This is a genomic window from Clostridium sp. CAG:265 (assembly GCF_000436575.1).
GTDB classification, from domain to species: domain Bacteria; phylum Bacillota; class Clostridia; order Clostridiales; family Clostridiaceae; genus Clostridium; species Clostridium lentum.
The window spans coordinates 1-57671 of the sequence record NZ_FR886626.1 but is presented as its reverse complement, the minus strand read 5'-3'; the positions used below and the strand labels follow the sequence as shown (position 1 = coordinate 57671).

The 57671-nt window shown below is 27.6% G+C and carries 53 protein-coding genes (1 of these 53 running past the window's edge); 25 read left to right on the top strand and 28 right to left on the bottom strand.

The window, feature by feature from the left end; translation table 11 throughout:
- A protein-coding gene (locus tag Q5O29_RS08370) for a helix-turn-helix domain-containing protein (protein ID WP_022212508.1) crosses the window boundary here: on the bottom strand, nt 1–116 show its 5' portion. The gene continues 97 nt to the left of window position 1, outside the view; the window shows 116 of its 213 coding nt (coding positions 1–116); the start codon lies at nt 114–116; its stop codon lies beyond the left edge, outside the window.
- A gap of 135 nt (nt 117–251) precedes the next feature.
- Here Q5O29_RS08370 and Q5O29_RS08365 point away from each other — a divergent pair, with 135 nt between their 5' ends.
- On the top strand, nt 252–1007 hold the full coding sequence (locus Q5O29_RS08365) for a DNA adenine methylase (RefSeq protein ID WP_022212507.1): 756 nt from the start codon (nt 252–254) through the stop codon (nt 1005–1007).
- A 22-nt stretch (nt 1008–1029) separates the two neighbouring features.
- Entirely contained in the window at nt 1030–1173 is a 144-nt protein-coding gene (locus Q5O29_RS08360) for a hypothetical protein (protein WP_302631958.1), read from the top strand.
- Nucleotides 1174–1280: 107 nt separating this feature from the next.
- Here Q5O29_RS08360 and Q5O29_RS08355 read toward each other — a convergent pair whose 3' ends face one another.
- On the bottom strand, nt 1281–2795 hold the full coding sequence (locus Q5O29_RS08355; protein WP_022212506.1) for a recombinase family protein: 1515 nt from the start codon (nt 2793–2795) through the stop codon (nt 1281–1283).
- Here Q5O29_RS08355 and Q5O29_RS08350 point away from each other — a divergent pair.
- A complete protein-coding gene (locus tag Q5O29_RS08350; protein ID WP_302631962.1) occupies nt 2794–4065 on the top strand; it encodes an FAD-dependent oxidoreductase in 1272 nt (423 codons plus the stop codon). The two genes, Q5O29_RS08355 and Q5O29_RS08350, sit on opposite strands and share 2 nt — an antisense overlap.
- 311 nt (nt 4066–4376) lie before the next feature.
- Here Q5O29_RS08350 and Q5O29_RS08345 read toward each other — a convergent pair whose 3' ends face one another.
- Nucleotides 4377–6515: a GGDEF domain-containing protein gene (locus tag Q5O29_RS08345; RefSeq protein WP_022212504.1), complete on the bottom strand. Its 2139-nt coding sequence runs from the start codon at nt 6513–6515 to the stop codon at nt 4377–4379.
- A gap of 254 nt (nt 6516–6769) precedes the next feature.
- Here Q5O29_RS08345 and Q5O29_RS08340 point away from each other — a divergent pair, with 254 nt between their 5' ends.
- A complete protein-coding gene (locus Q5O29_RS08340; RefSeq protein ID WP_022212503.1) occupies nt 6770–8638 on the top strand; it encodes a glycosyltransferase in 1869 nt (622 codons plus the stop codon).
- A gap of 70 nt (nt 8639–8708) precedes the next feature.
- Here Q5O29_RS08340 and Q5O29_RS08335 read toward each other — a convergent pair whose 3' ends face one another.
- Both Q5O29_RS08335 and Q5O29_RS08330 read right to left on the bottom strand, forming a co-directional pair.
- Nucleotides 8709–9152, bottom strand: a complete 444-nt coding sequence (locus tag Q5O29_RS08335; protein WP_022212502.1) for a hypothetical protein — start codon at nt 9150–9152, stop codon at nt 8709–8711.
- Nucleotides 9153–9226: 74 nt separating this feature from the next.
- On the bottom strand, nt 9227–9616 hold the full coding sequence (locus tag Q5O29_RS08330) for a PadR family transcriptional regulator (RefSeq protein WP_022212501.1): 390 nt from the start codon (nt 9614–9616) through the stop codon (nt 9227–9229).
- Nucleotides 9617–9773: 157 nt separating this feature from the next.
- Between Q5O29_RS08330 and Q5O29_RS08325 the strand changes: the two genes are divergently transcribed.
- From Q5O29_RS08325 to Q5O29_RS08235, 19 genes are all read left to right on the top strand, one after another.
- On the top strand, nt 9774–10031 hold the full coding sequence (locus Q5O29_RS08325; protein ID WP_243166646.1) for a ground-like protein: 258 nt from the start codon (nt 9774–9776) through the stop codon (nt 10029–10031).
- A gap of 117 nt (nt 10032–10148) precedes the next feature.
- Nucleotides 10149–10814, top strand: coding sequence for a hypothetical protein (locus Q5O29_RS08320; RefSeq protein WP_022212500.1), 666 nt, complete (start codon nt 10149–10151; stop codon nt 10812–10814).
- A gap of 26 nt (nt 10815–10840) precedes the next feature.
- Nucleotides 10841–11593 carry a ClpP family protease gene (locus Q5O29_RS08315; protein ID WP_022212499.1) on the top strand — a complete coding sequence of 251 codons (753 nt, stop codon included), beginning with the start codon at nt 10841–10843 and terminating at the stop codon, nt 11591–11593.
- A gap of 125 nt (nt 11594–11718) precedes the next feature.
- Nucleotides 11719–14073 (top strand): DNA translocase FtsK, encoded by a 2355-nt coding sequence (locus Q5O29_RS08310; RefSeq protein WP_022212498.1) that lies wholly within the window; start codon nt 11719–11721, stop codon nt 14071–14073.
- A gap of 80 nt (nt 14074–14153) precedes the next feature.
- The gene (rimO, locus tag Q5O29_RS08305) at nt 14154–15491 is read left to right on the top strand and encodes a 30S ribosomal protein S12 methylthiotransferase RimO (RefSeq protein WP_022212497.1); all 1338 of its coding nucleotides are present in this window, start codon (nt 14154–14156) and stop codon (nt 15489–15491) included.
- Nucleotides 15475–16065: a CDP-diacylglycerol--glycerol-3-phosphate 3-phosphatidyltransferase gene (gene pgsA / locus Q5O29_RS08300; protein WP_022212496.1), complete on the top strand. Its 591-nt coding sequence runs from the start codon at nt 15475–15477 to the stop codon at nt 16063–16065. The genes rimO and pgsA overlap by 17 nt, the downstream gene beginning before the upstream one ends.
- A gap of 163 nt (nt 16066–16228) precedes the next feature.
- Nucleotides 16229–17272, top strand: a complete 1044-nt coding sequence (gene recA / locus Q5O29_RS08295) for a recombinase RecA (RefSeq protein ID WP_022212495.1) — start codon at nt 16229–16231, stop codon at nt 17270–17272.
- A 250-nt stretch (nt 17273–17522) separates the two neighbouring features.
- Nucleotides 17523–19064 carry a ribonuclease Y gene (gene rny, locus Q5O29_RS08290; protein ID WP_186835339.1) on the top strand — a complete coding sequence of 514 codons (1542 nt, stop codon included), beginning with the start codon at nt 17523–17525 and terminating at the stop codon, nt 19062–19064.
- Between the two features lie 142 nt (nt 19065–19206).
- Complete coding sequence (locus Q5O29_RS08285) at nt 19207–19467, top strand: stage V sporulation protein S (protein ID WP_022168832.1); 261 nt, start codon at nt 19207–19209, stop codon at nt 19465–19467.
- A gap of 263 nt (nt 19468–19730) precedes the next feature.
- Nucleotides 19731–19991, top strand: a complete 261-nt coding sequence (locus tag Q5O29_RS08280; RefSeq protein ID WP_022212493.1) for an HPr family phosphocarrier protein — start codon at nt 19731–19733, stop codon at nt 19989–19991.
- Nucleotides 19992–20113: 122 nt separating this feature from the next.
- Entirely contained in the window at nt 20114–21544 is a 1431-nt protein-coding gene (purB, locus tag Q5O29_RS08275; RefSeq protein WP_022212492.1) for an adenylosuccinate lyase, read from the top strand.
- Between the two features lie 163 nt (nt 21545–21707).
- Nucleotides 21708–23195 carry a hypothetical protein gene (locus Q5O29_RS08270; protein WP_022212491.1) on the top strand — a complete coding sequence of 496 codons (1488 nt, stop codon included), beginning with the start codon at nt 21708–21710 and terminating at the stop codon, nt 23193–23195.
- Nucleotides 23196–23388: 193 nt separating this feature from the next.
- Nucleotides 23389–23883: a QueT transporter family protein gene (locus Q5O29_RS08265; RefSeq protein ID WP_022212490.1), complete on the top strand. Its 495-nt coding sequence runs from the start codon at nt 23389–23391 to the stop codon at nt 23881–23883.
- Between the two features lie 106 nt (nt 23884–23989).
- Nucleotides 23990–25903 (top strand): ABC-F family ATP-binding cassette domain-containing protein, encoded by a 1914-nt coding sequence (locus tag Q5O29_RS08260; protein ID WP_022212489.1) that lies wholly within the window; start codon nt 23990–23992, stop codon nt 25901–25903.
- A gap of 56 nt (nt 25904–25959) precedes the next feature.
- Nucleotides 25960–27336, top strand: coding sequence for an MBOAT family protein (locus Q5O29_RS08255; protein ID WP_022212488.1), 1377 nt, complete (start codon nt 25960–25962; stop codon nt 27334–27336).
- Nucleotides 27337–27345: 9 nt separating this feature from the next.
- Nucleotides 27346–28485 carry a DHHW family protein gene (locus Q5O29_RS08250; RefSeq protein ID WP_022212487.1) on the top strand — a complete coding sequence of 380 codons (1140 nt, stop codon included), beginning with the start codon at nt 27346–27348 and terminating at the stop codon, nt 28483–28485.
- A gap of 77 nt (nt 28486–28562) precedes the next feature.
- Nucleotides 28563–29177, top strand: coding sequence for an acetate uptake transporter family protein (locus tag Q5O29_RS08245; protein ID WP_022212486.1), 615 nt, complete (start codon nt 28563–28565; stop codon nt 29175–29177).
- A gap of 94 nt (nt 29178–29271) precedes the next feature.
- Complete coding sequence (locus tag Q5O29_RS08240) at nt 29272–29454, top strand: hypothetical protein (RefSeq protein WP_022212485.1); 183 nt, start codon at nt 29272–29274, stop codon at nt 29452–29454.
- Between the two features lie 829 nt (nt 29455–30283).
- Nucleotides 30284–31231, top strand: coding sequence for a tyrosine recombinase XerC (locus Q5O29_RS08235; RefSeq protein WP_302631960.1), 948 nt, complete (start codon nt 30284–30286; stop codon nt 31229–31231).
- 50 nt (nt 31232–31281) lie between these two features.
- On the opposite strand, the gene Q5O29_RS08230 is transcribed toward Q5O29_RS08235, so the two are convergent.
- The gene (locus Q5O29_RS08230) at nt 31282–31671 is read right to left on the bottom strand and encodes a hypothetical protein (protein ID WP_022212483.1); all 390 of its coding nucleotides are present in this window, start codon (nt 31669–31671) and stop codon (nt 31282–31284) included.
- Nucleotides 31672–31808: 137 nt separating this feature from the next.
- Here Q5O29_RS08230 and lexA point away from each other — a divergent pair, with 137 nt between their 5' ends.
- Entirely contained in the window at nt 31809–32411 is a 603-nt protein-coding gene (gene lexA, locus Q5O29_RS08225) for a transcriptional repressor LexA (protein WP_022212482.1), read from the top strand.
- Nucleotides 32412–32453: 42 nt separating this feature from the next.
- Here lexA and Q5O29_RS08220 read toward each other — a convergent pair whose 3' ends face one another.
- The 14 genes from Q5O29_RS08220 to Q5O29_RS08155 all read right to left on the bottom strand — a co-directional run bounded on the left by Q5O29_RS08220 (nt 32454) and on the right by Q5O29_RS08155 (nt 49247).
- Complete coding sequence (locus Q5O29_RS08220) at nt 32454–33731, bottom strand: methionine gamma-lyase family protein (RefSeq protein ID WP_022212481.1); 1278 nt, start codon at nt 33729–33731, stop codon at nt 32454–32456.
- An 86-nt stretch (nt 33732–33817) separates the two neighbouring features.
- Nucleotides 33818–34072, bottom strand: coding sequence for an RNA chaperone Hfq (gene hfq, locus Q5O29_RS08215; RefSeq protein WP_302631131.1), 255 nt, complete (start codon nt 34070–34072; stop codon nt 33818–33820).
- Between the two features lie 50 nt (nt 34073–34122).
- Entirely contained in the window at nt 34123–35049 is a 927-nt protein-coding gene (miaA, locus tag Q5O29_RS08210) for a tRNA (adenosine(37)-N6)-dimethylallyltransferase MiaA (protein WP_022212479.1), read from the bottom strand.
- Between the two features lie 12 nt (nt 35050–35061).
- Nucleotides 35062–37008, bottom strand: coding sequence for a DNA mismatch repair endonuclease MutL (gene mutL / locus Q5O29_RS08205; protein WP_022212478.1), 1947 nt, complete (start codon nt 37006–37008; stop codon nt 35062–35064).
- A gap of 13 nt (nt 37009–37021) precedes the next feature.
- On the bottom strand, nt 37022–39739 hold the full coding sequence (mutS, locus tag Q5O29_RS08200; RefSeq protein ID WP_022212477.1) for a DNA mismatch repair protein MutS: 2718 nt from the start codon (nt 39737–39739) through the stop codon (nt 37022–37024).
- Between the two features lie 294 nt (nt 39740–40033).
- A complete protein-coding gene (locus Q5O29_RS08195) occupies nt 40034–40294 on the bottom strand; it encodes a phage holin (protein ID WP_022212476.1) in 261 nt (86 codons plus the stop codon).
- Between the two features lie 183 nt (nt 40295–40477).
- Nucleotides 40478–41854, bottom strand: a complete 1377-nt coding sequence (miaB, locus tag Q5O29_RS08190) for a tRNA (N6-isopentenyl adenosine(37)-C2)-methylthiotransferase MiaB (protein ID WP_022212475.1) — start codon at nt 41852–41854, stop codon at nt 40478–40480.
- 111 nt (nt 41855–41965) lie between these two features.
- Nucleotides 41966–42895 carry a GNAT family N-acetyltransferase gene (locus tag Q5O29_RS08185; protein ID WP_022212474.1) on the bottom strand — a complete coding sequence of 310 codons (930 nt, stop codon included), beginning with the start codon at nt 42893–42895 and terminating at the stop codon, nt 41966–41968.
- A gap of 105 nt (nt 42896–43000) precedes the next feature.
- Complete coding sequence (locus tag Q5O29_RS08180; protein ID WP_022212473.1) at nt 43001–44908, bottom strand: bifunctional 4-hydroxy-3-methylbut-2-enyl diphosphate reductase/30S ribosomal protein S1; 1908 nt, start codon at nt 44906–44908, stop codon at nt 43001–43003.
- Nucleotides 44909–44939: 31 nt separating this feature from the next.
- Nucleotides 44940–45596 carry a (d)CMP kinase gene (gene cmk, locus Q5O29_RS08175; RefSeq protein ID WP_022212472.1) on the bottom strand — a complete coding sequence of 219 codons (657 nt, stop codon included), beginning with the start codon at nt 45594–45596 and terminating at the stop codon, nt 44940–44942.
- 76 nt (nt 45597–45672) lie between these two features.
- Nucleotides 45673–46890, bottom strand: a complete 1218-nt coding sequence (locus Q5O29_RS08170) for an NAD(P)/FAD-dependent oxidoreductase (protein WP_022212471.1) — start codon at nt 46888–46890, stop codon at nt 45673–45675.
- Between the two features lie 78 nt (nt 46891–46968).
- Complete coding sequence (locus Q5O29_RS08165) at nt 46969–47865, bottom strand: MurR/RpiR family transcriptional regulator (RefSeq protein ID WP_022212470.1); 897 nt, start codon at nt 47863–47865, stop codon at nt 46969–46971.
- Nucleotides 47866–47978: 113 nt separating this feature from the next.
- Nucleotides 47979–48524 carry a class I SAM-dependent methyltransferase gene (locus Q5O29_RS08160; protein WP_022212469.1) on the bottom strand — a complete coding sequence of 182 codons (546 nt, stop codon included), beginning with the start codon at nt 48522–48524 and terminating at the stop codon, nt 47979–47981.
- 3 nt (nt 48525–48527) lie between these two features.
- Nucleotides 48528–49247, bottom strand: coding sequence for a pseudouridine synthase (locus tag Q5O29_RS08155; protein ID WP_022212468.1), 720 nt, complete (start codon nt 49245–49247; stop codon nt 48528–48530).
- Between the two features lie 188 nt (nt 49248–49435).
- Here Q5O29_RS08155 and ilvA point away from each other — a divergent pair, with 188 nt between their 5' ends.
- A complete protein-coding gene (gene ilvA, locus Q5O29_RS08150) occupies nt 49436–50641 on the top strand; it encodes a threonine ammonia-lyase (RefSeq protein WP_022212467.1) in 1206 nt (401 codons plus the stop codon).
- A gap of 48 nt (nt 50642–50689) precedes the next feature.
- On the opposite strand, the gene pyrE is transcribed toward ilvA, so the two are convergent.
- The 8 genes from pyrE to Q5O29_RS08110 all read right to left on the bottom strand — a co-directional run bounded on the left by pyrE (nt 50690) and on the right by Q5O29_RS08110 (nt 57508).
- The gene (pyrE, locus tag Q5O29_RS08145; protein ID WP_022212466.1) at nt 50690–51361 is read right to left on the bottom strand and encodes an orotate phosphoribosyltransferase; all 672 of its coding nucleotides are present in this window, start codon (nt 51359–51361) and stop codon (nt 50690–50692) included.
- Nucleotides 51362–51442: 81 nt separating this feature from the next.
- Nucleotides 51443–52447, bottom strand: a complete 1005-nt coding sequence (gene hypE, locus Q5O29_RS08140; protein WP_022212465.1) for a hydrogenase expression/formation protein HypE — start codon at nt 52445–52447, stop codon at nt 51443–51445.
- 2 nt (nt 52448–52449) lie between these two features.
- Nucleotides 52450–53529 carry a hydrogenase formation protein HypD gene (gene hypD / locus Q5O29_RS08135; protein ID WP_022212464.1) on the bottom strand — a complete coding sequence of 360 codons (1080 nt, stop codon included), beginning with the start codon at nt 53527–53529 and terminating at the stop codon, nt 52450–52452.
- A complete protein-coding gene (locus Q5O29_RS08130; RefSeq protein ID WP_022212463.1) occupies nt 53522–53761 on the bottom strand; it encodes a HypC/HybG/HupF family hydrogenase formation chaperone in 240 nt (79 codons plus the stop codon). The genes hypD and Q5O29_RS08130 overlap by 8 nt, the downstream gene beginning before the upstream one ends.
- Nucleotides 53762–53827: 66 nt before the next feature.
- Nucleotides 53828–54742 (bottom strand): LD-carboxypeptidase, encoded by a 915-nt coding sequence (locus tag Q5O29_RS08125; protein ID WP_022212462.1) that lies wholly within the window; start codon nt 54740–54742, stop codon nt 53828–53830.
- A 102-nt stretch (nt 54743–54844) separates the two neighbouring features.
- Complete coding sequence (locus Q5O29_RS08120) at nt 54845–55780, bottom strand: hypothetical protein (RefSeq protein WP_302631944.1); 936 nt, start codon at nt 55778–55780, stop codon at nt 54845–54847.
- 119 nt (nt 55781–55899) lie between these two features.
- The gene (locus Q5O29_RS08115; RefSeq protein ID WP_022212460.1) at nt 55900–56628 is read right to left on the bottom strand and encodes an HAD-IB family hydrolase; all 729 of its coding nucleotides are present in this window, start codon (nt 56626–56628) and stop codon (nt 55900–55902) included.
- Between the two features lie 67 nt (nt 56629–56695).
- The gene (locus Q5O29_RS08110; protein ID WP_302622950.1) at nt 56696–57508 is read right to left on the bottom strand and encodes a TerC/Alx family metal homeostasis membrane protein; all 813 of its coding nucleotides are present in this window, start codon (nt 57506–57508) and stop codon (nt 56696–56698) included.
- Nucleotides 57509–57671 lie beyond the last annotated feature (163 nt).

Genomic DNA, 57671 nt, shown 5'->3' with positions numbered 1-57671 from the left:
TTTTCATATTTACTTATAGTACTTCTACTAATATTCAATAATTTACCTAATTTATATTGGGTATAATTACATTCCTTTCTTAATTTGTAAAATCTTTCACTAAAAAAGTGATACATATTATTCCTCCTTTGTAATATAACGTCAAAATGTTCAAAACTAGAACATTTTTTTGCTAAAACTATATATTTTTAACAAAAAAATTATGCTAGAATAAACCTGCCAAAACAAATGAAAGGAGAAAATATAAAAATATGATAAAGCCACCGATTTCACGTATGGGAGGTAAAAGTAAATTAAGAAACAAAATAATTAATATGCTGCCAAGTCATACAACATATATAGAGCTATTCTTTGGAGCAGGATGGGTTTATTTTGGGAAAGATAAATCTAAAGTAGAAGTAATCAATGATATTGATAAAGAATTGATAAATCTATTTAAAATAATTAAATATCATACACCAGAAATTAAACGCTTACTAGGATATGAGTTTTCAGGAAGAGATATATTTGAAGAATATAAAAATAGTACATTGGAGCATTTAACTGATATACATAGAGCCATAAGATTTTTATACTTAATAAATAATAGTTTTGCAGGAAAAGGAAAGCATTTTGGTTATGGAACTACAAAAATTCCAAACCAAAAAATATTTTTAACAGAGCATTTAAATGAAATAAAGGAAAGGTTAAACAATACATATGTAGAGAATTTATACTTTGAAAAAATTATTGATAAATATGATAGAGAGGAAAGTTTATTTTTTTGTGATCCACCTTATTTTGAAACTGCTGGATATGATTATGAATTTACAGAAGATGATCATATATTATTAAGGGACAAGCTAAGCAATATAAAAGGAAAGTTTATATTGACAATAAATGATCATGAAAAAGTTAGGGAGTGGTATAAAGATTTTAATATAGAGGAAGTTGATGTTAACTATTCAATATCAAAAGAAAAAAGTGGAAGAGGAAAATATAAAGAGTTAATAATAACTAATTATTAAAGGGAGTATAAAGCACATAGTTATGAAAGAAGAAATTAGCACTAGTGACATATTGAAATTTGGAAATGTAAAAGTTATTATAGAGTATAAAGGTAAACAAGTATTAGTTGATGTACCTAAGGAGCTAAAATACTATATAATAGGATATATGGAAGCAAGAATATAAATTAAAGGGTTAGCTTAATGTTAACCCTTTTACTGTCTTTTTGACTGGATAAGTTGTGCAGTACATTTAAAAAAACATCAAAAAAACACGCAAAAAAGCGTGTTTTTTTATTTTAAATTTATATTTAACCCATCAGCTCCATCCCAAACTATACAATCTATAATTTTTTGCATATATATCTGTTTATCTGTTATATTTAACTTATCCCATTTGGATAATATAAAAATTATACTATCATAAATTGAATCAATATTAGAAGTGTTAAGTGAAAGTAATTTTTTTCTTTCTAAATCAAATAATTGTTTGTTTAAATCTTCATTTTCAAAATGTAATAAATTAATTTTCTCACTTATAATATTTATAGCAGCACCTTCTATAAGAATTAGTTTTTCTGTAAGAGAGTTAATTGATTTAGTATTATTTTCTATAGTTTTTTTTAATATATTTATTTCAGTATCATATTTAAATTGATCATTCACTTTTATATAATTATTTATTAAAGATTTATCTAAAGAAATATCATAAAAAGTATTTAGTAAAGATTCTTCAACATCTAATATCTTTAAAAAACCACTATTACAATTACCACCATTTTTTTTATTAGAGCACCTAAAATATAGAGTTCGTGTACCATCTTTTCTTCTACGACCTGGAGAAACAAACATACCACTACCACATGTACATTTAACTAAATGACTTAAAAAAGTTAATTGGCTAACACGTGGTTTAGCTTCTGTAAATCTTGAGTTAACTTTAATATATGCCTCAATCCATTCATTAGAAGTAACAATTCCTTTATGAAGAGAAACGCTAGCAATCATATTAGAAGATTTAGTAAGTTTTTTGCCATTTTTTCTAGGTCTTCTGTTATAAGCTAAATATCCATTACCATTTTCAATACCAAAAATATTATATCCAATAGATTTAAGAAAAAGAGAACCTTTTTCATCACTTATCATATAAGTTGGATTTTTTAATATATTATTTATTGTTTTAGAACTCATATTCATTTCATTAGCAATTTGATAGCTTGTATATCCTTTACCAGCCATATGAAAAATATTTTTTATAATTGGTATATATTCTTCTATAATTTCTAAATAAACTATAGATTTACCACCGTCAGTTATTTTTACACTTTTATAACCAGTAGGTGGAGTACCACCACTCCAACGACCTAATTTTGCTAACTCAAACATATTGTCTTTAACTCTTTGAGCAATATTAGCTCTTTCCATTTCAGCAATAGAAGAAATCATAGACATCATCATACGCCCTGCTGGAGTATTAGCATCAAATCCTTCTGTTACAGATATTAATTCAATATCATTTAATTTTAATTTTTCAAACATAGTCAAAAAATCTAATGTATTTCTACTTATTCTATCAATTTTGTAAGCAGCAATAATATCAAATTGTTTGTAATCTGCTAACTGCATCATTCTTTTAAAAGCAGGTCTATTAGTATTACCACCACTAAATCCTTCATCCTCAAAAATTTCAAAAGTACATTGATCATATTGCCTTAAAAAGTACTCTTTACAAATATTAATTTGATTTTTAATTGATTCACCTGTATCAGTTTCTTTAGATTTTCTTGAATAGATTGCAATTCTTTTCATATATCCTCCGTATTTAAAATGGTCTGGATGTGCTGCAGCAATTACTGCTAAAAAGGCTGGTGCTGAAGTTCATATATATGAAAAAACAGATTTGCTTTTAGGTCTTGGTAATGTTGGTGGGATAATGAGAAATAACGGTAGATATACAGCAGCTGAAGAACTTATTGCATTAGGAGGAGGAGACCTTATAAATCTTACTGATGTATACTGTACTCATAAAAATATAGATTTTCCGGGTCATAAGCATGCTACATTATATGATGTAAATATTATTGAAGGTAGAGTAAGAGAATATATACTTTCCTTAGACATAAACCTCCATCTAGAAAAGCGTGTTCGTGATGTTGAAATGGAAGATCATAAGATAAAAAGATTGCTATTAAGTGATGAAAGCTATGTTGATGGTGATGTTTTTATTGAAACAACAGGAACTACTGGACCAATGGGGAATTGTTTGCGTTATGGAAATGGATGTTCAATGTGTGTATTAAGGTGTCCATCTTTTGGTCCTAGAATAAGTATTAGTGAAAGATGTGGAGCCTTTGATATTCAAGGTGAGCGTAGTGGTGATGAATTAGGTGCAATGTCAGGATCATGTAAGCTTGCAAAAGAAAGTTTATCTGAAGATATTAGAAAAGAATTAAATGAAAAGGGAGTAGTGGTTCTTAAAATTCCAAAAGAGGATGTTAATTATAAAAAACTTGGTACAAAAGTATGCCAACAATATGCTTTAAAGGAGTTTGCTGAAAATATTGTGCTTTTAGACACAGGACATGCAAAGCTAATGACAACTTATTATCCACTAGAAAAGCTTAGAAAGATTATAGGATTAGAATATGCTAAATATATTGATCCTTACGCTGGAAGCAAAGGAAACTCCGTAAGATATCTATCTGTTGCTCCAAGGACTAATGATCTTAAAGTTGATGGAGTTGATAATCTATTTTGTGCAGGAGAAAAAAGTGGCTTATTTGTAGGTCATACTGAAGCCATATGCACTGGAAGCTTAGCAGGACATAATGCTGTAAGACTTGCTATAGGAGTACCTCTTCTTATATTACCTACTTCAATTGCCATTGGAGATATAATTTCATATGCTAATGAAAAGGCTAAAACAAGAGATGGAAGAAAGAATAGATATACTTTTGCTGGTGCAGAATATTTTAAGCATATGCAAGATATTGGATTATATACCCTTGATAAAGATGAAATTAATTTAAGAATTAAGAAGTTAAATCTTAATAATATATTCAATCTAAAACTAATATAAAAAGAGTCAATTTTTATTATACAACAAAGAGGACGGTAGATAGATTTGTGTAAAATACAAATCTGCCTACTGTCTTTTTATACGATTAGTTGGTAGTTTTGGAATAATATACTATATAAATTTTAAGAGGATTTTTTATGACAAGAAAAAATGACATCAACATTAGTATTTCTAGATAATAAAAAATATTACTGGAAATCAAAATTACCAGTAATATTTGATTTATAAGAAACTATATTCCACAAAATTATCTATAGTCTCGCAGATAGTTTTTATATTTTACAAAACTATCTGCTCTTATGTTTAAAAAATTAATTGTTTAGTATATTAGTTGAAAAGCCGTTTTTTCCATTTTCTTTTACAGTATATAAGATTTCATCTGCTTTTTGATATAGTTCAGTAAAATTTATATTATCTTTAGTAAATACAATTCCTATGCTCAATGATATATTTTGGCTAATATCATTATAAGTTACAGTCTTATTCATAGTATTACATAAGTTAGTTGCAATTTTAGATGCAACATGCAAATTACTAAAATCTAAATCCTTCATAAACACTATAAATTCATCACCACCCCAACGACCAACTATATCACTTTTTCTAAATAGACGTTTTAAATTGTCAGCTAAATCCTTTAGTACATCATCACCAATTTTATGACCTAAATTATCATTTACACCTTTAAAATTATCTATATCTATAATAAAAAATGCACCATATAAGTCATTAGATTTATTCTCAATATAATTACTTATTAGCTCTTTACATGCTCCACGATTAAATATTCCTGTTAATGAATCTGTTTCGCTTTTCTCTTTTAAAAGGCTATTTTGTTTATTTTTATTTTGTAATCTAATTTTCATAATTATATAGGTTGATAAAGATGTTATAACTAATATTGATATTATAAATATCATCACTTCAATATAATTTGAATATATAAATGATTGTAAGGTGATTTTGTTTTTAGTATATAATGTGTTTTTATAAACAATAGTATTTAACTCTTCAGCAGAAATACTATTTATAATTTTATTTATAATTCTTAAAAGTAGTACATCATTATTATTTGATAATCCAATACATAAATCATTATTTAATTTATTTTTATATATAACAGATATGTTTTTATAATATTTTTCTCTTGTATTAGATTCTATACTATATAAATCACCATAGGTATAATCAGCAGTTCCTTTGTTTACTGCATTTATACAATCTTCAATATTATCGTAGTAAATAATTTTGCTACTATCAATATTTTCTATAGATATATCTAAATCATATAAATACTTTTTAGGTAGTGCTAATATTTTATCAGATTCATCAGCATTTACAGTTAATTTATTTTCTATTTTAAAAATAGGGGATGAAATATATGATTTTGTCATATATAAGTTGTATTCATCCATAAAACTGTAATTATTAGGGATTCCAATCAAAATATCTGCTTTGTGTTCTTTAATAAAATTAAGTGCTTCTTCAAAGCTATCAACTACTTGAAGTTCTATATCTATATTTAACTTTTTAGAAATAATATTAGCTATATCGATAGAAATTCCTTCAGGTTTTTTATTTTTAGAATTCCAGTTTTGAAGAGGAGCAAAGTTATTAACATATACAGCTTTGATTTTTTTTATGTTTTTTAAGAATTCCATTTCATCATGAGTTAAACTTAAATGATAGTTATCCTCAACTTGAAAATATTTATTGTATAAAGATATACTGTAATTAGGACTTATTTGTCTTATTTGTGAAATTGAATAATTAAGCTCTTTTATTATTGCATCATTTCCTTTTGTAGTAGCAAGATAGTATGGTCTTGATGCAAATTTTGTTACAACTCTTTCATCTTTAGATAATAGTAAGTCCTTTGCTAAAATAGCATCAATTTCTTTATTTTTTAAAGCTGTATGTAATAAATTATCTGAATTTTTATCATATTCAATAATTTTTATATTTTTTATGTTGTTATTCTCACAAAATTTATAGAATTTATCTATAGCTGATGATCCTTCTACAACTCCAACAGTAATATTGTTTAAAGTTTTAAAGTCAGTTTCAACTATGGTGGTATTGTTTTTTAGTACAGAAATGGTATAATAAGATGCTCCTATATCATATTCAGGAAAATCGAATAGTGTTTCTGTAAAATCATTTTTTAACATTGCACCAGCAAGATCAATTTCTCCATTCATTAATTTAGTAGTTATTTCATCTGGTGTACATTCTATAAAATTATATTTCCATCCAGTAAATTTTGATATTTCCATCAAATATTCATATAAATATCCAGTATATTTACCATCTATAAATTTTGAAAATCCGTCCACTTCTGAAAATCCTACATTTATAGTATTATCTTTAGCATAAGCTATTTGTAAAGGATAAAAATTCATTATATACGTTAGTAATAAAAGTATAGTTGCAAAAATTATTTTTTTCATAGAATATTCTCTTTCTTATTTAAGATTATTGTTTTATATTATTCTTTATAATTAGTTTTTTCAAATCTTCATTATTATATTTTTTATTCATAAATATATAGCATAATTAAACTCTCCTTAATTCATTTGCACTCAAACATTGAAAAATGTCGATATATATAGTATATTATTTAAGTATAATGTATATTGTTTTGGTTATTTTGTAAAGTTTTTAAATAAAAATAAATATTTTTTAAATGTAGAAAAGGAGTAGTATGGAAAAGTATACAATTATAATGTGTTTTTTGTTAGTTATAAGTTATTTTATAGCTAAAATTAATTTAAGTTATAAAAAAGGTATAATATTGGTAAATACTGTTGTTTCAATAACTTATATAATCTGGAGAATAACAGTTATTCCAATTCATAGTGGTGTTTTTAGTTTTGTAATTGGTGTAATGCTTTATAGTGCTGAATTTTTAGGATTGATAGCATTTTTTAATTTTCAATATTTATTTTATAAAAAATATAAATTAGAAGTTAAGACATTGGATGTTTATAAAAATGAGGAAATTCCATTTGTAGATATTCTAATATGTACATATAACGAACCACTATATTTATTAGAAAAAACAATAGCAGCATGTATAAATTTGCATTATCCACAAAACAAATTTAAAATACACATATGTGATGATGGTATAAGACAAAAGTTAAAAGAATTATGTGATAAATATGATATAAACTATATTACAAGAAATGATAATGCTGGTGCAAAAGCTGGTAATATAAATAATGCACTTAAATTTATAAAAGGAGATTTATTTGTTGTATTAGATGCAGATATGATTCCTAAAAAATGTTTTTTATCTAAAACAGTTGGATATTTCTCCAATGAACATTTAGCATTTGTTCAAACTCCACAGGTTTATTATAATAAAGATATGTACCAATATAATTTATCTAAAAATATACCAAATGAGCAAGATTTTTTTATGAGAGATATTCAAGAAGCAAGAGCTGCTCATAATGCAGTCTTACATGTTGGTACAAATGCTGTATTTAGAAGAAAATATATAAATGAGATAGGTGGATATCCAACATATTCTATAACAGAAGATATGGCAGTTGGAATGATGTTGCAAGCTAAAGGATATGATTCTATTTTTGTAAATGAAGAATTAGTATTAGGTTTGAGTGCTGTTACTTTTGAAGAATTAGTTAAACAGAGGGACAGATGGTGTAGAGGGAATCTACAAGTTTTAAAGCATTTTAATCCTATATTTATGAAGGGATTAAGTTTTTCACAGAGAATAGCCTATTTTGATGGTGCTGTATATTGGTTTTCAAATTTACAAAAAATGATATATATGATATGTCCAATCATTTTTCTTATTACTGGAAGATTAATAATAGATTCATCCTTAATTAATCTATTAATGTTTTATATTCCTTTTATATTAGGAAATATATTAATTTTTGAAGTATTATCCCCTAAAACAAGAAGTGCAAAGTGGAGTCATTATTATGATATTGCTATGTCACCACATTTGAGTTTATCTATATTAAAAGAACTTATTGGATTAAAAATTAATTTTAATATTACATCAAAAGAAGTTATACAAAACAAGAGACATTTTCATTATAAGATAGTTATACCACATATATTAATTATAATTGTAACTATAATATCATGGATAATATCTACAAGGTCATATATATATAATAATATAAGCGTAGGAGCATATATACTAAATATGGCATGGAGTATATATAATTTCATAGGTATTGGAGTTTCTTTATATGTAGCATATCAAAAACCAATATTTAGAACCAGTGAAAGGATTATGATAACTGAAAATATTGTTGTAGAAATAAGTAATGATTATGGTTCAACACAAGGAAATCTAATTGATATATCTGAAATTGGAGTTGGAGTAAGATTACATAATATTAACGAAAATATTCTGAAAGTTAAAGATAATATTATGCTTGATTTAAATAAAACTAAATTTGAATGTGAAGTAATAAGAACTAGTAACGATTTTGTTGCATTAAAATTCAAAAAAATATGTCCAAGCCAAATGAAAATTATTATGAGTATTTTTACTGATAATATGAGTCCATATTATAAAATTAAATAGAAGATAAAATAATATTCTATAGTTAAAAACTAAAAGAGAATTCTAATGCGAATTCTCTTTTAGTTTTTAACTATGCTGTTATAAGTTTATAACATGATAAGCGCAATTCACCATTAGGCGAAGTTCGAATAAACCACTGATAATTGCTATTACTGTATGTTTGCTTTTTTATCTCCGAAAGTTCACAAGAGGTGACTACTGGAATATAGTAGTACAGAATCGTATCCTTTTGCAAAGTTATAAAAACTGTAGCTTCATAGTCAGTAAAATAATCTGTTAATGTATCAAGACAAATTTCAATATACTCATCAGTAACATCAAATTTACATTCATATTCTTGGCGAGTTTTAATATTTTGTAATATTACACTCATCTTAGAAAAATCTTTTAGTTCTAATTTAGAATAATATAAAAATATACTGTTTGAAATTTTAACAAATTTTTTTACTTTTAATCTTTTATTAGGAAAATAAATCAATGATTTGTGATTTTCTAGTTCATTAATTTCTATCATTTGGTGACTCCTTTCTATATATTATAAATATTTTAATGATATAATATATAGAAATATTTATAAAATGTTACTAATCATACAAGCATTTCTATCATTAAATCTAATGTGGATTTTGTCTTCTTTAAATTATCAACATAATCAGCTATATGATTTTTATAAAATTCTACGCCTTCATCTGTAATGGCATATACTTTTTTACTTCGTTTATTCATAGCTTCATCACCTATCCAATGGCTTGTTACATAGCCTTTAAGTTCTAAATCATATAATGTTTCATATATGGTACTTGATGAAACAGGAAAAGGTCTCTCAGCATTTTGAAATTTATTACGAAATACCTCTAATATTTTATTACCAAATATAGTTTCTCCTTTAGCTAATTCTTTTAGTATATAAAATGTATATAACATTTTTGTATTAACAACATTTCTTGGTGCAACAAGACGATTTCTATTATTGCTCATTTTTCGTTCATCCTTTCAAATATCTCTTGTATATATTAATAGTATCAAATATAGATATCAAAGTCTAATTATTCAATTTTTAATAAACATATTTTGAACCTAAATACTAAGTTAAGAATAGAATATATTATAGAACTAAAGATAGGAGATGATTAACTTGTCAAGTAGCAAAAAATCTTGTAAATGCTACGAGTGTTGTTGTAAACCTTGCAATACATGCTGTACTCCTTGTTGTAATCAATGTTATAATCCTTGCGGTTGTAATAATTACGGATGCGGATATGGCGGATACGGCGGAAACTGTGGTTGTGGAGGATTTGGCAACGGCTTTGGAGGTGGCTATGGCGGAGCTGGTGGTTGTGGCTGCTGGTGGTGGATAATTCTTATCTTCCTATTTGGTGGTTGCTGCTGGTAATAGTCATTAGAGTTGGAGTATTGAAATTTTTTTCAATACTTCTTTTTTAAAATTTAATAATTTTTTTTATGTAAAGGGGCAACATATTATTGTAATTAATTTGTTGGAGGGTTTTAGTTGAAAAAAATATTATTAATTATAATGATAGTAAGTTTACTAATTCCTTTTAAAATACCTATGGCATACAAAGAATTTGATTATTCTAGAACAAGTGAAAATGATGAAGATTTTCCTTATCCTAAATTAGATGATTTAATGAAAGAGTTAAAAGAGAAAAGGAAACAGATTGAACAGCAAAGATTAGAGGAAATTAAGGCAAAAAAAATTGAACAAGGTGAATTAATTGATGAGTCTGCTGAAGAAAATAATGATGATAAAAAAAATCATGAAAAAGTTGAAAAAAACAAAGAGCAGGAAGTAATTCCATCATTAATAGTTAGACTTAGAGGTAAGCATTCAGAAAAATATCTTTGCTCATATAGCTTTATAGAAGTTGAAAATAACTCTGAGAAAATAATAGCAAAAGATATTATCACTGATTATGAAAAACTCCTTAAAAAATCATCTTTAAAAGTCAGAGCTAATGAGAACATTAACTTTGAGTTTAGTACTGTACCTAAAAATGTCACAGTTTCAATATGGAATTTAGATAATAAAGCCTTAACTGTCAAAAGAGGCTGCATTAAAGTTCCAGATTTAGAGGGAAAATATGTGCTTATTGTTAAAGGAAATTATAAAAATGGCTTTGTTAAATATGCTGTAGTAGTAGATATAAGAAAATAAAATACTTGTTAGAAAGGACATTAACTATGAACGAAACTTTTGAGGAAAAGAAACATATAAGTGAATTAAATCCTGAAATTAGCGATGAAAATGACAAAAACGAAAAAAATACTCCTCCTATTACCAGTTGGAAACCTCAATCAGAAAGAATTGAAGAAATAAAAGAATTGGGTACTAATAATAAAAATCAAAGTGTGCAAGTACTACCTATAATTGGGCAAATTGAAGGGCATATGGTACTTCCACCACAAACAAAAACAACAAAATATGAACATATAGTACCACAATTAATATCCATACAGCAAAATGATGATGTAAAGGGTCTACTTATTGTATTAAATACTGTAGGAGGAGATGTTGAAGCAGGGCTTGCTATTGCAGAAATGATTAGGTCTATTGCAAAACCAACTGTTTCTATAGTAATTGGTGGAGGACATTCAATTGGAGTACCACTTGCAACTTCAGCAGATTATTCATTTATAACACCATCTGCTACAATGATAGTTCATCCTGTAAGAATGAATGGATTTGTTATTGGTGTAGCACAAACATTTAATTATTTTAAGAAAATGCAAGAACGTATAAATAACTTTATTGTACGTACTTCACATATTGATAAAGAAACTCTTGAACAAATGATGTTAAGATCTGATGAACTACTAAATGATGTAGGAACAATTCTAATTGGTAATCAAGCAGTAGAATGTGGTCTTATTGATGAAGTAGGAGGAATAACTCAAGCACTAAACAAACTTAATGAATTAATTGGAATTAAATAAAAAGATTAGTAAAAAAGAAATCCTTATTTATGGATTTCTTTTTTTAATAAATCTATTTTAATTAAATTTATACTATAATATAATTAATCTATTAAATTTATTTAACATTTACTAGGGGGGATAAAATGGCTAAAAATAAAAAAAAGCCAATGAATAAAAAAAATACTAATGAAAATTCCAATAATAAAACTGATATAAAAGGCATAATTTTAATTAGTCTAGGTTTAATATTAGCTCTGGCTATATATACAAATTTTGCTGGTGCTCTATCTATTTTTGCAAGGAAAATTATTTTTAATTTAATAGGTATATTGTCATTAGGACTTCCTATATATCTAATTTACTTTGGAATTAATCTTATAAAGTTTAAGAGCAATATCAAATATGCAAGAAAGATTATAGGTATAACAGTTATATATGTAATAATTGGGTTGTTCTTTGCTACTGTTAAAATTCAAACAGTTGATTCTATAGGATTCTCTAATACATTAAGAGATATTTTAAGTTATGATGGATTTAATATCCATGGAGGCCTTCTATGCCATATTATCGCATATCCTTTATCAATGCTAGTAGGATTTCTAGGTGCCTATATATTTTATATAACTTTTGCTATTATAAGTTCTGTGTTATTAATGGACATAACATTATATGAAGTATATACGGAGATTGTAAATAAATTTAAATCTAGAAAAAAAGCTATTAGAAAGTTTAAATCTTCAAATAAAAAAGCTTCTTCACCATCTATTGCAATTGATGATTCATCAGAAGATAAATTTATAAAAGATATCAATAATAAAATTAAGATATTAGACTTTATGAGAAATTCTGAAATTAAGGACAATGTTGATACATTACCTGAAATAAATATCCATATATCTGAAGAAGATAATACTCTTGATGAATATAATGTAGAGCTTTTTAATAATATAAAGCATTCTAGTACTAAACATAATAAAGGAATTACTGAATCTGAAAAAAATGTTGTAACTAAAGAAATTGATACAATGCTTAATACAAGTAAAGAAAATTCTATTAAAATTTATACTTACCCAAAACTGGACTTATTGAATAATAATGCTAAATCTAAAATGAAAAATGAAGACAAACAAGATCTTTTTGATAATGCTAATAAATTGGAAGATACCTTGATGAGTTTTGGTGTAGAAGCAAAAGTGTTACAGGTTACTAAAGGGCCATCGGTAACACGCTTTGAAATCCAGCCTAGCCCAGGCGTTAAAGTTTCGAAAATTGTAAATTTACAGGATGATATTGCTTTAGGACTTGCAGCTAGTGCCGTAAGAATGGAGGCACCTATTCCAGGTAAATCAGCTATAGGCATAGAAGTACCTAATAAAAAGCAAACTCCAGTATTCTTGAGAGAGGTACTTGATTCTAAGGAGTTCCAAGAAAGCACAAAGAAGATTTCTTTTGCTTTAGGTAAGGATATCACTGGTACATGTATCGTTGGTGATTTAAGTGAAATGCCTCATATGCTTATTGCAGGAGCTACAGGTTCTGGAAAGTCTGTATGCATCAATTCACTTATAGTGAGTCTTTTATATAAATATTCACCTGATGAAATAAAGCTATTGATGATTGACCCTAAGGTTGTTGAACTTAGTATTTATAATGGAATTCCTCACTTGCTAATTCCAGTAGTCACAGAACCTAAAAAAGCAGCAGGTGCCTTAAATTGGGCTGTAAATGAAATGGATAAAAGATATGAACTATTTACTAAATATAAAGTTAAAAACATAAAATCTTATAACCAGCAAGTTGATAAAGGTTTTATAAGCGAAAAGCTTCCTTATATAGTTCTAATTGTAGATGAGCTTGCTGACTTAATGATGACATGCCCTAATGATGTAGAAGACTACATATGTAGACTTGCACAAAAAGCTAGAGCAGCAGGTATACATCTTATTATAGCTACTCAAAGGCCTTCCGTAGATGTAATAACAGGTGTAATAAAAGCTAATATTCCATCAAGAATATCTTTTGCTGTTTCATCAGGTGTCGACTCTAGAACAATTCTTGATCAAACAGGTGCTGAGAAATTATTAGGAAGAGGTGATATGCTTTACTCTCCAATGGGTGCTAATAAACCACTTAGAATACAAGGGGCATTTATATCTGAAGAGGAAGTGGAAAATGTAGTAGACTTTATAAAAAGTAGTGAAGATGAAGTAAATTATAGAGAGGAAATCATTGAACATATTAATAATGAAAACTTATCCTCTAGCAGTCACAGTGGTGATAGCGAAGAAAATGATGAACTTTTAGATGAAGCAATTAAGCTTGTAGTTGAATACCAACAGGCATCTACGTCCTTTATACAAAGAAAGCTTAGAATTGGATTTAATAGAGCTTCAAGGATTATGGAAGAGCTTGAGGCTAAGGGTATAATTTCTGAAAGAGATGGTAGTAAGCCAAGACAAGTGCTTATAGCAAAAGATGAAATTTATAATGAACAGTAATACAAAATACTTGTAAATATATCTGTGTTCAATTAAAATAAGTTATGGTTAAATACAAAACACTTAGGAGGAAAAGAAGTTTGAGTAAGTTTAAAGTAGGAATGGTCAGCCTTGGCTGTGATAAAAATAGAGTTGATTCTGAATTAATATTAGGTTCAATCAATAAGTTTTATGAAATAACAAATAATCCTAAAGAAGCTGAAATAATAATAATTAATACTTGTGGATTTATTGAAAGTGCTAAACAGGAATCAATTGATACCATCTTAGAAATGGCAGAATACAAAAAAACACACAAATGCAAAATGATTATTGCAACAGGATGTTTAACTCAAAGATATGGTGATGAGCTTTTAGAATTAATTCCAGAAATTGATATATTAATGGGTGTTAATGACTACATGAAGCTACACAAGCTTATTGTTGATTTTATAAAGACAGAACAAAGAGTTTCATCAACTACTTATAAGGATGAAGGAGTAAATGAGGGAGAAAGAATATTAACTACAAATTCACACACTGCTTATCTTAGAATTGCTGAAGGATGCAATAATTTCTGCACTTACTGTATAATTCCTAAAATAAGAGGGAAATTTAGAAGTAGAAGCAAAGAATCCATATTAGCGGAGGCAACTTCATTAGTAAATCAAGGCGTTAAGGAAATAATATTAATTGCTCAAGATTTAACTAACTATGGTGAAGATTTATATGGGAAGAATGAGTTACATGTTTTAATAAATGAAATATCTAATATAAAAGGACTAGAATGGATAAGACTTCTTTATTGTTATCCTGAAGAAATAACTGATGAATTAATAGAAGTTATAGCTAATAATCCAAAAGTTATGAAATACCTAGATTTACCAATTCAACACATAAGCAATAATATCTTAAAAATGATGGCGAGAAAGACTAATAAAGAAACTATCATTGGCAAAATTAATTTATTACGTGAAAAAGTACCTGGTATAACTTTACGAACATCATTAATTGTTGGATTCCCTGGTGAAACTGAAGAAGATTTTAATGAGCTATGTAGATTCTTAAAGAATTACAAGCTTGATAACGTAGGCGTATTTACTTATTCACAAGAAGAAGGAACAGCTGCTGCTAAATTACCAAATCAAGTAGATGAAGATGTTAAAATCAAAAGAAAAGAAAAGCTTATGAATATTCAAAGAGGTATTGTTAAAGATTTAAATAAATTGAAAATTGGAAATATATATGATACTATTATAGATGGCAGTACTGGAGAATATTACATAGGAAGAAATTATGAAATGGCTCCAGAAATAGATGGCTTAATTTATATTACTAAGGGGAAAGTGCTTAAAAAAGGTGATATAATTAAAGTCAAGATAACAAATATTATGGAATATGATTTGGTGGGAGATGTTTGGAATGAATCTAGCAAATAAATTAACTTTGTTAAGAGTTATTTTAGTTCCTGTATTCTTAATTTTTTTAATTGGGAAAGGAATTCCTTATGGTTCAATAATAGCTACATTAATATTTATAATAGCTTCATTAACTGATCAGCTGGATGGATATATAGCAAGAAGTAGAAACCAAATAACTAACTTCGGTAAGTTTATGGATCCATTAGCTGATAAATTATTAGTTACAGCTGCATTAATTTCACTAGTTGAATTACATTTAATACCTAGCTGGGCTGCAGTAATAATAATTGCAAGAGAATTTGCTGTATCTGGACTTAGAACTGTCGCTGCTTCAGAAGGTATTGTAATAGCTGCCAGCTGGTGGGGAAAAATTAAGACAGTTACTCAAATAATAGCTATTTTACTATTATTGTTACAATTTAATATTGAATCAATACAATCATTAAATAGTTCATTTGAAGCAAGTGCATTTTTAAATAACTTCTTTGCATATGCTCCAAAAATAGCATTATTTATAGCAGTAGCTATGACTATAATTTCTGGAATTGACTACTTTATAAAAAATAAAGGTGCAATTTCAACAAATAAATAGTTTAAAATATTAAAAATAGGTTATACTTAAGAAAGTTCCTTCTATGTATTGTTTAGATGGAACTTTTAACGTATAGTAAAAACTATTATATTTTTATTGACTAACAGAACTATTTTGTTTATAATTTATTCATGGAACAAATGTTCGAGAAAGGGTGAAGTTAATGGCAAATATCGATATGGATAAAATGAAAGCTATCGAAAATGCAATGGGACAGATAGAAAAACAATTTGGTAAAGGTTCAATAATGAAATTAGGAGAACATAGCTCACTAAATGTTGATGCTATTTCTACTGGTTCTCTAGATTTAGATATAGCTTTAGGAATTGGCGGTGTACCTAGAGGAAGAATAATTGAGATATACGGACCAGAAAGTTCTGGTAAAACAACAGTAGCATTACATATTTCAGCTGAAGCTCAAAAAAGAGGAGGAGCAGTAGCGTTTATCGATGCTGAACATGCTTTGGATCCTAGTTATGCAAGAAATGTTGGAGTTGATACTGAAAATCTAATCGTTTCTCAACCAGATACTGGTGAGCAAGGATTAGAAATTACAGAAGCATTAGTTCGTTCAGGTGCTATTGATGTTGTAGTAGTTGACTCTGTTGCTGCTTTAGTGCCTAGAGCTGAAATTGAGGGAGAAATGGGTGATTCTCACGTTGGTCTTCAAGCAAGATTAATGTCTCAAGCTTTAAGAAAATTAACAGGTACAATTAATAAGTCAAACTGTATTGTAATATTCATTAATCAATTAAGAGAAAAAGTTGGAGTAATGTTTGGTAATCCAGAAACAACTACAGGTGGTAGAGCGCTTAAATTTTATTCTTCAATAAGAATGGATGTTAGAAGAATAGATTCTATCAAACAAGGTGATGAAATAATAGGTAATAGAACTAGAGTTAAAATAATGAAAAATAAGGTTGCCCCTCCATTTAAGGTAGCTGAATTTGATATTATGTACAACGAAGGTATTTCTAAAGTTGGAAATATTGTAGATGTAGGCGTTAAAGAAAGCATAGTTCAAAAGAGTGGAGCTTGGTTCTCTTATAATGATATCAGACTAGGTCAAGGTAGAGAAAATGCTAAGCAATACTTAAGAGAAAATCCTGAAATAGCTTTAGAAATTGAAAATCAAATCAGAAGCAAATATGATTTACCTATAAATCAAGATAACGTTAAGGTTGCATCAGAAAAGGCTGAAGAATAATTAATAAAAAAATCGCTCTACAGCGATTTTTTTTTGTTGTATAAACAAAATAAGATAGGATATAATAATAAGGTAATTGCTTATTAATAAAATATGATAAAATCAACTAAACTTGACATAATTTTATTTATAAGATAAAATAATAACAAATACTGGTTTATCATATTCAAGGTTCAGTGAGAATAATATGACACCTACTACGCTTTTATTTTTATATATACGTATAATTAATATGCTAGGAGGTGTTGGAATGAATATATTACTAATAATATTATGTAATATTATTGTGTTAGCAATTATAAGTTTCATAATTTATAAGCTGATACAAACAGCCACAAAAAAAAGAGTCAGTATTTTAGAGAATGAAGCAGAAGAGTTACTTAAAAAAGCGACACGAGAAGCGGAAGCTACTAAAAAAGAATCTATTTTAGAGGCAAAAGAAGAAGTTCACAGACTTAGAAGTGATTTTGATAAAGAATCTCGTGAGAGAAGAAATGAAGTTCAAAGACTTGAAAGAAGAGTTATTCAAAGAGAAGAAACTCTTGATAAAAAAAGTGACCTTTTGGAGAAAAAAGAGGAAACTATCAATAAAAGACTGCGTGAAATAGATGAAATGGATTTAAATGTGCAAGAATTGTGCAAAAAAAGAAGAGAAGAATTAGAAAAAGTAGCTAATCTATCTTCTGAAGAAGCTAGAGAAATATTATTAGCTGAAGTTAAAAGAGAAGTATCTCATGAAGCTGCACTAATGATAAAAGAAATTGAATCTAAAGCAAAAGACGAAGCTGATAAGAAAGCTAGAGAGATAATCACTACAGCTATTCAACGTTGTGCTGCAGATCATGTTTCAGAATCTACTGTACATGTTGTACCGTTACCAAATGATGAAATGAAGGGTAGAATTATTGGTAGAGAAGGGCGAAATATAAGAACAATAGAAACATTAACAGGGGTAGATTTAATTATTGATGATACTCCAGAAGCTGTTATATTATCAAGTTTTGATCCAATTAGAAGAGAGGTTGCTAGAATAGCACTGGAAAAATTAATAGTTGATGGCAGAATACATCCTGCTAGAATTGAAGAAATGGTTGAAAGAGCTCAAAAGGATGTTGAAAATGACATTAAAGAAGAAGGTGAACAAGCAACATTAGAGACTGGTGTACATGGTTTACACCCAGAAATAACTAAACTATTAGGTAGATTAAAGTATCGTACTAGTTACGGACAAAATGTTTTAAAACATTCTATCGAAGTTGCTTATTTAGCTGCATTAATGGCTTCAGAATTAGGGCTTGATGTTAATTTAGCAAAAAGAGCAGGTTTACTTCATGATATAGGTAAAGCTGTTGATCAAGAACAAGAAGGTCCTCATGCATTAATAGGAGGAGATTTAGCTAAGAAATATCATGAATCTCCATTAGTAGTTAATGCTATTGCAGCACATCATGGCGATGTGGAAATGCTTTCAATGGAAGCAATATTAGTTCAGGCTGCAGATGCAATATCGGCTGCAAGACCTGGTGCAAGAAGAGAAACTGTAGAAACTTATATTAAGCGTTTAGAAAAGTTAGAAGAAATCGCAAATTCTTATGAGGGTGTAGAAAAGTCATATGCTATTCAAGCTGGAAGAGAAATAAGAATTATGGTTAAACCGGAAGTATTAGATGATGCTAGTTCAATTGAGTTAGCACGTAATTTAGCTAAGAGTATTGAAGAACAATTAGAATATCCAGGGCAAATTAAAATTAACGTAATTAGAGAAACTAGAGCAGTTGATTTTGCTAAATAATAAATAAAAAAATACATTTTGTTTTAACAAAATGTATTTTTTTATAAAATAAAGAGGATATTATCACTTTTAATAGAATATATATAAGTGTAAGAAGTATTATAATATTAATATTTATGTAAACGATTTAGGAGGAATTTGAATGGAAGTATTAAAAGTATCAACAAAATCAAACCCAAATTCAGTTGCAGGTGCTTTAGCTGCAATAATCAAAGAAAAAAATATAGTTGAAATTCAAGCTGTAGGTGCTGGTGCAATTAATCAAGCTGTTAAAGCCATCGCAATTGCTAGGGGATTTGTAGCACCAAGCGGAAGAGATATAGTATGTGTTCCTGCTTTTACTGACATTGAAATAGACGGACAAGAAAGAACCGCTATAAAGTTAATAGTCCAGCCTAGATAACATATATTAAAAACTTAAAGGGGATGTGGCATTAAGAATAAATAATACAATATATTATGTTGATTTTTAATTATTAAAACAATATATTGTATATAAAATTTTTAGTGCGACATCCCCTTTTTTCATATTCCAAGAAATTCATAGTATAAATATAAAAAATAGTGCTTTTTTTCTAAAAGATATACATAATACTTGAAATTATTTTTTTCTCGTTATATAATGTAGTAGTTAGGTATATAAAATTAAGTAAAGAGGTGTGTTAGATGGTATCTAAAGAAGTAGTAGTTAACAATGGAACTGGTTTACACGCAAGACCAGCGACTTTATTAGTAAAGAAAGCTTCAGCTTTCAAATCAGATGTAAGTATTGAATTTAATGGAAAAAAAGCTAATGTTAAAAGCTTAATCGGAGTTTTATCTTTAGGAGTAACTAAAGGTGCAGCAATAACTGTAAGCGCTAATGGTGATGATGAAGCTTTAGCTTGCGAAGAAATTGCTAAATTAATCGAAAGCATTGAAGAATAATAAAAAAAAGTGCATTTGTGCACTTTTTTTATTTTTTGAAAAAAACATGTAAAATTTTAATAAAGTATGATATAATACGAATGAAAAAATAACTTAATTACTTTTTATTCGGAGGTATTAATATGAGAGATTTATACAGTACACCACTAAATTCAAGATATGCATCTAAAGAAATGAGTTACATATTCTCAGAAGATATGAAATTTTCTACTTGGAGAAAGCTATGGGTAGCATTAGCTGAAGCTGAAAAAGAATTAGGGTTAGATATAACTGATGAACAAATTAATGAATTAAAAGATAATATATATAATATTAATTATGATGATGCAATAAAAAAAGAAAAAGAAGTAAGACATGATGTAATGAGTCATGTATATGCATATGGATTACAATGTCCTAAAGCTAAGGGTATAATTCATCTAGGGGCTACAAGCTGTTATGTAGGTGATAATACAGATATTATACTAATGAAAGAGGCATTAGAAATAGTTAAAGAAAAAATAATAGCAGTTTTATCACACTTATCTAAATTTGCTTTAAAATATAAGGATATGCCTACTTTAGGATTTACTCATTTCCAACCTGCTCAATTAACTACAGTAGGTAAGAGAGCGACTTTATATATGCAAGATCTTGTGATGGATTTAGAAAATATAGAGTTCTTAATTTCAACTTTAAAACTAAGAGGGGTAAAAGGAACAACTGGAACACAAGCAAGCTTTATGGCATTATTTGACGGTGATGAAGAAAAAGTAAAAGAATTAGACAGACTAATTGCTAAAAAAATGGGCTTTAATAGAAGCTATGGAGTAACAGGTCAAACTTATCCTCGAAAATTAGACTCAATAGTTTTAAATACATTATCAGAAGTGGCTCAGAGCGCTTATAAATTTAGTAATGATTTAAGACTTCTTCAAAACTTAAAAGAAGTTGAAGAACCTTTTGAAAAAAATCAAATTGGATCTTCGGCTATGGCATATAAAAGAAATCCAATGAGAAGTGAAAGAATAAGTGCATTAGCAAGGTACGTAATAGTAAATTCATTAAATCCTGCAATAACGGCTGGAACACAATGGTTTGAAAGAACTTTAGATGATTCTGCTAATAAGAGACTTTCTGTTGCAGAAGGATTCTTAGCTTTAGATGGTGTTTTAAATTTATATATAAATATTGCTGAAAATATGGTAGTATATGATAAGGTAATAGCATCTCATGTAATGAATGAACTTCCATTTATGGCTACAGAAAATATTATGATGGCTTCTGTAAAAAAAGGTGGAGATAGACAAGAACTGCACGAAAGAGTTAGAATACATTCAATGGCTGCAGCTCAAAGAGTCAAAGGCGAAGGTTTAGAGAATGATTTAATTGAAAGAATTGTAAATGATTCAACATTCAATCTATCAAGAGAAGAAATAGAGGTAATAATAAATCCTACAGATTTTGTTGGAAGAGCATCAAGTCAAGTTGTGGAATTCATTAATGAATATATAAACCCATATCTTGAAAAATATAAAGAATATATTGATATAAAATCAGATATAAATGTTTAATAAAAATTAATAATACAATAAATTAGGATAGATTTTTTAATCTGTCCTAATTTATTTATATAAAAAAACTAAGCTAGCAAAAACTTTTCTACTATGTAATCTTATTTATATCCAAATCATAAAATATATGGAACCTATAATTAATAGAGAGGTCGAAATTTATATGATGAAGGACATAATTAATTTAGATGATAGCAATAAGAATTTGAATGTATCAAAGGAAAAAGTAGATATACTTATTAGAGAAATTAAAGCTAAAGGTAAAAAGATAATCAAAGTATATAATTCATTTTCACAAGTTGATCCATGTAGTTATTCATTAATACAATTATATAAATTAACAGAGCAAAATATAAACTATAAAGATAATGAATATAGATTTTTTACTACTATGAATAAAAGTTTGATATTTCAATGGAGTAATCATGAGAATATACTTAAGTTATCTCAATATATACTTAATGAAAACCTATTAACAATATATTTTAAGTATATGAAATTTAAAGATAATAAAATCTTCTCATCTTTAAGAAAGAATGTAAAAATAGAAGAGTTAAATATAGCTATTAATAAGTTAAGTGCACTATTAAATAATAGCTTTGCTTTATTACCACCTATATATAGCAATATCTATAGTGAAGATTTTATAAATTCTGATATTTATAATAAGTCATTATCAGAAGAAGAGTTAGAAAATGAAGTTAAACGTATTAATTTCAATCACAATGGACATTTGATAACAAAGTATACTAATAATAATATAAGTTATTGGATTAAAGGTCTTATTTATAGAGATAAGAAAAATGAAGCATTTAATAAATATTATGCTTATGAACGAGAAATATTTAAGCAGTTTAAAGAAAATATTGATTGCTTAAATATTTATATCAAATCATTTAAATTTTTAAAACCAGTGCTAATTGAAGAAGAATATAAGTCGCTATCAAAATATATATTGAACGAGGATGAATTTAGCCTATATTTAAAAAAAATATGTAATAAATTAATGAAGTATCGCAACTATATAAGTATTATAAATAGAGTTACATCTTTAGATGAAGAAGTATTACATCTTTTAGACTTTATTTATACAAATACTAAATCAATTAATGAAGGTGAACAACTATTAAGTTTTATTAATAAATATTACTATTATATGCTTATAAATAACATTGAGAAAAACAATCAGTATATTAGTGAATATTCATCGGTGGAAGATTATTTCAATATATTAATTAAAGCTGTTAAATTTACTAATAAAATTTTAAATAATAATTTGCCTTTGGAAAATTATTTAAATGAACTTTTTAATGAAGATGTAATGATTGAATTAAACAATACTATTACTACAGGAATTAATTATGAAAGTGAAATATTATCTTTATTAAAATCATGGGGATATAAAATAATGTGTAATTTCCATTACGACAATTATACATTAAGATATATAGTTTTCACCAAGGAAAATCCTAATAATTTTGTCCCTATATATTTTGATAGTATAAGCGAGTTTAATGAAAATAGCCTAAAAGAAATATTATGCCTTCTAGCTAATTCTAAGGATATTTTATTTATATGGAGTCGTGACTGGTGGTATAAGCGTAATAGTGAAACCATAAGGATACGATCTTTTCTCAATAGAATATTATAGATATTGATTTTTTTGATAATTTTATGTATAATAATTAACTGGACAGTTCGTGAACCTCCTGTCGTTAAATAAAACTAGGTGTTTATAATAGACTTATCAAGGTTATTATGGTACCTATATTTATATATAGGTACCTTTTTACTTGTCTATTTTCTTAGAAGGTTCTAATATTATTATTAGGAGAGACTTAAAAATGAATAAAACTAAAAGAATAGTAATAACAGCTGCTATAGCAGCACTTTATGCAGTTACTACACTAGTTATAGCACCATTATCTTTTGGAAGCTATCAATTTAGAATTTCAGAAGTATTAGTGCTACTTGCTTTATTTGATCCTCTTTATATTGGTGGATTGACCTTAGGATGCTTTATTGCAAATATGTTAGGCCCTAATGGAATGATGGATATAATCTTTGGAACTATTGCTACATTTATAAGCGTAGTTGCTGTTTATTACACACCAAAGATTATAAGAAATAGTAAGAGTGCTTTAATTATAGCATCTTTATGGCCAACTATAATAAATGGATTAATAGTAGGATGGATGTTAAGCTATCTTTACGCTTTACCATTAATACTTACTATTTTCCAAGTAGCACTAGGAGAGTTTGTAGTAGTAACTATCTTAGGAATTCCATTTGTAAAATTTATAAAACCATATATGAAAAAGATAATACCAAATGTGTAATAAATATACCCTTCATTAAATTTATTTTAATGAAGGGCTTTTTTGATTTTCATGAATGATTTATGTTAAAATAAGATGTTTAATAATATAAATAAAGGAGTTCATTATGAATTTAATTACATTAGATAAGATAAGTAAATCGTATAGTGAAAAAATACTATTGGATAATGTTACTTTAAATATAAATGAAGGCGATAAGATAGGCTTAATTGGTTTAAATGGAGCAGGGAAGTCTACGCTTTTAAAGATAGTGGCAGGAAAAGATGAATTCTTCAGTGGTGAAGTTACTAAAAGCAAAGATTTAAGAATAGAATATTTATCCCAAAATACAGAATATAAAGATGAAACTACAGTCCTTGAGCAAGTTTTCCATGGTGATAATATTGAAATGAAACTTTTAAAGGAATATGAGCTATTACTAGAAACTATTAATAACAGTGAGTTTTCTGAAGAGCTTAACAATAAACTAATAGCATTACAATCAAAGATAGATAATCTGAATTTATGGAATTTGGAAAGTGAAGCAAAAACAATCTTAACTAAGCTTGGAATAAATAACTACAATGTTAAAATGTCTACTTTATCTGGTGGACAGAAAAAAAGAGTGTTTCTAGCATCTGCTTTAATAAGTCCTTGTAATTTATTAATATTAGATGAACCTACTAATCATTTAGATTCTTCCTCTATAGAATGGTTAGAAGATTATTTAAATGCCAGAAAAGGCGCATTAATGATGATTACTCATGATAGATATTTCTTAGATAGAGTTGCAAATAGAACTATTGAACTAGATAGAGGAAAGTTATATTCATATGATGGAAACTATAGCTATTTCCTAGAAAAGAAAGCAGAAAGGCTTGAGCTTGAAGCAGCAATGGAGGAAAAGAGACAAAAACTTATCCTTAAAGAATTAAAATGGGTAAGAAGAGGGGCTAAAGCTAGAACAACTAAACAAAAAGCAAGACTTCAACGTTTTGATGAATTAGTAAATCAAGAATATATTGCTGCTCCGGAAAATATAGATATGCCTTTTGTAGGAAGAAGATTAGGAAAGAAAACAATAGAATTATATAATATATCAAAAAGATATAATGAAAAGGTATTATTAAAAGATTTTTCTTATATATTCTTAAAAAGCGATAGAATTGGTATTATTGGTGATAACGGTATGGGGAAAACAACTCTTACTAATTTAATTAATGATAGTGTAAAAGTAGATTCAGGAAGTATTGAAATTGGAGATACAGTGAAGATATGTACCTTTGCACAAGATGATTCTCATATGGATTTAAATATGAGGGCCATTGATTATATAAAAGAAGGTGGAGAAACAATTCCAACAGAAGATGGCACTGTAATAACAGCTTCACAATTGGCAGAAAGATTTTTATTTGATGGTATACTTCAATATACAACTATCAATAAACTTTCAGGTGGAGAAAGACGTAGACTTCACTTACTGAGAATACTAATGGAAGCACCAAATGTTTTAATTCTAGATGAGCCTACAAATGATTTAGATATTGAGACATTAAAGATATTAGAAGATTTTATTGATGAATTTATAGGAATAGTTGTAGTTGTATCCCATGATAGATACTTCCTTGATAGAACTTGTAATAAGATTTTCTCTTTTGAAGGTAAAGGTACTATAAAAATATACAATGGTAATTACAGTGATTATTTAATTCATAAAGAAATAGAGTTAGTAAATGAAAAAGATAATAACAATAAAAAAACAACAGTGAAAAAAGAATATGTAAAAACTAAGGAAGATAAGCCTAAATTTTCATTTAAAGAACAGAAGGAATTTGAAACTATCTATGGTGATATTGATAAATTAGAAGAGAAAATAGCCAATATAGATAAAGAAATGGAAGCAAACCCATCGAATTATGGTCTTTTAAATGAACTTACCAATGAAAAAGAAGCACTAGAAGAAGAACTTCTTTATAAATATGAAAGAGTAGAGTATTTAGAAGACTTATCTAAGAGAATTGAAGAGTATAAGAAAAAATAATTTATAAAAAGTTAGATTGCTATACTTGTAATTTAACTTTTATATAAGGAGAAAAAATGGTTTTTAGTAGTTTAATTTTTTTATTTAGATTTATGCCTATTTTCTTTCTTTTCTATTTTATACTTCCTATGAAATATAAGAACTTATGCTTATTGATTTTCAGTCTACTATTTTATTCATGGGGAGAACCAAAATACATCATATTAATGATTGCCTCAATTTTAGTAGACTATTGTATATCACAAAGAATATGGAAAGAAAAAGAGAATAAGAAAAAACAAAAAATTCTCTTAAGTACATCAATTATTTTTAATATAGGGATATTATTTGTATTTAAATACTATAATTTTATAGCAGATAATATAAATAATATTTTTAAAAGTAATATACCACTTAGTTCAATGACATTGCCCCTAGGAATAAGTTTCTATACATTTCAAACACTATCTTACACCATAGATGTTTATAGAGGTAGAATAAGACCTGAAAAGAATATTGTTAATTTTGCTACTTTTGTAACGATGTTTCCACAATTAATTGCAGGTCCTATAGTCAAATATACTGATATAAAAGAAAAGTTGGTTAATAGAAGAAATAATTGGTCATTAGTAGAAGAGGGTGTTGAAGATTTTATTGTAGGTTTAGGAAAAAAAGTATTACTAGCTAATAATTTGGGAATGCTTTGGGAAGAAGCACAAAGTATTGGTTTTGCAAATATATCTACCCCTATGGCTTGGCTTAGCTTATTGGCTTTTTCATTGCAAATTTACTATGATTTTAGTGGTTATTCCACAATGGCCATAGGACTTGGAAAAATGTTAGGATTTGTATTTCCTAAAAACTTTAATTATCCTTACATATCTAAAAGTATTTCTGAGTTTTGGAGAAGGTGGCATATAACTTTAGGATCTTGGCTTAAAGAATACATATATATACCTCTTGGAGGAAATAGAAAAGGGAAGAAACGTACATTCTTAAATTTACTGATAGTGTGGTTTTTAACTGGACTATGGCATGGTGCAGAATTTAACTTTATCTTATGGGGATTATACTTCTTTTTATTAATTTCCTTGGAGAAGTTAATTTTAGATAAATATCTTAATAACTATAAGCTTTTTGCACACTTTTATACAATATTTATGCTTTTAATGGGTTGGGCCATATTTGCTATAACAGACTTAAATTTATTAAACGTATTTTTAAAACAACTTTTTGCGTTCAAATATAATACAGAATGGATTTATTATCTACAAAATTATCTAATTATAATTGTCATTGGAGTAGTATGCAGTACACCGATGGTTACATCTATCTGGAATAGATTGAAAATAAATAAGTATGTCAGTACACTAATTTTAATATCAATATTTATTTTATCAGTGGCATATTTAGTAGATTCTAGTTATAATCCATTTTTATATTTTAGATTTTAGGTGATACATATGAAGAAAAATATTTTAAAAAAATACCCAACATTCTTTGTGTTTAGTGCCATAGTAATTCTTTTTACAGTGATAGATATTATTAATTCTCCAAAAGAATTTTCAGAACTTGAAAATAAGAATTTATCTCAAATTCCTATTTTATCACTTGAATCATATATTGATACTAGCTTTTCATCTGATTATGAAAAATATATTAATGATCAGTTCTTTTTAAGAGATAAGTGGATTGATTTAAAGTCAAGAATAGAGTATCTATTAGGAAAAAGAGAAAATAATGATATAATTTTTGGCAAGGACAATTATTTATTTAAAAAATTTACTACTTTTAATGATGAGATGCTGAAAAACAATCTCAATTCTATTATAACGTTTACTAATAACTATAATAAAGAAGTGGATTTTTTTATTATTCCTAATTCCTATGCTATATATGATGAATTAACACCACGATATTTACCACTAGTTGATCAATTATCATTAATTAATTCTATCAATAGCTATCTTTCTTTGAAAAGTAACGATCATATAAGCACCATAAATGTTGCTGAAGAATTATTAAAAAATAAAGATGATTATATATATTATAAGACAGATCATCATTGGACATCTTATGGGGCTTATTTAGCTTATTTAACATATATGGATTATTTAGGTTTAGAAATTGTTGATATAAATAACTTAGAAAAAATAACAATAAATAATTTCTTGGGAACATATTATAATAGGAGTAAATATTTCAAGGCAGATAGTGATTTTATTACATATTATAATATTTTAGGTTTGCATATTGAAATAGATGGCAAAGAACAGCTTTCATTAATGGATTTAGATAAATTTAAAGGAAGTGATAAATATTCAGCTTTTCTTTGGGGCAATAATGGATTAACTAAAGTAATTAATGAAAATATTTCGGAAGAAAGAAAAGGTAGTAGTATATTGATTTTTAAGGATTCTTATGCTAATTCATTTATTCAATTTTTATCATATAATTATGAAATTATTGATATTATAGATTTGAGATATTTTAAAGAATCTATAAGAAATTTTATGAAAGATAAGGATTATAATGAAATTCTAATTATGTATAGTTTTAACAATTTGTCTAGTGATATAAATATAAGAAGATTAAAGTTTTAAAAATTAATATTGACTAAAACTTAATGTTCTGTTAATCTAGGATAGTCGATTTTATTTATACAACAGGGGGAAATATAATGGAAAACACAAATGAAAGAAATGTAAAAGTCCTTGTTGCTGATCCATCTGCATTGGGATTATTTGGTTTAGCAATAATAACTTTAGTTGCTTCTTCACAAAAGTTAGGATTAACTTCAGGAGTATCTTTAGTTTTACCATGGGCTATATTTTTAGGAGCATCAGCGCAATTAGTTGCATGTATTAATGATTTCAAACATAATAATGTATTTGGAGCTACAGCATTTGGAGCATACGCATTTTTCTGGTATGCAATGGGATTCTCTTGGATGATCCAAAATGGAGTATTTGGAGAAAAATTAGCTGCTTCAGTTGATACAACTCAATTAGGTGTTGCATTCTTAGGGTATTTAATTTTTACATTATTTATGACAGTAGGTGCTTTAGAAACTAACAAAGTATTATTCTTAATCTTTGTATGTATAGATTTCTTATTCTTAGGATTATCATTAAGCTCATTTGGTATAGCTACAGAATTAACTCACGGGATAGCTGCATGGTCAGAATTAATAATATCTATCTTATCATTCTACGGATGTGCAGGTAACGTGTTAAATAGTCACTTAAAAAGAGTTATATTACCACTTGGTAAGCCATTTGGGATTTTAAAATAATTTATTTGAGACTATAGATAATTAAATTTATCTATAGTTTTTCTATTTAAAATTTTATATAATAAATTTAAGTACTTACAAGGAGATAAATATTATGGAAATTAGCGTTTATTTAAAAAATAAAAAAGACCCAATAAAATATACTGGTGATCGTATAGATGTCCTTGACTTTGAGATGGATAATGTTAAATATAAACAAATTAGATCTTTCAGAAAAGGTTTTTCGAAATCTGAATTGATTATGAGTGATTTAATTGTAAAAATTAAAAAGGTTTAATAAAAATAGCTAAAGATTATAAAAGAACTCATCTTTAGCTATTTTTATTAATTAAACTAATATCAGTTATATATGTTATTTATATATATTAATATAATTTTATTATAATTAAGTGTTTTTAATACTTATTTTACTTATAAAGGGATTTCGATTCTGATAAAAAAAATATTTCGAGCTTTTATGTTAATTAGTAAAAATATAATTTTCAATAATTTAAAAATATATTTTAAATTAAAAGTTATGTGTATATTTTTCATAAATACATAATATAAAGTAATAACTTTTATTAATTTATATATTTCGCTAAATACCTATTTAGCGAAATTCGTATTGTTGAATTATAAAAGCCTCTATGATATAATAAAATAGAGGTTTTATAGCTTATAATGGAGGTATACAATTGACATTAAAACGAACTTCAAATAATAATTATTCTAACTTTTCATATACTAGTGAAGTAAACAAACTATTAAATGTTACATTAAATAAGCGAGATGAAAGTAAATTAAAACAAGTATATGCTAATTTCAATAATTTAGAGTCTTCTCGTAGTTACGAACCAATCATAAAGGATTTATATATCTTTACTGAAAAGCATCATTTAACCACTAAGCAATTATCTGAAATTTATAAAATTGGAGTAAGAAGCATTCAAAAATGGCTTAAAGAATTAGGCCTTAATAGGTCTATAGCTAAAGCTCATAAAGTTGCTAATAAAAGTACTGTTAATAAAAAAAATATCGATATTGAATTGTTGGGTGCCAATGTATCAAATGTACCTCTAATTAATAAATTTGGTATAGAAATTGAAGAAAAAGAGAATCTACCTATGCTAGTAAAGGATTTTTTAAATTATTTAGAAACAATCAAAGGTAAATCAATCAATACTATAAACGCTTATAAAACAGATTTATCTGTCTTTTTTAAGTTTATAAAGGTTTATAAAGGGTATCAATTAGATGATAATATTCAATTTATAGATATACCAATTGATGATATCAATAGTGATTTTATAAAATCAATTAAGCTAACTGATATGTATGCATTCTTATCTTATGCTGAAAAACAAAGAAACAATAGTAATTATGCAAGAGCTAGAAAAGTAGCAACTTTAAAGTCATTTTATAATTATCTTCACAATAAAGCTAAGGTTATTGAATTTAATGCTGCAGCTGAGTTGGAATCGCCCAAGATCAATGAAAGGCACCCTATTTATTTAACATTAGATCAAAGTATCGAACTTCTTGATTCATTAGATAAGTCTAATAAAAATTATGAAAGAGATTACTGTATTTTGGTTTTCTTTCTTAACTGTGGCTTAAGAGTTTCTGAATTATGTAGCATTGAAATTAACAAGATTAAAAGCGACACTTTAACTATAATTGGCAAAGGAAATAAAGAAAGGACTATTTACCTTAATTCGGTATGTATTAAAGCTTTAGAGCAATATTTATCTGTCAGAGATGATTCTAAAGCAATATCTAAAAATAAGAATTACTTATTTTTATCAGCTAGAAATACACCTATTAATAAGAGAACTGTCGAAATATTAGTTAAAAAGCATATTTCAAATGCTGGATTTACCAACGCTAAGTATACTCCTCATAAGTTAAGACATACAGCAGCAACACTTATGTATAAGCATGGTAATGTTGATATAAGGAGTTTACAAAACATATTAGGACATGAAAGTATATCTACAACGCAAATTTACACTCATGTTGATGAGGATCAATTAAGAGATGCTGTAAATTCTAATCCTCTTTCTAATTTGTAAATAATAAAAAACTATATCACTTAATGTAATATAGTTTTTTATTATTTATTTTATTTTTTATTTTTTAAAGAAACTGTTCTTAATCCTGGATATAATTCGATAGTTGAATCTTCTAATGATTCTTCTTCATCTAACCCTATATCATCAAGATACACAATATTTTCAAAAGCATCTACATAATCATCTTCAAGATAATTTTCTAAATCTACAGAATATTCTGCTTCATTTGATTCTATATGTAAATCAAGAGCTGTATCCATTGCTTTTTTAAGTTCTTCTTCGATAAATTTATTTTCTTCAACATTTTTAGATATATCTTCAATTTTTATAGCTCTAATATCAACACCTGCTTCTTCTAAGCATTTACCACAGTTATCACATATCTTTCCACCAGGAATTAAATCACAGTAATCATCTTCAGTATATTTATTGTTGCTCATAATATCACCTCAACTTAATTAACTTTTATATTCTATCAAAGTATTGTATAAATTTCAATAGTTATTTTATAGAACATTCGTTTGATATTAAATTTACAGTATGTTATAATAAAATTACTAAAGTGAGGTGTTAAAAGATGAGCGAGTTAAAGGATAAGCAATTATTGATATATGAATTTTTAAAAGATTTTACAAGCCAAAAAGGATATCCACCGACTGTTAGGGAAATATGTAAGGCTGTTGGACTTAAGTCAACATCTTCGGTTCATGGACATTTAAAGCAGCTTGAAAAAGAAGGATTAATAAAAAGAGATCCTACAAAACCTAGAGCATTAGAAATAGTTGATTCTGTTGTTAAGAAAGAAATGATCAATGTACCAATTATCGGAAGAGTAACTGCTGGACTTCCTATACTAGCTAATGAAAATATCGAGGATTCTTTTCCACTACCGTTAGATTACGTTAAGCATAATAATGATTTATTTATGCTTAAAATAAGTGGTAGCAGTATGATTAAAGCAGGTATACTTGATGGAGATTTTGCGATAATTGAAAGAACTCAAACTGCATCTAATGGTGATAAGATTGTTGCCTTAATAGAAAATGAAGCAACACTTAAAACATTCTATAGAGAAAATGATCATATACGATTGCAGCCAGAAAATGATGATATGGAACCAATTATAGTTGATAATTGCAGTATACTTGGTAAGCTTATAGGTATATATAGAACATATTAAAAAAGAGAACCCCATTTAAGTTCTCTTTTTTAATACTTAAAATTATATTATGTTATTTAAAGCTAATAATACACCTATTTTTGCATGATCAAATGTTAATCCACCTTGTAAATATGCAATATAAGGCTCCCTAATTGGTGCATCAGCAGATAATTCTATTGAAGAACCTTGAATAAATGCTCCTGCTGCCATAATTACCTCATCTGTATATCCAGGCATTGCCCATGGTTCACATTCAACAAATGAATCAATTGGTGAACCTTTTTGAATACCCTTACAGAAGTTAATAAGGTTTTCTTTATTCCCAAATTTAATAGCTTGTATTATATCACTTCTCTTATCTGTATATTTTGGTAATACTTCAAATCCAGCAAGCTCCATAATTCTTGAGCAGAAGATTGCTCCTTTAACAGCTTCCATTGCTATATGAGGTGCTAGGAATAACCCTTGGAACAATTGTCTCATTACACCGAAAGTAGAACCACATTCTCCTCCTATTCCTGGAGTTGTTAATCTGTAGCTGGCTTGTTCAACATACTTTGATTTACCTACAATATATCCACCTGTTGGTGCAATACCACCACCAGCATTTTTAATTAATGAACCAGCAATTAAGTCAGCTCCCACATCAGTTGGCTCAATTGTATCAATAAATTCACCATAACAGTTATCAACAAATACTACTACATCTTCTCTAATTGATTTAACTACCTTGATTATTTCTCCTAGCTCTGATACTAAAAATGAGTTTCTCCAACCATACCCTGTACTTCTTTGAATATGTACAAGCTTTATGCTGTTATCTTCTTTTAAAACTTCTGTTATTTTTTCAACATCAAATTTTCCATTTAATAGGTCTACTTGTTTATATTTTACACCATATTCTCTAAGAGATCCGATGTTTTCCTTATCATTGATACCAATTATATTATGTAATGTGTCATATGGAGTGCCTGAAATACATACCATCGTATCCCCTGTTTTTAAATTACCCATTAAAGCACATCCTATGGCATGAGTTCCATTTACAAAATGTGGTCTAACTAAAGCGCTTTCTGCATTGAACACCCTTGCATATACTTTGTCTAGAGCTTCTCTTCCTATATCATCATATCCATATCCTGATGAATTAGTAAAATGAGAATCACTTATTCTTTCTTCTTGAAAAGCATGTAAAACCTTCAATTGATTATATTCTCTTATTTCATCATAAACCTTTAATTGATCTTCAATGTCATTTAATGCTTGTTTATATAACTCAAAAACATTATGCTTTATCTTATACTTATTAACTAGTAAGTCTTCCGCTAAATTAATCATATTTATCCTCCATTATCTTGTTACTATGACTATTATATATAATTAATTTGTAAATATAAAGTATTTATATAAAAAAAGATGAAAGATTAACCTTCATCTTCTTTACCATATTCATTACCCTCTGCAAATAAAATAGGCTTGTTTGGAGAAATTGTAGTTATTGCATGTTTATAAACCATCATTTGTTTACCTTCAGAATCTAATATAACTGTAAAATTATCAAATCCTTTTACTAGTCCCTTTAGAAGAAACCCATTGGTTAAATATATAGATACTGGCATTTTGCTTTTTCTTGCACCATTAAGAAAAATATCCTGTAAATTATTTTGTTGTTTATTCAACATAACCACCTCCATAATATAGCAATATGTTAATTAAAATTATAACGCTATTACCTATTAATGTCATTAATTATTTTATTTAAAATCTCATCATCAGACATATAGTCCTTATTCAAAAATATTGCTCTTGGATCCTTTCTAAACCAAGTAAGTTGTCTTTTTGCATAATTTCTAGAACCTTGCTTAACCATCTCTTTGCTTTCTTCTAAAGTAATTAATCCATCTAAATACAATAACACTTCTTTGTAACCTATTCCTTGCATTGACTGCATAGAAGAAGTATACCCTAATTTCTTTAAATTAATACATTCAACAAGTAATCCCTTTTCATACATAATTTCTACTCTTTTATTTATTCTCTCATAAAGCTTTGTTCTATCCATATTTAATACAAAATAATGTACATCATATTTGCTTTTATATAAATTATCACCGGCATTATATGAGCTAAAAGGCTTACCAGTAAGCTTATATACCTCTAAAGCTCTAATAACCCTTTTTCTATTATTAGGATGAATAGACTCATAACTTATAGGATCTATTTCTTTTAACATGTTATGGACATATTCTGTTCCCTCTTTATCTATAAGTTTATTTAATTCTTCTCTATATTCATCGTCCTTTTCAGATTCTGTGAAATTCATATTACAAGTCAAAGCATTAATATATAAACCAGTCCCACCAGTAAGGATAGGAAGTTTTCCTCTTCTTAAAATGTCTTCTATGGCTTTTTCTGCCCTCTCCTTATAATCTGCAACAGAAAAAGCTATATCTGGTGAAACTACATCTAACATATGATGTTTTACTCCCAGCATTTCTTCTTCTTTTATTTTAGCTGAACCTATATCCATGCCTTTATAAATCTGCATAGAATCAGTAGAAATTATTTCACCATTCAAGGCTTTTGCCAGTCTAATTGATAGTTCTGTTTTACCTACTGCTGTTGGACCAGCTAGCACTAAGATTTTATCTTTCATATATTTTCCTTTCTAAACAATCCTTCTAAATTTTTTATCTAATTCATAATTGGTCATTTTTATAATTATTGGCCTTCCATGTGGACAATGGAAAGGATCTTCAATATATCTTAATTGCTCAATTAGCTCTTTCATTTCTATTTCAGTAAGATAATCATTAGCTTTTACTGCAGCTCTACAGGCCATTGAAGCAATTTTATTTATTTTAACTTCAACAGTTTTTCCACTTCCCATATTCTTTAGGTTGTCTATCATATCTAAGAACAGTTTTTTAGAGTCCAGCTTTCCTAAGAAATAAGGAACCTCTTTTAAAGAAATTGTATTGTCACCAAATTCATCGATGATAAAACCAGACTCTTCAAAAAGATTCTTATTTTCAATATAGCATTCATAATCATCCATGGACATTTCAAGTACCATCGGTATTAATAAAGGCTGAATAATAGTATTCTTATTTTCGATATCATTTCGATATTTTTCGAATAGGATTTTTTCATGAGCTGCATGCTGATCAATTATATATAGACAATCTAAATATTCTGCCAAGATATATGTTTTATTAAATTGACCAATAACCCTTAAGTCTGCAAATTTTGCCACTGGAACTTTTTTATCAATACTTTTTTTGATTTCACTTTTTTCTTCATTAGAGTTTTCCTTATGAGAGTTGTTATATAAAATTTCTTCCTTCTCAAAATTTTGCTCAACATATTCATCATTTTTAATGAAGTTTTTAGCCTCTTTAGCAGCTTTTAATTCATTATAGATATTCTCTTCCTTTTTAATATCATTCATAGTTACAGAACTATATATATCATTTATAGAAGGTTCCTTTAGTAAGCTTTTTTTTGTTTCAAGTAAATCTATCTGTTCTCTTTTCTCAACATTTATAAGTTCTTCTTTTAGCAATAAAGGATTTTGAATATTAACATTTAGTTGTTCTTGATGAATTGCAAAACTATTGAATACATCATTCTTCAAAGCACTATGAACAGTATCAAAAACAGCCTTAAAAATCATTCTTTCATCTTTAAATTTTATTTCTGCTTTTGTTGGGTGAATATTTACATCTATATTATCAGCAGGAATATCAATAAACAATACAAAGAAAGGAAACTTATTTACTGTTGAGAAAGATTTAAAAGCATTTTCCACAGCAGCAACAACAGTTTTATTCTTAATATATCTATTATTTACATATATGCTTTGATTATTTCTAGACCCACGTGCAATAGATTCTCTTCCAACATATCCATATATCCTAATATAACTGTCTTCATGGTTAGAGAATTCTATGATATCTTCATAAATTGTTTTACCATAAATAGTTCTAATAGTAGATGCTAAGTTATTATCTCCATAAGTTAAAAGAGTCTTTTTTTTATTATTGAATAGTTTAAAAGAAATATTAGGATAAGAAAGAGCTATTCTTGTGACAATATCATTGGCAAGAGATCCTTCTCTAGATGGAGTCTTTAAAAACTTCTTTCTAGCAGGAACATTGAAGAATAGATTTCTCACTTCCATAATTGAACCATTATTCATCCCTATATCATTGATTGATAATATTTCACCAGCAGAAATGGATACTTCCTTACCAAAATTGGCATCGGCAGTCTTACTTCTAAAGTTAACCTCAGAAACAGAGGCAATAGAAGGCAGCGCTTCTCCTCTGAATCCTAAAGTATTAATATGATATATATCATCCACAGATACAATCTTTGATGTAGCATGAGGCAAGAATGCTTTCGAAATATCATCTGCATAAATTCCAGAACCATTATCTATAACACGAATTAAATTTATTCCACCTTCTTCTATTTCAATGGTAATATTTTTAGCACCTGCATCAATGGAGTTTTCTACTAACTCTTTTACTACTGAGGCTGGTCTCTCTACAACCTCACCAGCAGCAATTTTATTAGAAGTATGCTCATCTAATATGTTTATTCTTTTCATCATAGTACCTCACTTACATATTCTTAGATTTTTGTACTATTTCAAAGAGTTTATTCATTGCAGCAAGAGGTGTCATCGTCATTATTTCAATACCAGCAATTTCTTTAAGAAAAGCTTCCTTTTCAATCATTGCAAAATCTATTTGTATTGTATCATTAGTTTCTACAGTCACTTTTTCTTCTTTTTTAGAATCTTTTTCTAAATCTACCACAGCTTCTTGTTTAGTATCCACTACAGTTTCCTTTATTTCTTCTGCAACGTTCTCTTCGGCCATAAACTTTCTTTTGTTACTTTGTTCACTTAACAATTCATGACTTTCATCAAAGGATTTTTCTCCTTCTAACTTGTGTAGAATTTCCTTTGCTCTTTCAATAACACCTTCTGGTAACCCTGCTAGTTTAGCAACCTCAATACCATATGATTGGTCAGCACCACCTTCCACAATTTTTCTTAGGAAAATTACTTCACCAAGTTTTTCAGTTACAGCAACTGAATAATTCTTAACTCCTTCAATAACACCTTCTAATTTAGTAAGCTCATGATAATGAGTAGCAAATAAAGTGTTACATTTTAATGTTTCCTTATTACACATATATTCTATTACTGACCAAGCTATACTTAATCCATCATATGTAGATGTTCCTCTTCCAACTTCATCTAATAAAACTAAACTCTTAGAAGTTGCATTCTTTAAGATATTTGATACTTCCCACATTTCCACCATGAAAGTAGACTTACCACCTGCTAAGTCATCTGATGCTCCTATTCTTGTAAATATCTTATCAGAAATAGAAATATTGGCACTGTTTGCTGGAACAAATGATCCTATTTGCGCCATTAAGTTAATTAGAGCCACTTGTCTCATGTAAGTAGATTTACCAGCCATATTAGGTCCAGTAATAAGAAGAAACCTATCTTTCTTTCTATTTAAATGTGTATCATTACAAATAAATTCACCTTTATCAATTACCTTTTCTACAACAGGGTGACGTCCTTCTTTTATTTCAAAAATTCCCTCTTCGTTAATTTGCGGTTTTACATAATTATTTTCTAAGGCAATAATAGCCATAGTTGAAATTACATCTAACGATGATATTATGTTAGCAGTCTTTTTAAGTCTAGATATTTCTTTTTCTACTTTATCTCTTACTTCAACAAATAACTTATATTCTAAAGCAATAAGTTTTTCTTCAGCACCTAATATTTTTTCTTCCATAACCTTTAACTCTTCAGTAATGAATCTTTCAGCATTAGCAAGAGTTTGCTTTCTTATATAACGCCCTTCAGGAATAGTAGCATAATTTGCTTTAGATATCTCTATATAATAACCAAATACTTTATTATAGCCAACTTTTAATGAACGGATACCAGTAAATTCTCTTTCTTTATTTTCAAGTTCAGCAATCCACTGTTTACCATTAAGCTTTGCACTTCTAAGTTCATCTACTTGGGCAGAATATCCATTATTAATTATATTTCCTTCTTTTACTGATATTGAAGGATCAGCAATAATTGCTAAGTTTAATAATTCATTTAAATCATCTAATGTATCTAATGAATTATACCATTCCTTTAGTAATGGTGCATTTAATCCATTTAAAACAGCTTTTATAGATGGCAGTTTTTGTAATGATGATTTTAATGAAACTAAATCTCTAGCATTAACATTCTTATTAGAAATCTTACCTACAATTCTTTCTATATCATAAACATCCTTAAGAGCTTCTCTAATTTCCTCATTTATATATGTGTTATTATATAATTCTTCTACAGATGTTAATCTATTTTCAATTTCATCCTTCTTTATTAATGGTTCTTCAATCCACTTTCTTAGAGTTCTTCCTCCCATTGCAGTGGCAGTCTTATCTAAAACCCAAATAAGACTTCCCTTTTTAGTCTTATCCCTTAAGTTTTCAGTAAGTTCTAAGTTTCTTCTAGAACTACTGTCAATTGACATATAGTTTATAATGTCATATGTATCTAAAAGATTTATATTAGATAAACTTATCTTTTGTGTTTCTAATATGTATTTTAATAATGTAGAAGAAGCTTTCTTTGCTCTCTTATCAAGATTTTTTAAATCTAAAGATGTGAATTGAGCTATCATTTCTTCATCACTACAAGAAAAGTCATTGAAGTCCTTAATAGTAACTAAAGCGTTACTTATACCTTTAATATCATTTTCTAAGTTTTCATAAATACTCTTATCTATAAGAATTTCTTTTGGTGAAATTTTTGATATTTCATCTAGAAGGCTTGCCTTAGAAACAGTAAATGATGTTGTTTTAAATTCACCAGTGGAAATATCTGAAGAGGCTACACCATATATGCCATCTTCTTCATAAATAGATAACATATATACATTTTTGTATTCTTCTTCAGTTGTATTTTCTATAAAAGTACCTGGTGTAATAACTTTAATTACATCTCTTTTAACTATACCTTTAGTAGCTGCAGGATCTTCAACTTGTTCACCAATGGCAACCTTATATCCTTTATTAACTAATTTAGATATATATGAAGCTGCAGCATGGAATGGAATTCCACACATTGGTGCTCTTTCTTCCAAACCACATTCTCTACCTGTTAAAACAAGTTCTAATTCTTTCGATGCTATCTTCGCATCTTCAAAAAACATTTCATAAAAGTCACCTAATCTATAAAAAAGAATACAATCTTCATATCTTTCTTTTATTTCAACGTATTGTCTCATCATAGGCGTTAATGCCATGATACATCCCTCCTAGTAATTTTCAAGGTATATACCTTGATTTTTAGCCATTTTATAAAATAAATTATACATTATTACAAAAAAAATATAAAGGAAATAAGACTAAACAAATTTATCTAAAATCATTGTATAATTATTCAGATATATCCTCGTATATTTGTATACAAATCGCTAATTATTCACTTATAATTAATATTTATACATGATATTGAAATAAGTTTTACCATAAAATGAGCTGTTCACTAATTATTTAGTGCGACAGCCCTTTTTAAAATTATTATATTATTGCAGTAATTACTCTTTTTTACTTTCTTCTTTAATTTTATCAGCTAGTTTATCTGAAACACCTGGAATATAAGCTTTAACATTTTCTGTTGGATCATTTAATAATCCAAGTAATAGCAAAATGCTACAGATGGATTCTATGATCCCCATAACTTTATCACTATTGATGTCTAAGCCAAATTGACATAATAAACTTACAATAAGTGCAGCTAAAGCTACTATGGTACCTCTGTTATTTAATCTAGATAAAATAGACTTCCAAACTGACATAGTTCACATCTCCCTATTATTAATCTTTTAATAACTATAAACTATACACTAAATATTATTTCTATACATCAGTAAATATTCCTTAATCTAATAAAAAAAGAAACTATATTATATTTTGAAATACCTAATTTAATTAAGGTATAAAATAAAATTAAAAAAGCTGCCACATATGGCAGCTTTAAATTATTTAATTACTTCACCTATTAATGAGAAGTTTTGAGCTCTTGTTATTTTTACATTAACAAGTTCTCCAACATTTACATTTTCACCAGTAAAGTTAACTAATCTTCCTGTTCTAGTTCTTCCTGTAAGTTTTTCAGCATCATTTTTGCTATTTCCTTCTACTAATACTTCAAGTATATTTCCTTCTTCAGCCTTATTTTGTGCAATCACTCTTTCATTTACTGCAGCAATTAATCTATTAAACCTATGGTGCTTATCTTCCTCACTAACTTGATTTAACATCATATCAGCTGGTGTATTGTTTCTTCTTGAATAAATGAAAGTAAATGCTGAAGAATATCCTACTTCTTTAACAAGTTCTAATGTTTCTTGGAAATCTTCTTCTGTTTCACCTGGGAAACCAACAATAATATCTGTTGTTAAAGTCACTCCTGGTATTTCTTCTTTAATTTTCTTTATTAAATCTAAATAATATTCTTTTGTGTAATGTCTATTCATTTTCTTTAATATACTATTTGATCCACTTTGTACTGGTAAATGAATTTGTTCGCATAACTTATCACATTCTTTAATAGCCATTATTACATCATGTGTAAGGTCTTTAGGATGAGATGTCATAAATCTAACTCTTTCTAATCCTTCTATTTCATTAATCATTCTTAAAAGTTTTGCAAAATCAACTTCTTCTTCTAATCCTTTACCATATGAGTTTACATTTTGACCAAGTAAAGTTATTTCTTTATAACCTTGTGCAACAAGTTCCCTTACCTCATTTAAAATATCTTCAGGCTTTCTTGAACGTTCTCTTCCTCTTACATATGGTACTATACAATAAGTACAGAAGTTGTTGCATCCATACATTATTGTTACGAAAGCTTTTACATTACTTTCTCTATCTATTGGAAGTCCTTCAACAATATCTGTTTCTTTATTAAATATTTCTTTTATTTGAACACCTTCAGTTTTAACTCTATTTAAGTATTCAGGGAATTTATATGCATTATGTGTACCAAATACAATATTTACATATGGGAATTTTTTTAAAATTTTATCTGCCATACCTTCTTGCTGCATCATACATCCACATATTCCTATAATTAAATCTGGATTTTCTTTCTTTAAATGCTTAAGACTTCCTAAATTACCAAAAACCTTATTTTCGGCATTTTCTCTTACACAACAAGTATTAAACAATATTATACCTGCGTCTTCCTTATTTTCAGTTTTTGTATATCCAACTCTTTTAAGCATACCAGATAATTTTTCAGAATCTTCTTCATTCATTTGGCATCCCCAAGTTTCGATATAGAAGTGTTTTTTTACATTATCTTTTTCTTTAAGTTCATCTAATATTTTAATATCAAAATTTTTACTCATTATTGTTCCTCCAAAATTTATATAAATCATAACGTATTATAACATAACTTTTTGCAAAAAATAAAGAGTAGGATTTTTAGGTTCTGTATACTTTTAATAAATATATTTTTGTTATTTCTCTCTTTTCCAGTTATTTATGGAGTACTCATATTTAAATCCACATTTATTATATAAATTTATGGCTTTAATATTATTTTTATCCACTCTAATGTATAAATCCAATATATTTCTATCAATACACTCATTGATAATATGATTTAATAATAATTCGCCAAAGCCCTTCCCCCTAAAAACAGGAACTATACCAAAATTAACAACAGTATATCTTCCCCTATTATAAATAACTTGTCCATACCCAATAGCACTATTATTCATCATCAAAAATATAGAGAGATCATCTATATAATATTCTTGCTTTATATCATTTTCAATGTCTGAAACATAAATTTCTGCTCGCATTTTATCATGAAAAATATCATTTTGCAGGTCACATCGTAACTTTTCATCTTTACCTATTTTAAATCTTTTAAATGCTATATTAGGATGTATAAACCTATTGCTATAAGCATATTCAAGAACATCTTTATCTTCTGTTATCTTTTTAAATAATATTTCACTACCTTTTTTATCTTGGTCAAATAATACAAGTTTCATTAAAAATGTTTCTCTATATTTACAAAAACCTAGCTTACGTAATACGCTATTGATTGCTTCATTATTCAACTCCTCATAAATAAGCATATCGTTATTAAACTCCCATAGTATATCTTTATCAACTATTTCTAAATATGATGGTTTAACATATAAAGACCACACCTTAATTGGATTTTCGAAAGGTATGTTATACCAAATATAACCTATGACTTTCTCATTATGAACAAATAATTTCACAAATTTTTTTAGTACTATCTTTGAAAAAAAACTTTCACTTTCATAATACTTAAAAAAATCTTTATCATAAGTTTTAAAATTTAGCTTTTCTGCACTTAATTTCTTAAATTTATCCAAATTACTATTTGATAACTTTTCTAACGATAACATGCCAATCCCTTCTAACACTTAACTTATTCAAAGACAAAAAGATTACACTGAAATAATATGTGTAATCTTTTTTAATAATACCTTGTAATTTATAAAGGCTAAGTTTTATTCAGCATCTTTTATGCTAAGTGCTATTTTTCTATTTTCTTTATCAATACTTAGTATTATACATTTAACTTCTTGACCAATAGATAAAACTTCACTTGGATGTTTTATATGATCGTGGCTTATTTTTGAAATATGAACTAAACCATCTATACCTGGCTCTAATTCAACAAAAGCACCAAAATCATTAATTCTAACTACCTTTCCTAAAACAGCTGAGCCTTCGCTATACTTTTCATCAACAACACTCCATGGTTCTGGAGTTAGTTCCTTAATACTTAATGATAATTTTTTTGTTTCTTTATCTAAGTTTATAATCTTAACATCTACAATTTGACCAATTTTTAAGACTTCCTCACAAGATTTTATGTGACTCCATGAAATTTGTGATAAATGAATTAAACCATCAACACCATCAACTTCTGCAAAAGCACCAAAATTTGTGAATCTCTTAATTTCAGCTTTTACAATATCACCAACTTGAAGAGAATCCCAAGTTATAGCCTCCTTTTTAGCTTTAGCTTCTTCTAAAAGAATCTTTCTTGAAGCAACAATTTTTGAAAGATTTTCTTTTGAAAAATCTATAAGCTTAACAGCCATTTCTGTTCCTACTAGGCTTTCTTTATCTTCTACATATTTAATATCAATTTGCGAAGATGGTATAAATATTCTTACACCATTGTAGTATGCAACTAACCCTTTTTCTTTTGCAGCAGTTACTTTGATTGTTAATTCTTCTTTGTTTTCATATACTTTTTCTAAGTATCCTAAAGCTTCGTCTTTTTCAAATTCAAGTCTTGATAAAACTACATAGTTATCTTCGTTTTTTAATTTGATAACTTTAGCCTTTATTATATCTCCAACTTTGATATTGCTTAATACTTCTTCAAGCTTTTCTGCTGATGTAAGTTCTTTAAATGGAATAACACCATCTGATTTATATCCTATTAAAGATATTACTACAACATCATTAGTTATAGATAAAATTTCACCTTCTACTTCATCTCCAATACGAAATTTTCTATCCATTTCGTTCATTAACTCCAATTGATTTTCCATTTTTCTATTCCCCTCCAACTTATCAATAACTTCCTTTATAATCCAATCTGGAGTTGATGCTCCAGCTGTTATCCCAATTTTTTCGAATGATTCGTTTTCAATAAATTCTTTTGGTAATTCGTTCACATTTTCAATGTGTATAGTATTTGTACAATTACTTTTAGCTATTTCATAAAGCTTTGTTGTGTTTGAACTATTTTTTCCTCCTACAACAATAACTGCATCACTAACTTTAGAAAGCTCATCAATACTCTTTTGTCTCACTTCTGTAGCTGAACATATTGTATTAAATGATAAAAGTTCCTTAACATGTGGAGTTAAATTGTTAATAGTATTTTTCCAATTTTCCTCTTTTTCAGTAGTTTGTGACACTGCACATACTTTGTTTGGAAGTTCTTCATTAAACTCACCATTAGTTGTTACTATTGCTTCATTGTTACACCAACCGTTTATCCCCGCAACTTCCGGATGTTTTTTATCACCTAAAATTACAATTTTATATCCCAAAGAAGAATATTTATTAACCTTCTTCTGTATATTCGTAACGTAAGGGCAAGTTGCATTAACCACTATAAAATTTCTTGCTTTTAGTGATTCTATAACTTCACTTCCTACTCCATGGGAACGTATTACTATTACATCGCCTTCTTTTAACATATCAACGTTCTCAAATTCTACTGAATATATATTATTTTCTTCTAAAAATTTAACAACATCATTATTATGAATTAAAGGTCCTAATGTGTATATCTTTTTACTATACTGCTTTTGAATTTTAATTGCTTCCTCTACTGCTCTTTGAACTCCAAAGCAAAATCCAGCATTTTCAGCAAGTGTGATTTTTTTCATAAAATTTCTCCTAAGTTAAATCAATATAATTTTATTTTAATATATTTTCAATATAATTACAAATTATTTCAGTAACTTCATTTATATTGTAATTTGAACTATCTATTTCTATTGCATCATCAGCTTTTCTTAATGGATCAACTTCTCTTGTGCTATCTATAGTATCTCTTCTAATTATTTCATTTAATATTTCATCATAATTAACTTCAAGACCTCTTTCAGTTAATTCTTTAAATCTTCTATTAGCACGTTCTTTTGCACTAGCAGTTAAAAAAAATTTGAATTTTGAATCTTTTAAAACCACAGTTCCAATATCTCTTCCATCCATAATAACATTATATTTTTCTGCAATATTTCTTTGTAACTGAACTAACTTAGATCTAATTTCTGGTATAGATGCATAGTTTGAAACTATTGCACTTATTTCTGGCATTGTAATTTCTTCTTGCACGTTAATTCCGTTTAAAACTAAATCATCATTTTCAAAATGAATTTCCATAGTATCAACTAATTTTACTAATTTTTCTACCTCTTCTGGCTTAATATGTTTACGTTCGGCCATTAAAGCAACTGCTCTATACATTGCTCCGGTATTTATATACATAAGATCAAATTTCTTTCCTACTATCTTTGCTATAGTGCTTTTCCCTGCACCAGCTGGTCCATCTATTGCAACTGATATTCTCATATTATACCACCTTTCAAAACTATATATTATTTTTATACTTTAAAATTATATAATCATTATTGAAAGTTCACAAGTGTTATAAATATTTTCCTGCCAAATATCCTGTAGATAATGCTATTTGTACATTATATCCACCTGTAAAAGCATCAATATCTATAACCTCACCAGCAAATGATAAGTTATTAATAATCTTTGATTTCATTGTTGAAGGATCTATTTCTAAAGTAGATACACCACCTGAAGTAACTATTGCTTCTTCTAAAGGTCTCAACCCCTTTACTTTACCTTTTATACCCTTAATAACACTTACAAGATTTTTTCTTTCTAATTTAGTAATTTCATTAACCTTCTTATAGTCATCTATCTTTGAAAGTTTTATTATTAATGGAATCATTTTTTGTGGTAATAAATCATCTAATGAATTTCTAAAATCCTTATTAATATATTTTTTAAAATCTTTTTGTACTCTTAAATCTAGCTCTTTATCATCTAAAGATGGTTTTAAATCAATAGAAATTGAATATGTATCTTTATAATCTATATATCTTGATCCTGAAAGTACTATAGGTCCAGATATTCCATAAGAAGTAAATTTCATTTCTCCTTGATTTGAATATTTAACCTTATTCTTACTATCTAGTATATCTAACTTAACATTCTTTAATGTTAAGCCCATCAATTCTTTAAACCAGTCTCCATTTAATTCAACTGGTACCAATGAAGGTTTTAAATCAATTATTTTATGTCCTAGTTTTTCTGCTAAAACTTGCCCTTCACCTCTTGAACCAGTTAAAGGATAGGATGCTCCACCAGTGGCAATTATAAAATAATCAGCACTAATTTTTTGATTATTATTTATTTCAACTGATTTTATTGTATTATTTTCAAAGAATACATCTGTAACTTTAGAATTTAATTTAATATCCACCTTAGCCTTACTTAGTTTTTTAGATAAAGCTTTTATTATATCTGAGGATTTATCAGACTCAGGGAATATTCTTCCACCACGCTCTATCTTTAATTTTGTTCCTTCACTTTCTATCATTTCTATAACATCATTATTAGTAAATGAATATAAAGCACTATATAAAAAATGCGGATTACCAGGAATATAATCAAAAAAGTCGCCAATATCTTTACCATTTGTTATATTACATCTTCCTTTTCCTGTGATAAATAACTTTTTAGCTATTTTTTCATTACCATCAACTAAAACAACATTATGGTTTTCAGCAGCTGTGATGGCAGCCATTATACCTGCTGGCCCTGCTCCTATTACCATTACCTTAGACATAATCTTTTCTCCTTTATGTTAAAAATTAAAGGAATTAACTTTTGCTAATTCCTTTAGTGTTACAATTACAATATTTTTTTAAAATTCATCATCATTATTATGATTATAAGAATATACATTATATTCTTTCCAAATCTCTTCCAGACTGTTAAAGGTAGTTGAAACACTTTCTTTCTGTCTTAATCCTACTGCAATTAGTAATGCATTAATAACAGACAATGGTGCTACTAATGAATCAACAAAGGAAGCCATATTGCTTTGAGCAATTAAAGAATAGTCTGCTCTTTGTGCAAGTGGTGATATGATGCTATCAGTTAAAGCAACAATTGTAGCTCCCCTATCTTGTGCAAAACTTAATACATCAATAGTTCTATTAGCGTATCTTGGGAAGCCTATTCCTATTACAAGGTCACCTTCACCTATATTAATCATTTCTTCAAAAATATCAGAAATACCATAACCTACAGTTTTTACATTCTGCAATATTACATTTAAATAAAATCCTAAAAATTCTGCAAGAGCCATAGAACTTCTAAGTCCAATGATATAAATTCTTTTTGCTTCAAAAATATTATTTACAACATCTTCAAATGTTGAATAATTTATTTTTTCCATAGTTGCTCTAATATTTTCCATATCAGACTTTAAAACACCTTTAAGCGTATATCCATTACAAATATAATCGTTTGATAAATCAAGTCTTTGAACAGTTGTAAGCTTATTTTTAATCAGTTCCTGTAAAGATTTTTGTAAACTTGGATATCCAGAGAAACCTAGTTCAATAGCAAAACGTACTACTGTAGATTCAGACACCCCCACCGAATTTCCAAGTTTAGCTGCAGTCATAAATGCAGCTTTATCATAATTTTTAAGTATATATTCAGATATTAATTTCTGGCCCTTACTTAGTTTAGGAAACTTATTATGAATAATGGCCATTAAATCTTGAGCTTCATCGTTGTTGGTTTTATCCATTGTTAAATCCTTTCTTTTTTCAAATAATCAGCTTAAATTATTTTAGCACTTATAATAAATATTATCAATTATATTATAAATTTAAAATTCTATTTTTCAATATAATATCAATTTCATTTCTTTTCTATCACTATTAATAATGGTGCCGATTTTGCTCTATTTAAATATTCATGAAGCATGACTCCATATATGTTTTTAGGTAAGCTTCTTACATACTCCATGATAAAGTTTTCTTCATTTTTCCCTTCTGAATGTCCCCTATAAATTGCAATAGTCATTATACCGTTACTATCTAGAAGTTCTAATCCGGCTTCAATACTCTTCATAGTAGTTTTTGCTAAGGTAGTTATTTCTTTATTACTACCTGGAAGAAATCCTAAATTATACATTATGCAGTTTACCTTATCTTCTATAACATATTCATCAAATTTATGGTGAGAATCATTTACAACAGATACATTTTTCCTATTTTTAAGTTTATAATTTAAGCAAGCTTCTTCTTGAACATCAAATGAGTAAACTTTTTCAAACCTTTCGCACAGAAAATCTGTATCATATCCATTTCCTAAAGTAGCATCTATGGCTATAATTTTTTTTTCTAAATGATTTTCTATGATACTATGGGATAAATCGCTAATATCAGAAACATATTTAAACATAATTTATAGCTCCTTTATATATTGAAGTTCTTCTTTTGTCAGTTCTCTATATTTCCCCTGTTGTAAATAACCTAGTTTTAAATCACCTATAGATACTCTTTTTAAAGAAATAACTTCATGATTAAGAGATGAACACATTCTTCTTATTTGCCTATTTTTCCCTTCGTAAATAGTAATTTCTACAGTAGATATATATGAATTTTTTACTAAATCTTCTGAAATAATTCTTATCTTTGCTGGTGCTGTAACATATCCACCAATATCCAATCCTTTTTCAAACCTTTCCATATCTTCTTTTGAAAATACACCTTTACATTCAGCTATGTACTTTTTATCGATTTTAACTCTTGGATGAATTATATTATTATATATATCACCGTCATTAGTTAATAATAAAAGGCCTGAACTATCATAATCAAGTCTTCCTATTGGATATACTCTTTCTTCAACCTTAACAATATCTAGGATAGTCTTTCTTCCTTTTTCATCTTTTACAGATGTAATAACTCCCTCAGGCTTATTAAGCATTATATATACTTTATTTTCCTCTGGAAGTATTCTTTTGCCTTCGTATTCAACTATATCATCTAAAGTAACTTTAGTACCTAGTTCATTTATAACTATTCCATTAACCTTTACTTTCCCAGTTAATATTATTTCTTCGCATTTTCTTCTAGATGCAACACCACATCTAGCCATATACTTTTGCAATCTTTCTTCCATGTTTTTCACTCCATTATTCTTATTCAAGCTAATTATATATTTTACTGACTGTTAATACAATATATAAATTTCATCTAAATTATTAGCTTTATTTATGTTTAAGTTTATATCATATTTTTCGCTATTATATGGTAAAATATATAAATAATTTAAATAAAGATTATATTTTATAAAATTGGGGGTGTATTATGTATATTGATGAAGCAAAAAAAGCAAGAAAAAGAATTGAAGATATTATAGTTAAAACGCCATTATTACATAGCGATATTTTTAGCAAACTTTCTTCAAACAATGTGTTTATGAAATGTGAAAATCTTCAAGTTACAGGGGCTTATAAGATTAGAGGAGCTCTTAATAAAATCTCTCAATTATCTAAAGAAGAAAAAATTAAAGGAGTAGTATGCTCATCAGCTGGAAACCATGCTCAAGGAGTAGCTTATGCGTCTTCAATATTGGGAATTGAATCTACCATTGTAATGCCTAAAACAACGCCATACTTAAAAGTGCAATCAACAAAGAATTATGGTGGAAATACAGTTCTATTTGGTTCATATTATGATGATGCTTTTTTAGAAGCAAAAAGAATTGAAAAAGAAGAGGGAAAGGTTTTTATTCCACCATTTGATGATTTTGATATAATATATGGTCAAGGGACTATTGGTCTAGAAATCCTAGAGGACTTACCTGATGTAGACTATATAATATGTCCAGTAGGTGGCGGTGGTCTTATAAGTGGTATAAGCTTAGTTGCAAAATCTTTAAATCCTGGGATAAAAATTATAGGTGTTCAAGCTTCTGGAGCTCCTTCAATGTATGAAAGTATTAATAAAGGTGAAAGGATTACCTTGGAACAAGTTAACACCATAGCTGATGGTATAGCTGTTAAATCTCCTGGGGAAAAGACTTTTGAAATCATTGATAAATATGTTGATGAAATAGTTACTGTAACGGAAGGTGAAATTGTTGATGCATTCCTATTATTAAGTGAAAAGCATAAACTTTTAGGAGAAGCGTCAGGAGTTGTTTCTCTAGCTGCTCTAAATAAGTTAAACTGTAAAGATAAAAAGATTTGTTCAATAATAAGCGGAGGTAATATTGATATGCTTACAATATCAAATCTCATAAATAACGGCCTTGTTTCTGGAGGCCGACTATTCTGTTTCTCAGTGGAGCTACCAGATATTCCAGGACAATTAGTTGATATTTCTCAAATATTATCTGAAGAAAATGCTAATGTAGTCAAGCTTGAACATAATCAATTTAAAGCAATGAATAGAATTAATAATGTTTTACTTGAAGTAACAGTAGAAACTAATGGTCATGAACACATTAATAAAATCATTAAACACTTTAACAGTAAAGGATATAAAATCAATATTATGTATAAAGGATAATTGATAATGAGAATTAAAAAAACAGTATCAGAGGATACTGCTTTTTTGTTAAGCTCCGTATATAGAATAATACTCTTCTATTTTAGCTTTTATTTCATCATCAATATAAACTTTTCCATTTACTTCTCTATTATATAGGTATTCAACAACTTCCTTCATTGAAACAATTGCATAAGTTGTGATACCAAAAGTTTCTTTTATTTCTGCTTGAGCTGATTTATCACCTCTACCTTTTTCCATTCTATCAACTGATATAACAAGCCCTTGAATTTTAACATCGCCTTGAGCCTTTAAAATAGGAGCTGTTTCATATATAGAAGTTCCTGCTGTCATAACATCTTCAACAATAACTACTCTCTTAGTGTCATCTAATTTAGCACCTAACAGTATTCCGCCTTCACCATGATCTTTTACCTCTTTTCTATTAGAGCAGTACTCAACATTTAAATCATATAGCTTATTCATTGATATTGCTGTTGTAACTGTTAATGGTATTCCTTTATAAGCTGGTCCAAAAAGTACATCAACTTCTTTACCAAAATATTCATTTATAGCCTTTGCATAAAACATTCCTAATTTATCTAACTGTTCACCAGTTGTATAATTTCCTGTATTAATAAAGAAAGGAGTTTTTCTTCCACTTTTTGTTATAAAATTTCCAAATCTTAAAACATTGCTTTCTACCATAAATTCTATAAACTCTTGTTTGTATTGTTCCATTATAAGCTTCCCTCTCAATTACGTATATTTTTCTAATCAATTGTAACATTAATCGTAAAAAAAGCCAATAAATTTATTTTTTTAACAAATTCTCGGTAATTGTTCACCTTTCATTGGAAAGCATTTAATTTTAGCACCAATAATTGTCTCTAAGTATAAATTCTTCTTACCATCAGCAATAACTTCTCCGATAATAGTAGCTTCTTGTCCTTCTTGGCTATTTCTTAATAAGTTTAAAACATCTATAGCATGCTGGTTGGAAACAATAATGATAACTTTTCCTTCATTAGCCATGTACAAAGGATTTAATCCTAATAAATCACTGAACTCCGATACTTCTGAACTAATAGGAAGTTTATCCTCATAAATAAGCATCTCTTTGTTAGAAGCATCAATTATTTCTAATAGAGTTGTAATAACTCCTCCCCTAGTAGGATCTCTCATCACTTTTATTTCTGATGAACTATTTAAAATACTTTCTATTATGCCATTTAAACTTTGACAATCACTTTTTAGAAGAGAACTTTCACATAAATTATTCCTTTCATTCATAATGGCAGCTCCATGCTCACCTATTGTACCACTGATTATTATCTTATCACCTACTTTAATGCTTCTCATTCCTAATGGCCTATTTCTAGATATCACCCCTATGCCTGTGGTATTTATAAATAGCTTATCACCATTCCCATTTTCTACCACCTTTGTATCACCACATACTATTTTGATATTAGCTTTCATTGCTTCATGACTGATTGTTTTTATTATTTCTTCAAGTTCATTTATCGCTAGTCCTTCCTCGATAATAAGTGAAAGTGATAAATATAAAGGAATAGCTCCCACTACTGACAGATCATTAACTGTTCCACAAATAGATAATTTTCCTATATTACCGCCATTAAAAAATATGGGATCAACCACAAAACTATCTGTAGTCATGGCAATTTCTCCTGATATTTTACCGAGAGTAGTAGCGTCATTTTTTTGCAAAAGAAATTCATTGCCTAAATATTTAAAGAATAACTCTTCTATTAATTTATTTGTTTCTTCTCCACCACTTCCATGTGATAACTGAATAAAATCCATTATTACCAATCCCTTCTATACTTATAGTAATTATTACATGTGCCTTCATTAGAAACCATACAAGGTCCCATTGGATTGCTCGGTGTACATATTCTATCAAAATATATACATTCCATTGGTGTTTTCATTCCTTTAATTATACTTCCACAAAGACATTTACTTGAAATTTCTATATTGTTAAATTTAACTCTAAACTTTTTTAATGCATCATACTGTTCATAAGAATCCTTTAATTTATAGCCACTATCACTAACTTCACCCAGTCCTCTCCAAAAGCTGCTATCTATATCAAAAACCTCTTCAATCTTTTTCCTAGCTACAATATTACCTTCTCTTTTTACTACACTCTTATAATAATTAATGCAGGTATACTCTCTTTTTTCTGCCATCATAGATAATTTCAAAATACTTGCCAAAATTTCAGCTGAGGTAAATCCTGAGATAACCATTGGTATATTGTATTTCTCAGCTAAAGACTTAAATTCCTGGCTTCCAGTTATAGCACAGACATTCCCTGGGCATATTAAGCCATTAATTCCTATATCTTTATCTTTAAGAATATATTCAATGATAGGTGGCATTCTCTTAATTGCTACAATAAAACTCAAGTTACTTATATTTTTCACTTTTGCCCTAATTAAAACATCGGCATATATAGGTACAATTGTTTCAAAGCCAACAGCTATAAAAACTATTTCATTTCCCTTATTACACTCTGCTAAAGTTAATAATTCTTCTGGAGAATATATAACTTCAATTTTCTTTCCATTTGATTTTTCTTTTAATAAACTACTGTGGCTACCAGGAACCTTAAGCATATCTGCAAAAGTAACTATCACTACACCTTTATCTAACAAAGCAATAGCACTATCTATATAATTGATTTCAGTTACACATACAGGACATCCTGGTCCTGAAATAAGGTGTATATTTTTAGGCATAACTCTATCAATACCATACTTATAGATTGACATTGTATGTGTTCCACATACCTCCATTATCTTCATTGGCTTTTTAAGATAATCATTAATCTTTAGTATTATATCTTTAGATAAATTTATATCCTCCACAAGCTTAAACACTATTTTTTTCTCCTTCTAACACCGTTAATAACTCTTTAAAAATTTTTAAGGTTTCCTCAGCTTCAGCCTTTTCAATCTTAGTAATTGCAAATCCCGCATGCACTAAAATATAATCTCCTATATTTAAATTAGGAATTAAAGTAGTTACAATATTCTTTTTTATTGTGCCGAAGCTTACTAAAGCATTACCATCCTTTATTTCCATTACTTCTCCTGGCATAGCAACACACATATAATCACCCCTCTACATATTATTGTATAATATTGGAAAATGTTTTTAAATAGCTTTTCTTAGAATTTATATAAGCTTTATAATTTTATCTTTAGAATCAATAAGAACTTCAGCTCCCATTGGTAGTGTTAGAGATGGCAAACTATGTCCACAAGCAACTCCTGTAATTATAGGTTTTCCTAAAGGTTTAAGCAACTCTTCAATAATTTCAGAAATTGTTAAGCTTTGCTGTGGCTTAGAAGCTTTACACTTTGAAAAATAACCTAAAATAATACCTGAACAAGCATTAATTTTTTTAGCTTGAATAAGTTGAAGGAGCATTCGATCAATTTTATAAGGTTCTTCAGCAATTTCTTCAATAAAAAGTATCTTATTATTAGTATCTATTTCATTATCTGTACCTAATGATGAACATATTATTGAAAGGTTTCCTCCAGTAAGCTTTCCACATGCTTTTCCCTCAACAATAAATTTAATTTTTTTACTCCGAGGATTATATAAATTACCCTTAAGGTCATTGGCAAAAATCATTTTTTTTAAACTATTTAATGTAAATTTATCTATTCCTTTATATAATTCCGTTGCTGGCATTGGTGCATGATAAGTAATCAAATTACATCTCTGATTAATAGCAATATGAAGCATAGTAATATCACTATAACCAAATAGTGCCTTAGGATTTTCCTTAATAGCTGTGAAATTTATCTTATCAAGCAATCTTGCGCAACCATAACCACCTCTTAAAGCATAAACAGCCTTTATATCTTTATTGTCAAACATTTCATTAATATCATCAGCTCTAAGAATATCTTCTCCTGCAAAATATCCATGTTCTAAGGTACAACTTTTACCTAATATTACTTTAAGACCTAAACATTCTAAAGCATTAATTGCTGATTCAAGTCTATCTTTTATTATTGGACCTGCTGGAGCAACATATCCCACCTTATCGCCATTTTTTAATGGAGTTGGCCTAATCACATAAACACTTCCTTTAAATATCTTTCTTTGTAAATATATTTAAATAAATAATATATTAGAATTATTCAATAAATAAAAGTCATCAGCTAAAAAACCAATGACTTAGATACATACGCTAATGGGAATTATTAAAATTGTTTCTCCTTCAATTTTAAATTTAGGTTGACTAGGTAATATTATTCCAGAGTCATTTAAATTATTGCCTATATCACAGCAACAATTAAGAAGATTTTCGTAAAATAAAGGCTGTCCCGTTTTTCTTAGTAAATGAATATTGTCATTTTTGCTACATATTTTAACTACTTTCCCTATAACTTTGCATGGGCATTCTACTTCATCAAATATATTTGAATAAGTATCAAAAAAATTTTTATTATTTACTATCACTACAATATCATTTCCTTCAGTCTTAATAATTAAATCTTTTGTATTATTGCTAGTAAGTAATGTTTTTAAATGTGCCATCTGCTTAAAAACAAGCTGAAAATTATTTAATATCTGTTCATTGCAATTACAATATTTTTTCATTTCAGATATTCCAATACAATTAATAGCATCATAAAATACATCTAAATATGCTAGTACCGACTCTGAACTTATACTTCCTGTAATTTCAATATAATCACCTACCTTTAAATCCTGATTTTTTCGCCAATCACCTGTAATACTTTTTAATAAATTAGAATTAACTAAACTATTCATAAGCTGTGAATGTAATTCGAAGCTTGTATAAATTCTTGTAAGCTCCTCTTCACGCCTACAAAATCTACGTCCATCTAAATTCTGCCTATTTTCTTTTCCTTCAGTAGTATTGCAGGCGTTATTAAAACTCTTCCCTTTATAACCGTCCCTTTCATCTTTCATTTGTCTATCTTCCTGAAAATATAAATCTTTATCTGTAAAATCAACTCCAGCAGAAATAGTTCTATCTTCTATCCACTTTGAAGTTCGTCTTTCTATATATCCATTTATAATAAGAGAATTCAAATTTTTAGTAAGGCCTTCATCAAGGTAAATTAGCAAGTCAGTAATATCCAAGATTAATAACACCCTTTCTTAGAGTATTTATTATAGATATTTTATTCCAATGCAAAAATAAATGTTACAATAATAAAATAAGTACCTATGCTTATTTACTTTAGCATAGGTACTTGCTATTATAAAATCTCTATTGAATTCATATCTAACTTATAAGTAACATCTTTTCTTTCAACAATTAAATTTATCTTTTCCTTTAAATTATTATCTTCTTTAATTTTACCAATTAATTCTTTTGTAGGATTTATGGCAAAAGGACAACTGACTGATTTAAACATTGTATAATCGCCAGAAGTATCTCCATAAGCATAACTATTATTTAAATCAATATTATACTTTTCTACTAATTCATTAATAGCTTTTTTCTTGCTATTTGAATCCCACATTGGTATTACTTCTCCATTATATTTTCCATTTTCATCAACCTCATAAATAGTGCCTCTATAATCATCCATATGGTATTTTTCAGACATTTCTTTAACTAATTCTATTGGGGAACCAGAAATTGCAATAACAATATGTCCTTGATTTTTATGCCATTTTATTCTTTCTCTTGTGAAAGTATATACTCTATCACCTTTTTGCTCAATAACTTTTCTGGCTATATGCTTAATATGTTCTTCCCCAGTTCCAATTATGGCTTCCATATATATATCTACCATTTTTAATAGATATGTATCATAATCTCCTTGTCTTTTATCCCAGCTGATATATGCAGGTCTTACTTCATTTTCCCACTTTTCTTTATCAACTAATTCATATTTAATTATCTTCTTAAATACTTCTGTTATTAATCCTTCTCTATATATTGTTCCATCAATATCAAAAAATGCTGCAATTCTACTCATATCTTACTCCTTTGTTTATATACTTTAATTTAACTATATATTACATCAACTATTAATTCAAGAAATATTAAAAAACAAATGAAAGCAAAATACTTAAAAATAATATTACCACTATCACAATAAGTGAAAGTAACGTAGGAATTGTTATATTGAAGAAGATAAGCAATAACTTTATCCCTGTAAATATTAAGATACACCCTACTCCATATTTTATCCCCTTAAACATACTATTAAGCTTAGATAGAATAAAATAAAGACTTCTTAGACCTATTATTGCAAAGATATTTGATAAATATACTATTACCACATTGGTAGTAATAGAAAATATCGCTGGAATGGAATCCATTGCAAATATTATATCCGAAGATTCAATCAGTAGTAAAATTAAAAATAACGGAGTTGCATAAAGTTTAGTATTCTTTCTGATGAAAAAGTATTCACCTTCTATTTCATCTGTAAAAGGTATAATACCTTTTAAAAATTTAACTATCTTTTTATCGCTATAATTAGTAGACTTATCTTCCTCTTTTATCATCATTTTAAAACCACTAAAGATTAAAATCACACTAAAAATGTAGGTTACAAAATGAAACTTATTGATTATTGTTATACCTAAGAAAATAAATATAAATCTTAGAACCATAGCACCTATTATTCCATAGGTTAATACTCTTTTTTGATACTCTTGTGGTATATTAAAATTGGTAAAAATCATGAGAAACAAGAATAAGTTATCTACACTTAAACTTAACTCAACTACATATCCCCCTAAATATTCTAAGGCAACTTCTTTACCTGAAATAATAAACACAATAAAATTTACAATGATAGATATACTTACCCAAAATATAAAATTTCTTACTGCTTTTTTTACTTTCATCATATACCCCTCAAAATTATATTCCCTAAATAATTTATATGTTGAATACATGAAATTTATTTCTTAATATCTCTATCTTCTATTTAATATTATTTTGCTCTTTTGACCAACTTTATACCACATAAAAAAGTGGCTTTCGCCACGCTCCCTTCGGGAATTTAAT

Coding starts and splice junctions, on each gene's coding strand:
- Q5O29_RS08265 (WP_022212490.1), top strand. CDS start 23,389: ATGAATAAAACTAAAAGAATAGTAATAACAGCTGCTATAGCAGCACTT.
- Q5O29_RS08345 (WP_022212504.1), bottom strand. CDS start 6,515: ATGAAAAAAATAATTTTTGCAACTATACTTTTATTACTAACGTATATA.
- Q5O29_RS08285 (WP_022168832.1), top strand. CDS start 19,207: ATGGAAGTATTAAAAGTATCAACAAAATCAAACCCAAATTCAGTTGCA.
- ilvA (WP_022212467.1), top strand. CDS start 49,436: ATGTATATTGATGAAGCAAAAAAAGCAAGAAAAAGAATTGAAGATATT.
- Q5O29_RS08170 (WP_022212471.1), bottom strand. CDS start 46,890: ATGTCTAAGGTAATGGTAATAGGAGCAGGGCCAGCAGGTATAATGGCT.
- miaA (WP_022212479.1), bottom strand. CDS start 35,049: ATGAAAGATAAAATCTTAGTGCTAGCTGGTCCAACAGCAGTAGGTAAA.
- Q5O29_RS08255 (WP_022212488.1), top strand. CDS start 25,960: ATGGTTTTTAGTAGTTTAATTTTTTTATTTAGATTTATGCCTATTTTC.
- hypE (WP_022212465.1), bottom strand. CDS start 52,447: ATGGATTTTATTCAGTTATCACATGGAAGTGGTGGAGAAGAAACAAAT.
- Q5O29_RS08240 (WP_022212485.1), top strand. CDS start 29,272: ATGGAAATTAGCGTTTATTTAAAAAATAAAAAAGACCCAATAAAATAT.
- Q5O29_RS08160 (WP_022212469.1), bottom strand. CDS start 48,524: ATGTTTAAATATGTTTCTGATATTAGCGATTTATCCCATAGTATCATA.
- Q5O29_RS08280 (WP_022212493.1), top strand. CDS start 19,731: ATGGTATCTAAAGAAGTAGTAGTTAACAATGGAACTGGTTTACACGCA.
- rny (WP_186835339.1), top strand. CDS start 17,523: ATGAATATATTACTAATAATATTATGTAATATTATTGTGTTAGCAATT.
- Q5O29_RS08165 (WP_022212470.1), bottom strand. CDS start 47,865: ATGGATAAAACCAACAACGATGAAGCTCAAGATTTAATGGCCATTATT.
- Q5O29_RS08110 (WP_302622950.1), bottom strand. CDS start 57,508: ATGAAAGTAAAAAAAGCAGTAAGAAATTTTATATTTTGGGTAAGTATA.
- Q5O29_RS08130 (WP_022212463.1), bottom strand. CDS start 53,761: ATGTGTGTTGCTATGCCAGGAGAAGTAATGGAAATAAAGGATGGTAAT.
- miaB (WP_022212475.1), bottom strand. CDS start 41,854: ATGAGTAAAAATTTTGATATTAAAATATTAGATGAACTTAAAGAAAAA.
- Q5O29_RS08360 (WP_302631958.1), top strand. CDS start 1,030: ATGAAAGAAGAAATTAGCACTAGTGACATATTGAAATTTGGAAATGTA.
- Q5O29_RS08310 (WP_022212498.1), top strand. CDS start 11,719: ATGGCTAAAAATAAAAAAAAGCCAATGAATAAAAAAAATACTAATGAA.
- purB (WP_022212492.1), top strand. CDS start 20,114: ATGAGAGATTTATACAGTACACCACTAAATTCAAGATATGCATCTAAA.
- Q5O29_RS08330 (WP_022212501.1), bottom strand. CDS start 9,616: ATGAGCAATAATAGAAATCGTCTTGTTGCACCAAGAAATGTTGTTAAT.
- Q5O29_RS08355 (WP_022212506.1), bottom strand. CDS start 2,795: ATGAAAAGAATTGCAATCTATTCAAGAAAATCTAAAGAAACTGATACA.
- lexA (WP_022212482.1), top strand. CDS start 31,809: ATGAGCGAGTTAAAGGATAAGCAATTATTGATATATGAATTTTTAAAA.
- Q5O29_RS08245 (WP_022212486.1), top strand. CDS start 28,563: ATGGAAAACACAAATGAAAGAAATGTAAAAGTCCTTGTTGCTGATCCA.
- Q5O29_RS08250 (WP_022212487.1), top strand. CDS start 27,346: ATGAAGAAAAATATTTTAAAAAAATACCCAACATTCTTTGTGTTTAGT.
- mutS (WP_022212477.1), bottom strand. CDS start 39,739: ATGGCATTAACGCCTATGATGAGACAATACGTTGAAATAAAAGAAAGA.
- Q5O29_RS08155 (WP_022212468.1), bottom strand. CDS start 49,247: ATGGAAGAAAGATTGCAAAAGTATATGGCTAGATGTGGTGTTGCATCT.
- Q5O29_RS08365 (WP_022212507.1), top strand. CDS start 252: ATGATAAAGCCACCGATTTCACGTATGGGAGGTAAAAGTAAATTAAGA.
- Q5O29_RS08220 (WP_022212481.1), bottom strand. CDS start 33,731: ATGATTAATTTAGCGGAAGACTTACTAGTTAATAAGTATAAGATAAAG.
- Q5O29_RS08260 (WP_022212489.1), top strand. CDS start 23,990: ATGAATTTAATTACATTAGATAAGATAAGTAAATCGTATAGTGAAAAA.
- Q5O29_RS08230 (WP_022212483.1), bottom strand. CDS start 31,671: ATGAGCAACAATAAATATACTGAAGATGATTACTGTGATTTAATTCCT.
- pgsA (WP_022212496.1), top strand. CDS start 15,475: ATGAATCTAGCAAATAAATTAACTTTGTTAAGAGTTATTTTAGTTCCT.
- Q5O29_RS08270 (WP_022212491.1), top strand. CDS start 21,708: ATGATGAAGGACATAATTAATTTAGATGATAGCAATAAGAATTTGAAT.
- Q5O29_RS08115 (WP_022212460.1), bottom strand. CDS start 56,628: ATGAGTAGAATTGCAGCATTTTTTGATATTGATGGAACAATATATAGA.
- Q5O29_RS08185 (WP_022212474.1), bottom strand. CDS start 42,895: ATGTTATCGTTAGAAAAGTTATCAAATAGTAATTTGGATAAATTTAAG.
- Q5O29_RS08335 (WP_022212502.1), bottom strand. CDS start 9,152: ATGATAGAAATTAATGAACTAGAAAATCACAAATCATTGATTTATTTT.
- mutL (WP_022212478.1), bottom strand. CDS start 37,008: ATGAAAAGAATAAACATATTAGATGAGCATACTTCTAATAAAATTGCT.
- recA (WP_022212495.1), top strand. CDS start 16,229: ATGGCAAATATCGATATGGATAAAATGAAAGCTATCGAAAATGCAATG.
- Q5O29_RS08315 (WP_022212499.1), top strand. CDS start 10,841: ATGAACGAAACTTTTGAGGAAAAGAAACATATAAGTGAATTAAATCCT.
- Q5O29_RS08180 (WP_022212473.1), bottom strand. CDS start 44,908: ATGAAAAAAATCACACTTGCTGAAAATGCTGGATTTTGCTTTGGAGTT.
- Q5O29_RS08340 (WP_022212503.1), top strand. CDS start 6,770: ATGGAAAAGTATACAATTATAATGTGTTTTTTGTTAGTTATAAGTTAT.
- cmk (WP_022212472.1), bottom strand. CDS start 45,596: ATGAGAATATCAGTTGCAATAGATGGACCAGCTGGTGCAGGGAAAAGC.
- pyrE (WP_022212466.1), bottom strand. CDS start 51,361: ATGGAACAATACAAACAAGAGTTTATAGAATTTATGGTAGAAAGCAAT.
- Q5O29_RS08195 (WP_022212476.1), bottom strand. CDS start 40,294: ATGTCAGTTTGGAAGTCTATTTTATCTAGATTAAATAACAGAGGTACC.
- Q5O29_RS08235 (WP_302631960.1), top strand. CDS start 30,284: ATGCTAGTAAAGGATTTTTTAAATTATTTAGAAACAATCAAAGGTAAA.